Raw genomic sequence first — 57,671 nt, 5'->3', positions numbered from 1 at the left:
CAGTGTAATCGCCACTGTTGGAATATTGGATTCCCCGTTCTGAACCGCCACAATGGTGTCGTTTTTTGAATATATCAATCCTGAATCACTCACTATCCTTTCTTCCTGATAAGTCTCATTTTTCACCAAATCTATTATGCGAGCTTCACCATAGCCACCTGAGCGGTGAATCTCGTCACCTTCTTCTACTGGGGTTCCAGATGCATCCGGCTGCTCAGCAAGGTCCGGATTTTTATCAACAGGCAAAGTAATATCAACATTCTCATCTTCATCAGTAGAGTTATCCACAATATCTGCAGGAGATACTGAGCAGGCATGGACACTTAAGCTAAAAGCAATCATCATGAGCAACACAAAAAGAAGTCTCATTTTATCACCCACAGATCATTAATTCTCCCGATTAAATGCATCATTCAATCTAGAGCGAATATCTTCGCGCAATTCATCCAACATGTAAAGTATGTCATCAGCAGTATCTAGCAGATATTCTTTGTTTTTCCAGCCAATAGCACCTAATAATGCGACCGCTACTAAACCGAACAATATCCAACCTATTACACCGGATTTACTTTTTGTTTCAGGTTGTACCGCTTCTGTTACACCTTCAACTTCTTCCGGAGAAGGTTTACTTTCAGCATCTTCTGACCATACTGCTGCTTGTGATGTTTCTGCAGTGTTCTCAGCAGATGATGCGAGTGTCTTTTGAGAAGTAATAGCGAACGGTGAGAAACCGGGTGTATGTGACTCAAATACAGCATAGCTCTCAGTGTTGTTTATCAAAGTAGTAGCTAACACTTGCCATGTACCATTATATCTTTGCAACTTGACATCTGACGGATCCACACCATTTTTCTGCATCCATGACGTGTTTACCTTGAACTTGATTCGTACATCCTTAATATTATCCCCGTTGGAAAAACCAGAATTTCCCAAAAAGATATTGACATATTTATATACCAAGCCCTCAGGGTTATTGTTTACTACCTTTGATCTATTATTCAGCACTTCTATAGTAGAAGCTATTTTTCCGGAATTTTTTAGTGAATATAAACTAATTGACTGGACATCGTTACCTGACTTTGTGAACTCATAGGTAACATTTGCATTTTTTTGAAGATATGTAGTAGCAACATCTTTCAATGCAAGATTTTCATAATCCTCATTGCTACCAGCGGATCCACCACCGCCACTACTGCTCTTTTTGGAACTGCTGCTACTACTGCTTCCACCACTGCCTGAAGAAGATGTTGTCAGACTGATTCTTGCAGGTATGCCGAACAATCCTTCGCTATTGTACGGTACTAGAACGTAGTTATAGGTTGTTTCTTCAGTCAGATTACTATCTATATAAAATGTTGATCCGCTGATGTTTCCAAGAGATACGTTATCCCTGCTGATTTGCACTCCAGAAGTATCATTTGAAGTTTCCCAGACAAAAGTAATTGAACTTTTTCCGATGTCACTTCCCGACAGATTATAGACCTGGGGGAGTTTCAACGCAACAGCCGAATCATTGACCAATACGGAATTAGTGTTTCCTGACATATCTATCGTCTGGATACCGATAGTGTAAGTAACTCCCTCTGATAAACCAGTTGCATTGTAGAAACTGGTGTAATTATCAGAAGTACAGGTTAAAGGAACACCATCCATATAGATGATCGCATATCCATAATCAGTATCAATAGGATTTGTCCACGTCCATAGTATCCAGCTTGTGCCTGCGCTTGTCTCTGTAAGGTTTGTTACAGAACCAGGAGGAGTTACATCGATAGAAATAGTAGCGGTTGCAGAATCGTTTACCCATGTAGGATTGATATTCCCTGAAGTGTCAACAGTCTGAATGCTGATCGTTTGAAGAGTACCCTCAGATAAACCTGTCACATTGTAGTAAGAATCCGATGTATCCATTATATATACACCATTCAAATAAATCATCACATGACTAAAATCTGAATCAGTAGGATTAACCCAAGTCCAGTGTATCCAACTTGGACCTGTACTGATTTCGTAAAGGTTTGTAACAGCTGCAGGAGGTGTTTGATCTATAATATTTATCACAGAACTATCGAATACAGTCCCAGCAGATTCGAGATCTGTTACTGCCTGATCCACTTCTGCCTGAGTGACTCCTGTATCAGTATAAATTGTTTCTGCAGTTGCAATAGCTGAATTAAATGCATCGATAGCAGATTGTGGGTATTGGCCATTTTCTGTTCCGGCAACTGCACTAGCTACTTTTTCCTTTGCTGCATTGATGACGGTGGTCAACGCACTTTTATCAATTGTTAAAGCTACTACTGTGACAGTAATTGTATCAGAATCAGTAAGACCTTTTGATTCTGCTGTGAACGTTATGTCATAAGTTCCAGCAGCACCAATATCGGGAGTCCAACTGAAAGCACCGGTATTTGCGAAACTAGCCCCACTTGGCAAATTGGCGGCAGAATACACAACATTATCACCGTCGGGATCTGTGGCTGATATGGCGAAGCTTAGTAATGAATTCTCATCAATTACCTTACTACCAATCGCATTAAGAACAGGTGACCGATCTACATCGCCCACAGTTATTGTTATTGTTTCGAGATCAGTGATGGTGCCATCTGTTACCCTGAAAGTTACACTATAGTCACCAGAAGATGTATAAGAAGGAGTCCAAGTAAATACGCCAGAATCGGCATTGAAACTTGCCCCAGATGGTAAACCAATAACAGAATATGCTAATTCATCACCATCGGAATCTTTGCCTGAAACCACAAAAGTAAGCAATTCATTTTCATTAACAGCCTTGTTGCCTATTGAACTAAGTACAGGTACTCTGTTAATGTTATTTACTGTAATTTCTATTGTTTCAGAGTCAGTTAGACCACCTGCTGTTGCCATAAACTTGACATAGTAAATACCTGCTGCGGAATATCCCGGAGTCCACACAAATGCGCCAGAGTTTTTATTGAAGCTTGCTCCTGGAGGCAAACCGACAGCAGAATATGTTATACTGTCTCCGTCATTATCAGTTGCAAAGACATTGAAACTTAGCACTGTATTCTCATCAATTGACTTGTCTCCAATTAGATCGAGTATCGGGGCAGTATCATCTTTTTGAACTGCAACCTCATTATCACCCAGAACATTAATCTGACCAGTGCTACTACCATTTGAAGAAACATAATCTGCATTTCCAGTGATTTCATAGGTTCCCACTGCTGTGTTGGCTGGGACCTTGACGCTATAAACAATTGAATACGGAGTACCAGCAATGATGTTCGATGTTGTGCCTGAAAAGGTCCATTTAACATTGGTTGAAGAATAAGAGAATTTGCCGGAATAGATTTCATTAACTATCCATCCACTTGGTATCGTTTCTTTTATCCCAAGTGAAGACACGTCTTGATTTGCTGTTATGTTAAGAGTGACTATAAAAGTACCACCTGGAATTACAGTACCTTCAGATATCGACCTTGAAACTGTTACTTCGTTTGCTGCTAAAACCGGATTTGAAGATATTACCAGAATAGTTAAGAGTATAATTCCTATAAGTCCTATAGTTCTACTCAGTGAATCAGTATTATAATTGATCATTGAATCCACCACCATTTTTCAGTCTGCTAATTTAATTGTAAGATCTACCACGAGAATCTGCTCATCGCCTCGATATTTATATCCAAGACCTATCTTCTCCTGAAATTCTCTGATACTTCAGAGCCTGTATATTAAATTGAAAAAAGGGAAGTAAATATGATAGGAACAAACCAGATAGGGAAATTGAAACAGATGACCGTGATAACCAGCATATAAAAACTACACATGCCAGTGGCAGAGTGATAGTCTCATTCATGACTTAACCTAGTCATATCAACTTAAAGCATTTTCACAAAGGAAATAAGGAGCTATAAAGACACTATATAGATGGACGTAGATCACATGGAACTCTATTCCAAGATTATGGTAATTTAAATTTATTATAAAGTTATTGAGTAAAGGAGCAAAAATGAGATAATATCATTGAATTAGATGAATAAACCCTAATATAGACGGCAAAAAGTGTTGATGATTTTGATTGATGTTGATAGAGTTGGGAAAAAGTTCATTGACTGCTCTTTTGGTAGCAGAGGAACGAAGTAAGGTTCATCCCCACATGTGTGGGGAATTCTCATTCATCCCTAGCTGAAAGATAATCATCCAATGTCAGCAACAAAACATTCTTCTCTCTGGCAATCTCATGCATTCTTTTCGTGAAACCTGACCTGCTGATAAGTGCAAAATGCTCGTTCCTCTCTAGGAGCCATTTTACATGGCTGGCTTTCTCCTTGAGGCTGAAATAAACATCAGCATCTGTTTTCTGCTTCTGCCATTTACATTCGCAGAAAAGGATGTTCTTTGAATCCTGGTCAAGAGCCACTATATCTATTTCATAGTCGTTTTTCCCTTTTGGAATATTAGGGATCTTACCCCATTGCCTGCCTATGGATTTGAACCTGAATGGAAGCTTATCCTGCAAGTTGAGATACATGAGCATTTCTTTCCCCACCTGCTCAAAAGTCTCTCCCAGGTAACGGTCATAGCTCCTATCAAGGTCTTCTATAACAGATGATGCATCACCTGCCTCTATGGAATCCTTGTGAACCAGTACATATCGGAACCAGAAGCGTAAGAAAGGATCATCTATTGAATAAATGGTCTTACGGGTAGACAACTTCTCTGCCACTGGATGTTCTTTCCTCACAAAGCCAAGTTTCATAAGAGTGTCCAGATAATAAGATAGGTCCTTGGTTTCTAAAAATGCTCCTGCAGCAATTTCTCCTGCCCGTGTTGCACCCTTGGAAATGGAATAGAGGATATTCATATAAGTAGCAGGCTCCCTTAGTTCCTCGCGAAGCAGAAAATCACCTTCAGCATAGAGCACAGCTTCTTTAGAGAATATTGCATGCTCCACATTCTCGTAAAAGCTTTTATCCGGGTCAAAGAACCTGAGATAAAATGGAATACCACCAGTTGCTCCATATATCCGCATAAGCTCGTCTGCTTCAAGACCCGGGAAAAAATCCTGCATATGCTGTAAAAGCAGAGGCACGACTTGCATCTGGCCCGTTCTCCTGCCATACAACGGACTGGAATGAGCAAGTGTTGTTTTTTCCATCATGGAAATTGAAGAACCACAGAGTATCAGGTGGAAAAGCCCACCTTTTAGAATTTCATCAACTATAAGCTGGAACACCGATGGTATAGATTCATCTACCTGTGTCAGATAAGAAAACTCATCGATAACTATGACAAGCTTTTCATCGTTTTTCCATTGCTTTCGGATATATTCAAACATCTCATCAAAAGTATTAGCAGCAGGCTCAACATTATCGAACAGGTTTGAAGCTCTCTTCCTAAACCTGAGAGCATTGGACTGCGTACCCCTCATATCCGCCAGGAAATAGATATGTGGCTTGTCCTGTACGAAATGCTGGATCAGTTCTGTCTTTCCAACCCGCCGACGACCATAGATCACCGTGAAAGAGAATTTTCCAGAACAGTATTCCTTGTTCAAATATTCAAGCTCTTGAGTTCGATTAATGAAATTACGGAACATATTAATTATGATTTAGTTTAGTATTATTTATAGGCTCTGGAAATGCAAGGATCTAGTTTTGTATAATGGAAGTTCTTTTCAATGATTTTGTAGCCTCTGTACTTGCTTTCCTATGAAAATACAGGAACTCTTGTCATGTCTGGTGAATTGAGCAACTATAACCCTTTTGAAGCTCTCGAACTTTTGTTTGTGGATATTAGTTACTTTTTTGAAATTCGACCATGCAAAATGCAATTTATAGTACAATGGCAGAAAAATGGATAAATACAGGACTTTGAAACTTGTTTCTTGCTAAACACTCCTGATTTTTCTTCTTATCGTTGCTCTAGTGCCAGGTGGGCGGGCAAATGGTTATTGGTTCCTCGAAATTGGCTCTTCAACAACTCTAATTCATATGTGCATTACGAATTTAAGAAACGATTTCATGTTGAATTGATAGTTGTTTACTAAAATATGAGATGGCTCCTCACCTTGATTTGGTAAATAAAGAGCAATTATTGTTTAGTTTATCGAGAAAGCACTTTATTAGTACCTAATAAGTACCATCTAATGCTGCTGAAGGTATAGTAACTGCTAAAACTAGCTAAATATAGACCTTATTTGAATCTTTTCCATCTACGTTTTATTAAATTTATTACATCGTGATGGTCCCAACCCGACTCACACACCTATACATCCCTTGCTAGGTCGGCTTGCTAGAGGCAAGCCTTTGCATAGGCCACAGAGCATTCCAAAAAACCCTTCCGATATTTTTTCTTTGTAGTGTAAGTAAAAAATCTGCATGCTTTAGCACTAAAATTAATCTATCCTTCTAAGTGGGAGTTGTTTCTTAAAACTCATAGGGATTCATTACATCAAAGTAATATGGTTTTGGAAATTGGGATTAATAACAAACACGGCAGAAAATAGATTAAATGCACAGAGTCCATAAATATAATTGGTCTTTGTTCTTCAAAATGCAAGATAACCAAGCTTTCCCCAAACGAATATCAACTGACCATTTATGATCTGCTGTCCTCTGACGGGAGTAATACAAATGATACGTATTAATGAATCTCTGTTTGTAGAATTTGATCATAAGTGACTGCTCAGCACGGGAATAATATCAGCTTTGTTGATCAATATATATGAGCGACATGAGGGAGTACCTTAAAAAGCAAGATCGAAAAATAGACCTGTAACATTAGCTGTACGCCTCTACCTTTAACGACCGTCTGGACAGCGGTAGAGAAGCATAGAGACAACAAAATGTGAAGTTGATATGTGTGGTGGGTTTAAGGCAGAAGTCTTCACCAAAGACTTCATATGAAATATTTTGAAGATTGCCTGAGCTGCATATCGAATTAGCTTACTATGAGATGAATGTTTTTAGTAACAAAACAATAACATTAATGCAAACTAACGTTTGTTATTCAAATTCCCATCTGGTTTTATGTTTTCATTTGATCAGCTTTTTGTTGCGCAATATTCGCACACGATAGTTCACTTGTTTGCGGAAAACATATCGAGGAATATTTTATAAACGTTTTTTCAACTTTTGTTTCCATAATAGAGTAAGCAATTGAGTTGAAACATTAGTTTGTAGAAGTCTTTTGTAGATCAAATTGTTTCTATATAATATGGGCCAGCAAATCGAACATGAAATGAATACAAGCCTTTGGAATTGTTTTTTCTTCTGAATCGAACAACAAAAATACACATATGGCTATAGAAAAAGATAACTAAAATTGCGGAACTTGAAGCTTTGTATCGATAATCATAGAAATTAAGAATACTTCATAAACAACATTAAAAGAGCATTATGTGTAAAGAGAGGAGAAGTATGTAATGCTACTTCCCCGAATCTACACTTTCTCATAATTGGGACTTCAATTTCTCCTCAATCAGCTTCATAAGCTTTTCATTACCTACTGCTTTTGCACTTTCATACAAAGAGGAGGCAGCGACCAGAGTTTTCATACCCTCGAATTCCATTCCCATCTGTCGTATGCTCTCACTTGTCATTTCATTATCTAGTTTGTATTTCTTCATTAGTTCGAACAGTTCTTTATTATCCGCTTTTAGTCCCTCAATCTCTTCCCTGTTCCTTGCATCTGCCTCTTCCAATAGTTCCTTGTTAGTGAAAATGAAATCTGCTTCACACTTCAGATATGCCTCTATAAGCTTGTCAATATCGGGCAAGTGATAGAAATCCCTGGATCCGCCCAGGCTGTGACCCATCATTGTTTCTGCATAATCCGTCTGTACATCCCTACGAGTCAGGACATTACTGAAATATTTACGTAACAAATGCCCTCTCACGTCGTTCCAATCAAAAGAATCTCCTGTTGGAGGGTGTAATTTCCGGTACATGGCCAGTAAAGAAGTCGTTGATAGCTTCCTGTAAGCATCACTATCCCTGGCACCTGGCACTGGCTCTCCGATCTTCTTCTTAACAAACAAATAGTTATTATCTGAAGTCACCTTGCGCTTATGATAGCTTAACATGGAGTTATGTGTTTTATGGACTGGAGGAGTGTTTCTGTAATTCAGGTACTCATCAATGGCCTCAGTAGCTTCCTTGGATAAGAACGTGATGAACTTGACAGGAGAAGTGTTCCTGGTCTTTTGTCTGCGCAAATCCTTCAGAACAGTTATGCCGGAGGGATGCCTGCCGTTCTTGAACTGACCTACCCGCAAATTAACCAGATCAGCATTTGATAAACCAGAACTTACCTGAGCAAGTATCAACGCTTTTTCAAGAACATCTGCCTTCTCAAGCATTTCAGTAATCGTTTGTTTATTAACTGCCACACCAGTATGTGTCTTTACTTTTGAGTCCGTGTCTTCATAGATGATCTTGCGTGCGGCCCTGGCACCGTGAAACCGAAATGCTCATAGAAACCGACCATATCGGAAAAATATGTATGTACCGTGCCCGGGGAGAGAGGTTTGCCTGTTTTTTTACCAATACGGTTTAGCAAGTATTTTTTATACTTGGAAAGTCTTCTGACATACATGTACTCTACGGGCGAGGCATCGCTCTTCCTATCGTTTCTGGCCTCATTCAGCAGCTCATTGGCTGTTGCGTGGGACTCATTGGCTTCAAGGAACATCCGCAAGGATATGCGATGTCTTTCTCTAGACTCAGGAACGAACAGTTCGTTCCAACTTTCGAATTTATCATCCAAGGTGGTGTCTCCGAACATAATAAAGTTATACTAGGTTATTACAATCTATGTATAAAGTTAGTATTGGGATGCATTTATAACCATACTGAAAGAAACTGCATTTTGCAGGTTAAATAGATATCCTGAAGGAATCAATAATGCTGAAGATAGGAATTGTCGGATGCGGAACAATAGGTACTGTCATCTGTAAAGCGATCGATAATGGCGAGATTGAAACAGAACTCTGCGCCATATATGATAGAAACGCTGAAAACGTTGAAAGACTTCAGACCTCCCTGGTCAATCTTCGGCCAAAGGTAATGGAAATTGAAGAAATGGTCCAAAATATAGACCTGCTTGTAGAATGCGCCTCTCAGGAAGCAGTCTATGAGGTAGTACCTGCTGCCTTACACGCCGGATGCAATGTAATGATAATGAGCGTGGGAGCTTTTGCTGATGAAAAGCTTTTCAAAACTGTTTATGGAATTGCAAAAGAAAGGAACTGCAAAATATATTTACCCTCAGGTGCAATTGCAGGGCTCGACGGGCTTAAATCAGCAGCTTCAGAGCAGATCTATTCGGTAACATTAACAACACAGAAACCTCCTGCAGGATTGGCAGGTGCTCCCTTTATTGTACAGAATAACATCAAGCTGGACGAGATAAAAAGCAAGACCGTGATCTTTGAAGGCAAGGCGAGCGAGGCTGTAAAAGGATTCCCGGCAAATGTGAATGTAGCTGCCACCCTAAGCCTGGCAGGGATAGGTCTTGAAAAAACAAAGGTGAAAATCATAGCCAATCCCGCATTGAGCCGAAATATACACGAGATTACAGTGGAGGGCGCCTTTGGCAAATTAACCTCAAAGGTTGAGAACGTGCCTTCACCTACGAATCCAAAAAGCAGTTATTTAGCACCACTTTCTGCTATTGCAACATTGAAAAAGATAACAGATCCACTGCAAGTAGGTACCTGAAAAAGAAATAGCAGTTAATTGATAGTGCGTTTTAAAAACGTATGGTGTGATTATAGATTACTTTGACAAGATATAAATCAAAATAATACCTCAATGCAGTGATCGTATGCAGGATACAAGGGAATTGATCGAAAAGATAGCTGAACTCAAAAAGAAGCGAAATGCTGTGATACTTGCTCACAACTACGTACGTGGGGAGGTTCTGGATATTGCTGACTTTTTAGGAGACTCACTTGAGCTCAGCCAAAAAGCTGTACAGCTTGATGCAGATGTGATATTATTCTGCGGAGTACATTTCATGGCAGAGAGCGCTGCTGTGCTTAGTCCTAATAAAACCGTGCTTCTTCCTGAAATAGATGCAAGGTGCCCTATGGCTGATATGGTAAGAGTAGATGGTCTGCGTGACCTCAAACAACAACATCCAGATGCTGCGGTTGTATGTTATGTAAACACAACGGCTGAGATAAAAGCAGAGTGTGATATATGCTGTACTTCCGCTAATGCTATTGAAGTTGTGAAGTCTTTGAAAGAGAAGAAAGTGATCTTTGCACCTGACAAGAATCTGGCAGACTATGTAGCACGGAACACAGATAAACAGATCATCCCCTGGATAGGATACTGCCCCACCCATAATCAAATCCTTCCAATAGACATACAGAAAGCTAAAAGCATGCATCCAATGGCAGAGATACTTGCACATCCGGAGTGTAGGCGCGAAGTGCTCGAAATGGCTGATAAGATATTCAGTACCACTGGCATGGTCAATTATGTAAGGAATTCCGATAGCACAGAATTTATAATAGCTACCGAGGGCGGCCTCCTGCACCGGCTCAAGAAAGAAAATCCATCAAAAGATTTCTATTTAGTATCACCTTATACGATTTGTCCTGACATGAAGATGATCGATCTCAAAGCAGTAGCTGATTCGCTGGAACAGATGAAATATGTGATCACTGTGCCAGAGGACATAAGAGTTCGGGCAAAGCAATCATTGGATAGAATGCTTGAGATCAAGAGAAAAAGATAACAGGCTTTACATGCGTGCATATTTGCAGTTGATCAGATATGGGAACTGCCTCATGGCAGCTTTTTCCGCAGCCATTGGAGTGTTGATAGCATATAACATTATTAGTGGTACTGCAGGACAAATACCTTTTCCACTGCAAGAGATAATATATGTGGCTTTGGTAGTGTTTCTGGTAACCGGTGCAGGCAATGCTATAAACGACTATTATGATATTGAAATAGACCGGATAAATAAGCCAGAAAGACCAATTCCCTCCGGCAGGATCAGCAAGTCAAAAGCCCTCTATTTTTCGATCTCACTTTTTGCATCGGGAACAGTCATCGCATTCTTTATCAATACGATCTGTGGAGTCATCGCCCTATTTAATTCCCTACTCCTTGTCTATTACGCTGCAACCCTCAAACGCACTGTGCTCATAGGGAATCTTAGTGTAGGATACCTTACTGGTTCTACTTTCCTTTTCGGTGGAGCGGTATTTTACACCAATGGAGGTATTGAAGCAGTATCAATACTGTTCCTCCTTGCCACTCTTGCTACAATTGCCCGGGAAATAGTCAAAGATATTGAAGACATTGAAGGAGACAAACTGGACGGTGCCTCTACTCTGGCCATCAGCATTGGAGCTGAAAAAGCCGCTTATGTTGCCTCAACAATTGGTTTTATTGCCGTGATTGCAAGTCCACTGCCTTATATGCAATCCCTATTGACTATGCACTATCTAGCAGTTGTTTTTGTAGCAGATATGCTTTTTTTTATGGCAGTTGTTGCAATATTGAAAGAAAAGAAACCTGCAAAATCTTCAAAGCTATTCAAAATGGCAATGTTTGCCGCCTTGATAGCTTTCCTAGTTGGAACATGAATGTTCTATATTGTTATGACAATAACTACAGATCTTCTTGAATGATGTCTTTCACCTGGTGATCTATTGCGCCTACATGTGCAAGATATTCCTTCAATATCATCGGGAACGTATGAGCGGGAACGAAACGCACTGCCAGCTCTTCAGCCCATTTCTGTATTCCGAAGTCACTTGCCACTACTGCTGCATCCAGTTCCTTAGCAAGTATGAGCACATCGATATCTGGAGCACTGTCTAGAATACCATACCTCAAAGCTGAACGGTACTTGTTCCTGAACTTTCCAATAATTGGTCCGATAACACCCTTTTCTATTTCGAACTCGATCTGCTGTGCATTCTCTGCTTTTGTAGACATAAAAAGGCATTTAGTGGAACCTTCCCAGATAGCATCCTCTGCAACTACCATGCCTTTGTTTATGCGTTCCCGCATATAGGACACATATTCGTGGAAGATACGGGAATTGATCATTACATTATATCTGTCAGGTGCTTTTTTCACAAGCCATGTATCTATCTTGGCTATGACATCGGCTTCACATACATTATTCTTGGCAAATTCGTGTAGCTCATTGTATACGGAAGGGAAGGGTACGTAGCAACTTATTCCAAGCTTAAGCCTTGCACTTGCTATCAGTTCCAACATATTCTTCATGCCTTCACATAAACTATCTACTCCCATCGCCTCCCTTGCCTGCAGGTCAGTAAGAGCAGTGGTATCCAGAACAAAACGTTGTCTTAACATGAAACTCCCTTAGTATTTAATTTGAACTTGCTATTATATTAAGGGGTGTGCTGGGAATAAAGGATTTGTGGAAGAATGACACTGAAATGTTCATTTTTCCAGCGAATATTGCAGTGCTTCCTCTAAGTGATTAATACCGCATCTATCTATCACATCAATGATCCTTTCTCCCTCAACAGCATTCTCCCGGTAATAAGCAATGGTCCTTTCAAGAACTTCAAACATTACAGGTTCACTTACTGTTTTGAGGATCCTTATCCCCATGCGTGGTTTTCTACCGACCTTTCCACCTATATAGAGAGTAAAACCTTCCTCTGCAATCAGCATGGCATCTTTTTTGCAGACCCTGATGCATTCTCCGCACATTATGCATTTTTCAGAATCAATGGCCAGCACACCATCGGTAATCTCTATGGCATTAACCTTGCAGGTCTTTTTGCATAAACCGCATGTAACGCAATTTTCCTTGATAAACTTCGGCTGTACAGTTCCCATGATACCAAAATCGTTCTCTTGAACTTTCAGGCACGATGCAGGACATCCCGTTACTGATATCTTGAATTTGTAAGGAACAGGCTGCCCGAAATACATTTCATCTATTCTTTCACAGATATCCTGGCAGTCTATAATACCATTTTTACATACTCTGCTGCCCTGGCAAGCAACAACTGCCCTTATCTTTTTCCCAGATGATCCGGGAGCTATGGCTGCATCACGCATTAAAGAACTGATAGCTTCAGTATTATCATTATGTACAAAAGGAACCTCAATACCTTGCCTTGAAGTCACATGGACATACCCCTTACCATATTTGTCCGCTGCATCTGCGATGGCTCTGAGGTTTCCAGATGTCAGGTTTCCTCCTACAACGTGCAAACGGAGGGAAAAGTAATCATCCTGTTTCTGAGAAAGAAAGCCTTTGTCTTTCAGATATTCATTATCTTTTGATTTTTTTGCCAGTCTTATCTCTCCTATGAGGTTAATTAAGGAATAAAACTAGTTATAACATATAGAAATTGGTTTCTGTATATGTAGTGGGATCGGGAAATAAAAAGATTATTATCCGACCTTTTTACCTATAAATATGAATCCATTGACCTTATTACCCGTTCTCGTCGTAAACTCCTCGTTCCTGAAGAACTCGATCTCAAACCCATTATCAATCAGCAATAACACAAGTTCCTTTTCTGTAAAGTGATGAGCAATATAAGCAACCTCTCCACTCGTTTGGTCATAGGCAATGATGGAACCTTCCTCTTTTGTTATGGGCAGATCATTGATATAGCGCTCCCTATATGCCTTCAAGTGCCATGTTTGCCCGAAATCCGCAATATATAGACAGCCGTGGGGTTTCAATACCCTGCGAGCTTCGTAAAGAACTCTAAAGCGATCTTCCTTTGTGGCAATGGTAGTCAAAAAGGCCTGCATAATGGCAATATCAAAAGTTCCATTAGCAAAGGGGAGATCCCCAGCATCTGCCTGAAGGAAAAAAGGATATAAGATATGCCCTTTTGCTTTTGAAGATAAACTTGCCTGCTTCAAAGAATCCGGGTTAACATCCACACCGATAACATCAAAACCAGTAGACACAAGCTGATCACAGCTATAACCGCTTCCACAGCCAATATCCAACACTTTGTCACCAGGATGAGCGTAGTTATGGAATACCGATTGCAGTTTAACTGTAGAAGGGATTGATTCTGCTTTTGTGTGCTGCCAGTAATTATGGATATGCATAAACAACAATAATGAATATAGAGTAAAAGAGATGGCGCCGGGTAATAAAACAATGATGGGAAACAACCCACATTTTTAATATAGGATGTATGCTTTTGTAACCCTTATATACCATATATCGAATGATATTGCATTTCATATTCAGAGGAACTTACAATGATCACAAAGGAAGAGGTCGAACATGTGGGTTGGCTGGCCCGCATAGAGATCCATGAAAGCGAAGCACAGGCTTATGCAGAAAAACTGAATGCTGTGCTTGACTACTTCAGCCAGTTGGATGAGGTGGACACTGAGAACGTGCCACCTACCTATCATGTGGCAGATATTATTAATGTATTCAGAGAAGATGTGGTCAAACCATCCATGCCACAGGAAAAGGTGCTCTCCAACACTGAAAAGAAACAGGAAGGCAACTTCTTAGCCCCAAGGATCATGTGAGGTATGAACATGGCAGGATGGGCAAGTATTTCACAGGTAAAGGAAAAAATAGCCGAAAAATCCGCTGAGGAGGTCACAGCATCCTACCTCGAGAGGATAAAGAAGAGCAAGATCAACGCTTACACTGCAGTATGGAATGGAGCAATAGAGGAGGCTCGAAAAATAGACGAGCGAGGGCATAACGGATCGCTTGCAGGTATCCCTATAGCCATTAAGGACAATATTTCCACTAAGGGAATAGCCACCACATGCTCCTCTAAGATATTGCAGGGATATGTACCACCCTATGACGCACATATAATAGAGAGGCTCAAGGATGCCGGAGCTGTCATCCTGGGAAAGACAAACATGGATGAGTTTGCCATGGGTACGTCTACCGAATCAAGCTTTTATGGACCGACTCTCAACCCCTGGGACAAAGAACGTGTACCCGGAGGATCATCAGGTGGTAGCGCTGCAGTGGTAGCAGCGGGAGAAGCACCTATTTCAGTAGGTTCTGATACCGGGGGCTCTGTGAGATGTCCGGCCGCCTTCTGTGGAGTAGTGGGCCTTAAACCCACATACGGAACAATATCAAGGTACGGCCTCATTTCCTATGCCAACTCTCTGGAACAGATCGGACCTCTGGCAACATGTGTCTCCGACATTGCTGCTCTTATGGATGTTATAGGAGGATATGATTCAAGAGACAGCACTTCAGTAAAAACTGAGACAATATACAAGAATGCGCTTGTGGATGACATATCCGGCCTGAAGATTGGGGTTCCTGCGGAATACTTTGGAGCAGGCATCGACCCGGCAGTAGAGAACGCAGTATGGGATGCAATTCAGCTTTTCGAGGAACTTGGTGCATCCTGGGAGCAGGTATCCATGCCTCACACATCATACGCACTTGCTGCTTACTATATCATTGCCATGAGCGAGGCATCCTCTAACCTTGCGAGGTTCGATGGTACACGATATGGATACAGGAACGAAGGAGAGAACTGGCACGTTATGGCTTCACGCACTCGTGCAGAAGGTTTCGGTGCAGAGGTCAAGCGCAGGATACTGTTGGGAACTTATGCCCTCTCTGCAGGATATCATGATAAGTACTATTTAAAAGCCCTAAAGGTAAGAACACTTGTAAAGCAGGACTTTGACCTGGCATTCAAAGAGTTTGACTGCCTGATGACACCCACCATGCCCACCCCTGCTTTTAAGTTGGGAGAAAAGGTAGAAGACCCGCTTTCATTATACCTGGCAGATGTGAACACTGTACCTATCAATCTTGCAGGAGTGCCTTCCATATCTCTACCATGCGGATTTACAGATGGCCTTCCTATCGGACTGCAAATAATTGGTAAACACTTTGATGAGGCTACTATTCTGAAAGCTGCCTACAGCTTTGAGCAGAACACCGAACATCATACCAGAAGACCTCCGGAGGTGGCATGATGGTTTACGAGAACCCTGATGGAGTGAGGATAGGACTTGAGGTCCACGTCCAGTTGAACAAACTCAACACTAAATTGTTCTGCGGTTGTTCTACAAACTACCATGACTCTGAACCAAACACTCACGTATGTCCCGTATGCCTGGGACTTCCCGGTTCACTACCGGTTATCAACAAAAAAGCAGTTGAGTTTGCTATCAAAATAGGGCTTGCATTGAACTGTAACATTGTAGAGCAAACCCAGTTCCACAGGAAGAACTACTACTACCCTGATCTTCCCAAGGGTTTCCAGACCACCCAATATGATTACCCAATTGCCAGCCAGGGAAAGATAGTCATCGAGGGAGAGGATGGCGAGCGCATCATAAGGATAACACGTGCCCACATGGAAGAGGACCCTGGAAGGCTTCAACACATGGGAAGCATCGACAAGTCCAAGGGGACCCTTATCAACTACAACCGCTCCGGAATGACACTTATTGAGATAGTCAGTGAGCCGGATATGAGAAGCCCAAAGGAAGCAAGGCGCTATCTGGACAAGCTGAGGAGCATTCTTGACTACCTTGATGTGTTCAACGGTGACCTCGAAGGAGCTATGAGAGTTGATGCTAACGTTTCAGTCTTTTACGGAGACCGTGTAGAGGTCAAGAATATCTCCTCCTTCAAGGGAGCAGAGAGAGCCCTGCTCTACGAGATAATGAGGCAGAAGAACCAAGTGAGGCGTGGTGGCAAGATCACCATGGAGACCAGGCACTTTGATGAAGCAAGGGGAGTTACGCTTTCTATGCGTACGAAGGAAGATGAACATGACTACCGCTACTTCCCGGAACCCGATCTTGTGCCTATGAGGGTGGCAGATTGGGTATCAGAAGTGCAAAAGACGCTGCCTGAGCTTCCTGATGCAAAGAAGGACCGTTTCATAAGTTATTATGGAATGGCAGATATGCACGCCAAGGCCCTTACATCTGATATAAAGGTAGCCAATTTCTATGAAGAAGTCGCCCAACTGGTAGACCCGAAGCCAGCTGCTGTATGGGTAGCCGATATCCTTAAAGGAGAACTGAACTACCGTGATATCAATGTGGACGCTTTCAGGGTAGAAGACATTGTAGAGATCATAAGACTCGTGATCGGGAACAAAATCACTGAGAGAAGCGGTGTAGAGGTTATAAGGACAATCCTTGACAATGGAGGCACTCCTGCAGCCATAGTAAAGGAAAAAGGACTAATAAAAGTAGAGGATGATATTGTCACAAAAGCAGTTACAGAGGCACTCGATGAAAATCCGGAGGCTCTGCAGGATTATCTCGGTGGAAAGGAGAAGTCATTGAACTTCCTTGTGGGCCAGGTGATGAAGAAAACCGCTGGTAGGTCCGACGCAAAGACCACAAGGGAAATGATAATTGAGAGGATAGGAAAGCTGCCTCCGAAGTGAGCAGCCTATCCAAAACAATTATATGTCTTAAACTTCATGTAACCAGCCTACTATTAGGATCATTTATTCCATATCATCAAGGTGAATTAACATGGCAAGATTCCCAGAAGCAGAAAACAGGATACTTAACAAAAAGATATGTATGAAATGTAATGCCCGCAACGCTTCACGCTCAGAAAGATGCAGAAAATGCGGAAGCAAGGCACTACGTCCCAAGTCCAAGGAAGCAAAGGGTGGCTGATCGGGTCCATGCAAGTGGAAAAGTACCTTAACGAGATAGCAGAGCGCGAAGGTACAGTTCACTTGACACTGATCGACCCTGCGTCTCAATCCCCCGAAAAAGCTGCTGCTATGGCTATGGCAGCTAAAGAAGGTGGAACTGATGCGATCATGATAGGCGGGTCAACAGGAGCCGGAGGTGTGCTCCTTGACCAGACTATTTTGAAGATCAAAGAAGTCACAGATCTGCCGATAATACTGTTCCCAGGCAGTGCTGCCGGTGTGAGTGCGCATGCTGATGCCATATTTTTTATGAGCTTGCTCAACTCAAGAGATATTAATTATATAACTGGAAATCAGGCAATGGGCGCTCCACTGGTATATAAGAGCGGCATTGAAGCCATCTCAATGGCATATATAATCATTGAGCCTGGAGGCACAGTGGGATGGGTAGGCGATGCAAAGCTCATTCCGAAGAATAAGCCTGAAATTGCAGTTGCCTATTCTCTTGCAGGCAAGTATTTGGGTATGCACTATACATATCTCGAAGCCGGATCTGGCGCAGATGGTCCTGCAACCCCTCAAATGATAGCTGCTGTCAAACATGCGTTGGGAAACAACATGCTCATAGTCGGAGGGGGCATAAGGAATGCAGAAACAGCACGCAAATGTGCAGAGGCTGGTGCTGATATGATCGTTACAGGTACAGTTGTGGAAGAAACAACAGATGTTACCGGTAAGATCCGGGAACTTGTGTCTTCCATCAAGAAATAAATACTTTGCAACACACTTTTTCTTTTTTAAAGTTCCTGGAATTACTTACGGAGAGGATATCTCATGCTTAAGGTGGAAGGTCTAGTAAAAGATTATTATGTACTGGAAGAACAGAAAAGAGTGCTTGATAACATCAATTTTACTGTTAATGATGGCGAGATCCTTGGCATAACCGGGAAAAGCGGGAGTGGAAAGAGTACACTTCTGAGGATACTCCGTGGAGTGGAAAAATTTGATGAAGGAATGATAGAACTCGATGATAAACAGTTCTTCCCAGACTCCGATAAAGATGACATGAAAATCCTTATACAAAACTCTGCAATCCACCTCCAGCGTAATTTTGGATTATGGAATGGACCAGCCATAGAAAACATAATTCGCAGGATCAATTCCAGAAGAGAGGGACATGAAGGGCTTCCGGAGAGCGATTCACCATTTTATGATGAGATCTACGAAGAGTCAATGGAATATCTTAAGCTTGTAGGCCTTGAGCATAAAGCACTGCATGCAACAAGCGCTCTTAGCGGCGGGGAGAAGCAAAGGCTTATCCTTGCTCGACAGCTAGCTGCCAAACCAAAATTACTACTACTCGATGAACCTGTGACAATGACAGGACCAGGTACAAAGCAGGAAGTTCTGGATGTTATAAAGGATCTCAAGAACACACTCAGCATTCCTATTATCGTAGTATCCCACCTGCCGGAACTGCACATGTATATCGCTGATCGCCTCATATATCTTGAAGATGGCAAAATAATAGAGGAAGGAAAGACCGAAACAATACTGAGACATTTCCTCAAGGATATGCAGCCACAGGTAGAGATCAATCCGATTGTAAAAAAGGAAACAGTTATCAAAGTAAGAGATATCAACAAGCGACTAGCACTTATAAGAGTAGGTGAGGTCCTTAACTTCAAAGATCTGTCACTTGACATATATAAAGGGGAAATAGTTTCACTTATCGGGCAATCGGGAGCCGGTAAGACTACTCTTCTTAAGATGATAGAAGGGCTTACAGTACCCACTTCTGGAGAGATACTGTACCTGCATGATGGAGAATGGGTGGATATAACACACTTTAATTCTAGAAGGATAGAACTTCGGGAAAAAATAAGCATGATGCACCAGGAGTTTACTCTTTCCCCTCATTCTACGGTGGGCCAGCAGATAGGCTTCAGGATGCGTGTCAAAGGACCCGGATCTCTGGAATACGCACGGAAAAAAGCAAAAGAGCTGAAAATATCTGACGAAATATTGGATCTGCTCTACACACTGCCTGATCTTACAGAGGAAGAGAAAGACAAGATCATGTATGATATGCATATAAAGCCTGAGATCTATGCCAAACTTTTCCCAAAGGTCACGATGGAAGATGTGAAGGAACACGCAACAAAGATATTTGAAGCTCTTGACCTTCCACTTGATATCCTTTACAAAACACCATATCAGATAAGTGGTGGCGAACATGTACGTGCCTACATAGCTCTTGCACTTACAACAGATCCGGAAATACTCATGCTTGACGAGCCTTTCGGTGACCTGGACCCTGTAACACTGAGAGATGTTACGAATTCCCTCAAAAGGATAAATAAGGAATTCGGCACCACAATAATCATTGTGAGCCATCATATGGATTTCGTAAAAGAAGTGTCACACAGAGCAATTCTTATAGATGACGCAAAAGTGATCAACGATGGTAATCCGATAGAGGTATCGGACCAGTTAGTGGGAATGAGTCATGCAAGATATCTGGAAAAAACTATGGAATCCATTATTTCCGGAAATTGATCCTGCAACCTTTATTTTTATTCTGTTTTAACTGAAAATAGTTCTGCCCCGATACAAGGGGCACAAAGATATTTATTTTAGCAAATTACAACTCTTACTGAGGTGAAATTGAATGAAAGATACTTTAAAAAAGGTGGGGCTTTTTGGTATTGGACTGTGGGCCCTTACTGAAGACAAGATCAACGAGCTTTCAAAGGAGCTTATAGATAGCGGAGAGATGAATAAGGAAGAAGGGAAAAAGTTCGTAAAGGAAGTCCTTGAAGAACAGAAAAAACAGAAAGAAGATATTGAAAAGAAGATCAATTCAAAAGTGCAGGAAACCTTCAAGCGGGCAGACGTTGTGAAAAAAGAGGACCTGAAAATACTGAAAGAACAGATGCAACAGATTCAGGACAAACTTGATGAACTGATCGGTGAGAAAAAGAAAGAGGCTAAAAAAGAAGAGCCAAAAAAGGAAGAGGAAGAATAACTCTTCCATTATAGCTGCACCATATAGTTGCAGCAGGGGGAATTGTGGGCAAAAGTAAGACACAGAGTCTTTTTCTAAACATACTTAAAATTATAAACCGCATAAGGCATCGTAACCTGGATGTAAGTACAAATAATGTTACTGTGAATTGGGAACACATCCCACCTAATCCCCGGATAGGTGACACACTTACTATCACGGGTAGCACTATACCTGAAGCTAAGGTCAAGGTAAAGGTATCTTTTGAAAAGAAGGCTCCCGTCATAGATGGGAAGTATGAATATAATATGGATAGAGTGGAGATACCGGATGGACCAAATAGTTTTACCATAAAGGCCCGTAAAGTCAGAAACCTCGGTTTCACAGTGAAAATGTTCATCAATTTCACCAGGACATTTGAAGCTAACAGTGATGAAGCGGGTTTTTCAGAACAGAACGTACCTGCAGGAGCCTATGATATATCGATCCACGGGCTGGCAAAAGAAGGAGAGAATGAGGTAATTATTTATCTGGAAGCTGTGGAAATCATTGATGCAGATATTGAAGGAAAGTTCACATATAATTACAATACTGCTGCTTTGCCTGCTGGAGATTTTATGGTGCTTGTAGGGGATTCAGATAAAACAATAGAGCTCTCTCCAGGCAATCTAAAAGCGTCATTATGAAAAAGAGAAAATCACGTCAGCCCTGAGGCTGACCAGAATTATTTAATATCCTTATAACTTAATTCCACGTTCTGTCATGTGCTTGATAAACTCAGTTGCTTCCATGACCGGCACACTGTCAATCGTACAGACATCAGACCACGGGAGATTGAATGCTGCGTATGCCTCTGAGCTTTCGGCCTCATAGAGAATGAAGTATCTTCCACCTGTGAGGTCAACCCACTGGTTGATCACATGTATACCTGCTGGTGGCCTCAGCTCCTTAAAGTGCTTCAGTATATCTGCCCTGTGTTCTGGTGCCCACATACTAACGTCCATAAATAACATTTCTTATAACACCCCTTTTATGTTCCAGTAGAATTGGGCTTTGACCCAATACTCCCAATTAATAATGGACTCACATATAATATGAAGCTTTCTACAATCAGAATAAAGTAACTGAGTTACACACAGGCACCTAATGTAAAAAAAAACATATAAGAGCACGTGTTTTAAGAATAGGTTTAAGATTATACACTTATGACCTCAAAGCACAATATAATGTGATACATAGTCTTTTTAGAGATGATAGATATATTGCATTCATCTCCAACTTAACCAGTATAACAAAAGAGAAGGAACAATATATGACAGACCCCAATGTCGAAAGGAAACTTATCGAAATCATGCGGATAATCAGCAAAAATGACAAACCGCTGGGAGCCCGCCTCATCGCAGATGAGCTGCAGAACAGAGGATATGCCATTGGGGAAAGGGCAGTGCGTTATCATTTGCGCATATTGGATGAGAGAGGATTCACCAAAAAGCATGGATATATTGGGCGCACAATCACAGAACTTGGACAGAAAGAGCTCAATGATGCACTCATAGGTGACAGGCTGGATTTTGTAATCACAAGAATCGAAGAACTTGTATACAAAACAACATACAACATACGGGAAAAAACCGGTAATGTCATCGTAAACGTATCTATTATTGATAAAAACGACTACGAGAAATCTCTAGAAGTATTAAAATATGCCATTGACGCTGGCGTGTCCATAAGTCCCAGAATTAGAGTAGTGGACGAAGATTCGGAAGAAGATGATATTTTCGTACCTGACGGTAAATTTGCAATAGCCAACGTATGCAGTATAACTTACGATGGTATTCTTCTGAAAAATGGGATACCTTCTACTCCCTTATATGGTGGCCTTATGCAGATGGAAGCCCGCAAACCTGTAAGTTTCGTAGACTTGATAGGCTACAGCGGAACATCAATTGACCCTATAAAAATATTTATTAATAGGCATTCCACTTCAGTTCTTGATTACATTGAAACTGGCACTGGAAAATTGCTCGCGAATCTGCGCCAGATACCGGGTTCAGCGAGGGAAAAAGCGTGTGAAGTTATGGAACTTGCAAAAGAATCCGATATTGGCGGATATCTGGACATCGGTGAGACGGGAACTGATGTTTTCGGCGTACCCATGGAAAGAGGTAAAGCAGGCATCCCTGTAACCGTAGGAAGTAATGCCATTACTGCCATTGCAGAAGCAGGCATTCCTCTTAGAGCATACCCAGTTTCTACTACTATGGACTATAACATGATGAAAAGACTGGAATGAATATTCAGCTTTTTCTTTTTTTCTTTACAATATTCATCATTGAAAAATACCCTCTCCCAAATTCCACGGAAAGGAGTTTATATGCCTTTTTATCAGTAAGACCTGAACTTTTTATGGCATTGTATCTCTCAAGCACTTTACTTGCTTCTTCTTCTGTCCAGCGTTTTCTCTGGTTATGATGAGGGTTTCCACCGTTGGAACACAGGTCTTTAAGCATGTACCCTTTTTCGATATTACTCATTTGTTTTAATTGATAATCATACGCATCATTATTGACCTCAAATCCGGTAGAATACCTGTTCAGAGATTTAGCTATCTTTGCGGTCGAAAAGCTGCCTAAGAAAAAATCGCAGACAAGGTCCCCTTCATCAGATGAATAGAGGATCATCTTCCTTAAAAGTTCAGCAGGAAGAGTGTTTTTATTTCTCATTCTGCCTTTCTTGAAATCTCTGTTGATGACCCATACATCTTCAAGATCAGTGTAAAGAAAAGAGCTATTGTCTTCAGCTTTATCCGAAGCTCCGAATCTGCAGAAAGTATTAAATTTCACTTTTTTAGAACTTGATTTTTTGCAGTAGAGGATGTGATAATGAGATGTTACAAACTTGTGCCTGGTACTTACACCGAAATTATACTTCCAGATAATATGATTAATAAGCTCAAAACCATTTATTTCAAGAGCAAGCAATATATCTAAAAGATTACTCCACCCTGAAACCACATACATAGAACCAGTGTCTTTTAGAACCCTGTGAGCTTCACGGACCCATTTAAAAGAGAAATCCCTGTATTCTTCCTGATCTACCTCAACATACCCTTCGAACACATGCTCCTCTTTTCTGTGATAATGCTTGTGGAGACTGTCACCATTTATGGCAAAAGGGGGATCAGTAATGATAAGGTCAATACTTCTGTCAGGAAGATATTCTTGTGCACCTGTTATGCAATCCTGATTATAATAGATGTCCTTCATCCGGTCTTGGAATATGATTCATCACTATATAAGGACTTGCGAATGCTGACAAATAAACGATATGGATAATTAGATGGCATTCAATGCTGAATAATAAAAGGAAGTGAATATTTATAATGCATACTGGAGAAATATAGAGAATATAGAAAAGGCTTAAATGTATAGATATATATATTAATAAGAAGGAAGGGGGGCACTTTTAGCCTAAAGAAGTAGAAACAATAAAAAGAGGGACTTCTACTGCTGGCTGCCACCTTCTTATTGATGAGAGGATGCAATATGGTAACAGAAAATAAAGAGAACACCCTAAGAAATTCAGGTCATTTACTCCTGCTCTTAGGAATTATCCTTATGACGCTGATACTTCCTGTATCAGCAGCGACCGTTGAAGAGAACGCAGAAGCAATCGGCAACTTGCAGACAGCTCTTACAGTAGTATGGCTGATACTTTGTGGTGGAATAGTATTCCTTATGCATGCGGGATTCTCACTTGTGGAGATCGGGCTTACCCGTGTTAAGAACACTGCCAATATTCTGATGAAGAACTTCATGACGGTATGTCTTGGTATTGTGGTATACTGGTTAATAGGATGGGCACTGATGTATGGTGCAGACTACGCAGGAATCATAGGCAGTAGCCAGTTCTTCATGAGTGGTGCTGACAACGCAGTATGGACCAGCTGGTGGTTCCAGATGGTGTTCGCAGCCACAGGTGCTACCATAGTATCAGGTGCAATGGCAGAAAGAACAAGCTTCAAGGCATATTTAATATACACTGTATTGATGGTTGGACTCATTTACCCTGTCTTTGGTCACTGGGTATGGAGCGGCGCCGGAATCCTTACAACTGGACCAATAGTTGATGCAATCGGAGTAGGATACCATGACTTTGCAGGATCTTCAGTTGTACACATGATAGGCGGATTCTCTGCCCTTGCAGGAGTATTACTTGTCGGCCCGAGGATAGGCAAGTTCAGGAACGGAAAGGCAGTAGTAATTCCAGGTCACAGCTTACCCTTGGCATTCCTGGGTACATTGATACTGGCTTTCGGATGGGTAGGGTTCAACGGCGGAAGTACTCTCAACGGTAACGACCCATACATTGGCCTTGTAATCGCCAACACCTTCGTGGCAGCGGGAGCAGCTGCTATAATGGTATTACTGATAACCTGGATGAAGACCGGAAAGCCAGATCCCTCCCTTACTGCTAACGGTATGCTGGCAGGCCTTGTAGCAATCACAGCACCCTGTGGTTCTGTAGAAAGCTGGGCAGCAGTGGTAATAGGTCTCATCGCAGGTATAGTCGTATATCTGGGAGTAATGTTCAATGAAAATAAGCTCAAGCTGGACGACCCAGTAGGTGCTATAGCCTTACACGGATACTGCGGAGCCTGGGGAGTAATATCAGTAGGTATATTCGCGGTAGGACAAGGCAATGGCATACTTGCAGATGCAGCATACACAGCAGCAGGAGCAGGGCTGATCTATGGCGGAACCCAGCAGTTCATAATCCAGGTATTAGGAACATTGATGTGTATAATATGGGCCTTTGGAATCTCTTTCATAATATTCAAGGTCTTAGATGCAGTAATGGGCCTGAGAGTACCTGAAGAAGATGAAATAGCCGGACTTGATATAAAGGAACACGGAATGTCTGCATACCCAGAATTCGTGCTTGCAAAGGAGTGAGATAGATGAGAAAGATCGAAGCAATCATAAGGCCTACCAAGGTCCAGGAAGTAAAAGATGCATTGGATGCAGCTGGATTCGAAAGTATGACACTTACAGAGGTAAAAGGGCGCGGAAAGCAGAAGGGCGTAATGCAGCAATGGAGAGGGCAAAAATATTGTGTGGACCTTATACCAAAAGTGAAAATGGAAATGGTTGTGCCTTCTGATAAGACCGATGAGGTCGTTGCTATAATAATGAAGCACGCTCAGACAGGTTCTATTGGTGATGGAAAGATATTCATCTATCCGGTGGAGAAGATCATCAGAATAAGAACAGCCGAAACTAACGAGGATGCACTTTAAGTGCACCCTTATTTTTTTTAATTATCGTAGACCAGGGAATGTAACACCACTGATCATCCGTAGATCGTGATCCCATATCCTTAAGCATTTCCAGTTGTTAAAAGGGAGCTTGGTTCTAAATTCTAACATAAACTGTCCTAAGATTGCATATTATTTTAGATTTTTTCTTGGATCAAGTTTAATTATCACGTACATCTGCCTTTTCTTTGTTTCTTCTGGACCGTTCGGTTATTGTCTCCAAGGGCTGACCGATGAAGTATAACACTATATTACTTTTACTGGAGAAGGGGGTAAGAGGGAAGAGAAACAGAGAAAATCTAGATAACTTTAAATATAATGAAGTCTACAGTAGACTACCGACTTCCCACTAATACGAGGTGTACATTTATGGAAACGACGTATAAAATGAACAACCTAAGAAATTCAGGTCATTTACTCCTGCTCTTAGGAATTATCCTTATGACGCTGATATTACCGGTATCAGCAGCGACGGTTGAAGAAAACGCAGAAGCCATAGGTAACTTGCAGACAGCACTTACCGTTGTATGGTTGGTAATTTGTGGTGGAATAGTATTCCTTATGCATGCCGGATTCTCACTTGTGGAGATCGGGCTTACTCGTGTAAAGAACACTGCCAATATTCTGATGAAGAACTTCATGACGGTATGTCTTGGTATAGTTGTCTACTGGATAATAGGCTGGGCACTGATGTATGGTGCAGATTATGCTGGTATCATAGGCAGTAGCCAGTTCTTCATGAGTGGTGCTGACAACGCAGTATGGACCAGCTGGTGGTTCCAGATGGTGTTCGCAGCCACAGGTGCTACCATAGTATCAGGTGCAATGGCAGAAAGAACAAGCTTCAAGGCATATTTAATATACACTGTATTGATGGTTGGACTCATTTACCCTGTCTTTGGTCACTGGGTATGGAGCGGCGCCGGAATCCTTACAACTGGACCAATAGTTGATGCAATCGGAGTAGGATACCATGACTTTGCAGGATCTTCAGTTGTACACATGATAGGCGGATTCTCTGCCCTTGCAGGAGTATTACTTGTCGGCCCGAGGATAGGCAAGTTCAGGAACGGAAAGGCAGTAGTAATTCCAGGTCACAGCTTACCCTTGGCATTCCTGGGTACATTGATACTGGCTTTCGGATGGGTAGGGTTCAACGGCGGAAGTACTCTCAACGGTAACGACCCATACATTGGCCTTGTAATCGCCAACACCTTCGTGGCAGCGGGAGCAGCTGCTATAATGGTATTACTGATAACCTGGATGAAGACCGGAAAGCCAGATCCCTCCCTTACTGCTAACGGTATGCTGGCAGGCCTTGTAGCAATCACAGCACCCTGTGGTTCTGTAGAAAGCTGGGCAGCAGTGGTAATAGGTCTCATCGCAGGTATAGTCGTATATCTGGGAGTAATGTTCAATGAAAATAAGCTCAAGCTGGACGACCCAGTAGGTGCTATAGCCTTACACGGATACTGCGGAGCCTGGGGAGTAATATCAGTAGGTATATTCGCGGTAGGACAAGGCAATGGCATACTTGCAGATGCAGCATACACAGCAGCAGGAGCAGGGCTGATCTATGGCGGAACCCAGCAGTTCATAATCCAGGTATTAGGAACATTGATGTGTATAATATGGGCCTTTGGAATCTCTTTCATAATATTCAAGGTCTTAGATGCAGTAATGGGCCTGAGAGTACCTGAAGAAGATGAAATAGCCGGACTTGATATAAAGGAACACGGAATGTCTGCATACCCAGAATTCGTGCTTGCAAAGGAGTGAGATAGATGAGAAAGATCGAAGCAATCATGAGGCCTACCAAGGTCCAGGAAGTAAAAGATGCACTGGATGAGGCTGGATTCGAGAGCATGACACTTACTGAAGTAAAGGGACGAGGAAAGCAGAAGGGTGTGCTCCAACAGTGGAGAGGTCAGAAGTACTGTGTGGACCTGTTGCCCAAGGTAAAGATGGAACTGGTTGTGCCAGCTGAAAAGACAGATGAAGCTGTGGCTATAATCATGAAGCATGCTCAGACTGGCTCTATTGGTGATGGAAAGATATTCATCTACCCAGTAGAAAAGATCATCAGAATAAGAACAGCAGAAACAAACGAGGATGCACTTTAAGTGCACCCTTATTTTTAATCATCGTGGTCCCCGAGGATTTAAACACCACTGATCATCGATAGATCATGATTCCATATCCATAAGCCTTCCATAGTTTATCCTACGGGACCCTTCCCTTATTTTTTTGTCTTTGATAGATGCTGAAAAAGTATATTCTTTCTGTTGTGATGAGATTTGCAGGTCATCTAACTGAAACTAAAAATACTTATATTGAATGTGAACATAGGCTTTTCCAAAATCATTCTAATACTGCATGAGTTTTCCATGCAGTTTTCAGATACATGATAGGATCAACAATTCAGATATACTAAGCCCATAAGTCACAATCAAAGCCCTGAGCAGGAAGCCAGAGATAGGATCGATGGAAAGCTGGGTCATGATGGGAGTGGATACTAAAGGCGAGATCTACGAAGGGCTCATGAAGACGAAAACCTCAAGTTCACGGACCTGGAAGATTTCATCCGTTGCTATAACCCTGAGAACCGCTTCCAGCGCAAGGAAACATGGAACGAGGAAAATCCAGAAGGCAGATTCCGTAAATTCACTTATGAGGAAATAGCAGCAAGGGACAAAACCAACCTGGATATCTTCTGGCTTAAGGACAAGAGCCTTGCAGACCTGGACAATCTTCCCGACCCTGATATCCTTGCCAACGAAATCATCGAGAATATAGAAGCTTCCCTTGAGAACTTCAGAGAAGTACTAGGAATTGTTAACGGGAACAACAGTCCCGAATGAGAATAGGTACAAAAGATTTGCGCGAATAATATTTAATGAATGGAAAAAGCGAGTTATTCTACATAACTGAACGACTCGCTTTACAAAATCACATGATGTCCCGTTATATGCTTAATCTGTCTACGATCTCGCCTTTCTCCAATGCATCAAGTATGTCATCAATATCGTCTTCAGTTACCTCTCCATACCATACCTGCTCAGGATAGATCATTACTATCGGCCCTTTCTCGCAAAGACCTACGCATCCAGTAGAAGTAACCATTACTTCATTTTCCAGATCCCTGTCCATTAGTGCTTCGGTAAACATCGCCACCAGATTATGTGAGTCTTTATTCTTGCATGAGCCCTGTACCTTTCCGTTTAGTCTTGTGCTTGCGCAAACAAAGATATGATTTTTTGGTTTTTGCACGATAAGCCTCCTAGATTAGGTTTTAAGTTATAGCTTTAAGGGAATACTACGGAAGGCAATTACTTATGTTATAGTATTTATAAGTTTGGCTTATTTGCCTATTTGGATAGAAACAGACAAAAAGAAGGGGGCGAATAAGATATATTTAAATAGTAGAACATCGTACATAAGATTCCGATAGAGGACGTACAAATAGACATGCCCTCTACCACCGAAACTGGGACACACGAATACGGAGCATTTCGAGAACCCCGAGAACCATCATTTGGATTACCCATGTAAATAATAGAAGCCGAAATCGGTGGTTTATCGAAATACTCTAAAAACGGGAAATAACAAATCCATTGTTCTTTTTTCAAGCCACTGAATTCTGCTAATTGCGTATGGATAGTGAATTCAAGCATAAAAATCATTTAAATCCTTACTGGTAGTTGAACTGGCCTTTTATTGGAATAGTAAAAGTGAATGTGCTCCCTTTGCCAGATTCACTCATGACCCATATATTGCCCCCGTGCATTAAGATGAACTTTTTTATAAGGGCTAAACCCAATCCAGTGCCGCCATATCTACGTGTTGTAGAACCATCTACCTGAAAAAAAGGATCGAATATTCGGTCTTTATTTTCTTCGGATATACCAATACCAGTATCAGCAACAGAGATTTTTAGATTAGCCCCATCCTGTATGGCAGTGATGATCACTGTTCCTTCGGAAGGTATGAACTTTATGGCATTTTCCACCAGATTATAAATTATCTCTTTGAACTTGAGAATATCCGCAGTTATTTCAGATAAATGTATATCGATATCCACAATCAATTCAATGTCCTTTCTGTTGGCCATTACCTGCATCATTGTACATGTATCATGAATAGCATCATGCAAATTGAATTTTGTATAGGTCAGATCCTTATGACCACGCTCAACATTGGAGATCTCCAGTATTCTGTTAATGATATTCAAAAGTAAATAGCTACTTTCATTGATAATACCAATATACTTTTTCTGCTCCTTACTGATCTCACCCAAATCTCCTTGCAGCAGCAGGTCAGAGAAACCAATAATGGAATTTAAAGGTGTTTTCAGTTCATGGCTCGTGTTGGATAAGAACTCACTCTTACTGCGGTTAGCCTCATCTGAAAGCATTTTTGCTTTGAGCAAAGCTTGCTCCACCTGCTTGCGTTCGGTAATGTCCCTGAAAAAGACCAGTGCCCCATTAAGGCCATCGTAAGTTATAGGCATAACTGATAGCTCGACTGCAAAAGATGTACCATCAAGCCTGAGATAAACCTACTCAATAGTGGGTACACTTTGTTGCTCATTATTAACAAGATGCATCCTTTCACGGACCATATCACGATAATCTGGATGAATGCGCTCGATAATCGATTTTCCTAATAATTGTTCCTGATATTCAGCTCCAAATAAACGCAGTGCAGCAGGATTAATATAAGTAAAGCAACCTCCTGTCTGGACTAAAATGGCCTCTGGTGCATTTTCAACCAGCTTCCTAAAGCGCGCCTCACTCAGCAGAAGAGACTTCTGAGACTACCTCTCCTCAGTCTGATCACGAAATACTAATACAACTCCAGTGATCTCGCCCCTCTCATTTACAATTGGAGAGCCACTGTCAGCAATGGGTATCTCCCTATTGTCCTTTGAGATCAGCAGTGTATGATTTGCCAGACCTACTATCTGACCTTCTCTTAATACTTTGCGAACAGGTATCTCAACCTGTTGTCTTGTATCTTCATTGATGATGTTGAAGACTTCTTCAAGCGGTTTTCCCACGGCTTCCTTTTCTGACCAGCCAGTCAGCTTTTCAGCTACATGGTTCATTTGCCGTAAACAGCCGTTAGTATCAGTAGTAATGAACCCGTCACCGATACTATATAAAGTAGTCCTGAAGAGTTCTTCACTCTCCCGAAGAGCCTTTTCTGCAAGCTTGCGTTTAGTTATATTCCTTGCAAAAGAAACAGAGAATAGTTTCCCTTCATACTCAATATAGGTTATAGTAACATCTACAGAAAATACAGTACCATCCTTTCTGCGGTGGATAGTTTCTATTGTTCCAGACTTCATTTGCCGCATTTTTTGCCTGTGTTCAAGCCATTTTTCAAAAGTAAATGTGGGATCAATGTCCAATATAGTCATTCCATATAGTTCCTCACGTGAATATCCCAGTGATTCACACGCATGATCATTCACACTTATTATGTTTCCATCTTCATCAATGCGGAAGATACCAATCGTCGCCTGATCAATAAAGAACTGGTTCAGGCGAAGTTCCTGTTCACCCCTGTTACGTTCTGTTACATCGTTTATGATAGAATAAAGGAGCGTTTTTCGGCTCTGTAGAAATGCTACTTTTGCTTTTATTTTGACCTATTAATTTAAAAAGGATAAATCCCCTGAGTATTACTTTCCACTGAAACACAAAGGGTATGACTATGTTTTGTCTAATAAGTACTTAAAGTTTGTTGATACAGCTTTAGCTGTATCAGGAAAATCTCACCTTTCGATTTATAGTTGCAAATATTCTAAAAGGAAATATACACAACACCAGCTATTGACCTTGATTTTGCTAAAAGAATATCTTAATGTCGATTACAGAAGTATTGTTGAACTTGTAGAATTGATGGATAAATTAAAGTTGAGAATTGGACTAAAACAAGTTCCACATTTTACAACACTTCATAAGTTCATAACTAGACTTAAGTCAGTTATTTTTAGATCGCTATTACAACAAACACTGAAACTCTTTTACTCATATAGTGAGAAAATAGATATTAATGCTATTGATTCAAGCGGGTTTACAAGTGGTCATTGTAGTTACTATTATTCATTTAGAACAGGGAAGAAACGACGATCATTCCTAAAAGTAAGTATTTCTGTAGATACTGATAAATTCATTATCACTGGTTTTACAATATCAGGCAAACCTGTACATGATACAAAACATGCAACCACATTGCTGAAGCAATGTGACAAAAATCGTAAGTCAATTTACTACGTAATGGACAAAGGCTATGATTCTGAGGAGATACATTCTCTAGTAAGAGAAAAACTAGATTCAATAGCCATGATTCCTTTGAGAGAAAGGAAAAGGAAGAAGATAAAAGGTAAATATCGTAGAAGAATGATACAAGATTTTGACAGGGTATTGTATCATGTTAGGAACCTGGCAGAAACGATGTTCTCTGTCATTAAAAGAAAATACGGCGAAGAAATCAAGGCCAGGAAATACTGGAATCAATTAAAAGAGGTTAAAGCCAAGTTATTAATACATAACCTTGACAGATATGTCAAGGTCAGATATATTGTTCAAATGAGCATTTCTACAAAGCCCAAATTTGCCATCATAAAATAAAGTGCATATTTCTACTTTTCAATGAAACTACTTTTTAAATTAGAGATCTTATTCTTTATAAGATAGACAGAATAAACCACTACTAAAATAGATGGCCACATATATAAATAAAGTTAATATATAATTATGTGATCGATATGGCGCGAAAAATAAATTTACTCATAATATTATTTATTTTACTTTCTTTTTTTGCTATACCAACTAATGCAGCAGAACAAAATAATGAAAAAATCCCTGTCCTTATCAGCTTCAAAGGAAAAGCTGATGCAGCTATTTTAGAGGCAAATGTGGAATCATTGGAATCCCAGGGAGGAGAAATCAAATACGAATATACGATTGTCAATGCAGTAGCCGCAGAGCTTCCTCAAAAAGCAATTGATGCTCTGTCAAAGAACCCAAATGTTGATTTCATTGAACCTGATTATGAAATTCATATAATGGAAGCTGATGGCCAGATCCAGGCGGATGAAATTCCCTGGGGGATTGCCAGAATAAATGCAATCAACGCGCAATCTGCCGGATTTACCGGAAAAGGAATCAAGGTTGCTGTTTTAGATACAGGTATTGATTACACTCATCCTGATCTTAAAGTAAATTACATTGGCGGATATGATTTTGTTAATGTTGACAATTACCCGATGGATGACCATGGCCACGGAACCCATGTTGCTGGAACTATAGCTGCTCTTAACAACGGTGTAGGCGTGATTGGAGCAGCTCCGCAGGCACAATTATATGCTGTAAAGGTTATTGGAAGTTCAGGTTCAGCTTCATATAGTAATCTCATAGCTGGAATCGAATGGGCAGTTAACAACAATGCCGATATCATTACTATGAGCCTTGGAGGTACAGTTTCTTCATCTACGCTTCGGGAAGCTTGTGATAATGCTTACAGCAAGGGAATTGTACTAGTGGGAGCCGCTGGCAATTCCGGTAGTAATGTAGTTTATCCTGCGGCCTACGACTCAGTAATAGCTGTATCTGCAATTGATACAACTAACACAAGAGCTTCATGGTCATGTTACGGCTCTGAAATAGAACTCGCTGCACCTGGAGTGAATATAAAGTCTACTGCTCTTGGAGGTTCTTACGAGTATATGAATGGTACAAGCATGGCTACTCCGCACGTTACAGGAACTGTAGCTTCACTGCTGAGCAGCAAAGTCACAGCTACCAGTTATGACCTCAACAAAAATGGAGAATGGGATCCGGCAGAGATCCGTTCAAGGCTTCAGAGTACAGCAACGGACCTCGGTGCCTCTGGAAAAGATGACTATTATGGATACGGTCTTGTGAATGCTTATGCAGCTATTAAAGACCTTGTACCAATTGATGATAATCTGCCGATTGCAAACGCAGGTGCAGATCAGACGGCAACGGTTGGATCAACTGTAAACTTTGATGCCAGTGCTTCCACGGATGATAAAGGTATAGTATCTTACTCATGGGATTTTGATGCAGCAAATGGAATTACATCTGAAGCTACGACCGTGAGTGCTACGAAAACATATACTGCAGCAGGTACTTACACGGTGACTCTGACGGTCACAGATACGGCAGGACAGGAAGCAACAGACACGCTACAGGTGGTTGTTAGCAGTCCAACCAGTACGGTCTCATATACACCTGTTTATGACAATAGATTGCGTTCAGACACTACAAACACTGTGCTTTCCGCAACCACTTATCTTGATATCGGAAAGAGTGCAGCAATTGCCAGAGATGTGATGATATTTGACCTGAGCAGTTACAAGACAACTGATACAATATCAAAGGCAACTCTCTCACTATACTGGTATTATCCAGCTGGCAAGACACGCACTTCTGATACTGTAGTTGAAGTTTACAGACCGGTTGAATGGGATCCAAAGTATGTGACCTGGAACTCAAGAGTATCAGGAACTCTGTGGAACACAGCAGGAGGAAACTGGTATGATAAGAATGGCGATGCACAAGGAAGTACACCATATGCAACTCTGACCTTCCCGGCAAGCACTGTGCCTGGAAACAAATACTATGATTTCGACGTTACTGAGCTTGTGCAGCAGTATGTTAACGGCAAATACAAGAACACTGGATTCTTCCTGAAAGCCAATACTGAGAATGGAAATTACATTGCATTCTACGGCTCGGAATATTCAAACTCAGCAATGAAACCAAAATTGACTGTGACTACATCGTCTGGTTCAACTCCAACAGATAATCCACCGATTGCTAACGCAGGTGTCGATAAGACGGCAACAGTTGGCTCAGCTGTTACCTTTGATGCCAGTGCTTCCACGGATGATAAAGGTATAGTATCTTACTCATGGGATTTTGATGCAGCAAATGGAATTACATCTGAAGCTACGACTGTGAGTGCTACGAAAACATATACTGCAGCAGGTACTTACACGGTGACTCTGACGGTCACAGATACGGCAGGACAGGAAGCAACAGACACGCTACAGGTGGTTGTTAGCAGTCCAACCAGTACGCTATCATATACACCTACTTATGACAATAGATTGCGTTCAGATTCTACAAACACTGTGCTTTCCACAACCACTTATCTTGATATCGGAAAGAGTGCAGCAATTGCCAGAGATGTGATGATATTCGACCTGAGCAGTTACAAGACAACTGATACAATATCAAAGGCAACTCTCTCACTATACTGGTATTATCCAGCTGGCAAGACACGCACTTCTGATACTGTAGTTGAAGTTTACAGACCGGTTGAATGGGATCCAAAGTATGTGACCTGGAACTCAAGAGTATCAGGAACTCTGTGGAACACAGCAGGAGGAAACTGGTATGATAAGAATGGCGATGCACAAGGAAGTACACCATATGCAACTCTGACCTTCCCGGCAAGCACTGTGCCTGGAAACAAATACTATGATTTCGACGTTACTGAGCTTGTACAAGAATATGTAAGTGGTGAATATGAGAACACTGGATTCTTCCTGAAAGCCAAGACTGAGAATGGAAATTACATTGCGTTCTACAGCTCGGAATATTCAAACTCAGCAATGAAACCTAAGTTAACTGTAACAAGTTAACTGGAGAAAAATAAATATGAGCGAGCGGGGATTCGCTCTACTTACTTTTTTAGATTATACTTTTGAATGGATGTTGATAGACGTATGTAAAATTATCTCGTTTATAGATATTTTATGGGATGAGTTTACTTTCGATCTCTCAAAAATTAAATTCACTTTCCCAATCAAAATCTGCAGCATCCTCATACCATTTAGGCCAATGCTCACACCATTTTGGGACAATACATTCCTTTACCCGTTCACTTAAATGATATGGCTTAATATCTAAGACAGGGGTTCCTTCTTCAGAGTCGATGTAAGGAGTGTAGATTCTGCATTTATCAATATCAATTTCTTGAACATAAATATTTGTAATCAAGACTGGATTCGGTCTATATTCTGAACGGGTCGCAAATACACCTAATTCTTCAGGTCCATTTTTATAAGGTTTCTTATTCACTAGTATTTCACTTCTCTCATCATCAGCAGACAAGTTTCCCCACCAAACGATCTGCAAATGGCTAAAACCTTCAAGATTAGTTAAGCCTGATTTGTATTTCTCATCGAGCTCGATAAAAAACCTTCCATTTTCAGATTTTACCTTTCCAATTTCTTTAAGAATTATTTCTTTTACCATTCATTCACATCCTCTAATTGAATTATGAAATCAATGATCCACTCTTTTTCAGCTTTTAATAGACAGATCCTTCTGGTTGCCAGTTGAATATAAGAAAAATCACAAGCATGATCCTCTAATTTCTTTTCTAATACTTTGTAACATTCTATCATCTCATCAAGAGATTTCGAATATTCATTTAATCTCAGAATAGCATCCTTTTTATTTAATAATTTTAAATTGGATAAAGCTATATCCACTGGATATTTTGAAGGTTGCCAAGCAGAAACTAATTCTCTAATTCCTTCTTTTAAAACTTGTATCCCTTGTGGAGTAATTGTATAAATTTTTTGAGATACATTGTTTTCAGAAAGTCTAATCTCACTTTCTATTGATCCATTCCGCTCTAACTTATTCAAGAGTTTATACACTGATGACATGGAAATTTCGGTCCAATATCGCATATCCCTTTCTTTAATATCATTTTCAATTTCATAAGCATGCTTGGGTTTCTCATTAACCAGTCCCAATAATGCCACTTCTTTAGACGATATTGTCATAATACAATATAGTAATAGTACAACATAGATAAATATTCCGTGAGAATATAGTTCTTTAAGAAAAAGGAACCTATAGAAATCCTATTGAGATCAGTATCTATAGACCATATTTTCCGAAAATAATCACGATTCGGGCAACATATAGAAGTTCTATTGACTTGCATAACTGTTTGCATAGAGGATTTCTACAGAACCCAAAAATCAATAGTAACTGGAAGGTGTTTCCTTCCAGTTGTCGGGTGCATCCCCTGTTTGGGCCATTACATCAACGAAATATTCGTCATTGTAATAATACCAGAGTTGTATGACGGGATATGATTCCGTAGTGAACTGGTAGTAATCGCCATTGTATTCATCGCCTGCCACCACTTCATCTTCTTCCTCATCATAGTAAGGACCCATGGTAGCATCCAGAGGGAACCATTCTCCATCCTCGTAGACTTCTACCCAGGCATGGCCGCCTGTAACTCCATCAAAGTTGACGTATCCAAGAGCAACTCTCACTGAGCTTCCATTATACTCTCCTGAAGCTATCAATAGTGAAGCTAAAGTGTTTGCCTGCTCCTCACAATCACTGATTATAGTTCCGGGAACAGGGTTAGACGAATAATACGGTGTTTCACTTAGGAACTCTGCAGGATATAACCATGCTTCGTCTTCATCATTTAACAGTGAATCTGAAACCCATATCCAGGAAAGTGCTGCCTCATATATATCGTACTTGTCTTCAAGATCATTATCTTCAATATATTCGAGCACTGTTTCATTATCCGGTGTTACATACATCTGGAAATGGTAATCCGCATCCAATAGAACTGTGTTTCCTTGCAGGAACCGATTAAGTTCATCCCTGCTCTGCACATCCTGGACGAACTGTGACCTGTCAGCAAATAACTGTTCTTGGTCGTTCTGGAAAGAAGGCTGCTGTACTGCCCTCTGGGGATTTTGCATCATTCTTCCCGGAGATCCAGAAGATTGTGAGTTTCCGGAAGGCATTGCTCTTGTGCCCCTTGTATCACCGCTTATAAATGCTCTACCGTTAATAAAGGATGCACCCTGTGTATCATTAAGTGAAATAGACTGTACGTTCTCCACATTCTGTTCTTGCTGTTCATTTGAAAAAGCACTCGCATATCCTATTACAAGGGCACAAAATATTATACCGTATAGCAATAGCCTCTTCATTTGATCCACTCCTTAAAATTCAAACAATTGAGATATTAAAAAAAGGTATGATCACTCATACCTCAAAGCATCTACAGGTTTCATTTTTGATGCCTGGAATGCAGGTACTACACCTGATATCACACCTACCGCCACTGCGACGGTAAGACCAAAGGCAGTAAGACTGGGAGACAAACTTACTGACACTGAACCTCCCATCATCTGCATTCCCAAAAGTGGGAACAGAGCAGTGACCATGGAACCAACAATGACACCCAGTACTCCTCCTACGAAACCCACAAGTGCAGAGTTTACCATGAATATCATAAGTATATCCCTGTTAGTTGCACCGATGGCTTTCATAGTACCTATCTCCCTTGTCTTTTCCATTACAGACGTAAACATCGTGTTGGCAATTCCTACAGCACCTACTACAAGAGATACTCCTGCAATAGCAGCCAGGAATAATGTCATAGATTCCATCATTTCCGAAGCTGTTTCTACCATAGATGCAGATGTACTGACAGAGAAGTCCTGGTCTTTTTCCGTCACATGACGGGAAAGCATCAGCTTTTCTTCTATTTCTGCAGAGACATTCTCAGCGATGTCCATGCTCTCAGCCTTGACAATGATAGTATCGTATACATCAGGCTCTGCATCTTCTATCAGAGACACTGCTGCATCGATGGGCATGATAATAGAATTATCACTACTACCTCCTTCTGATTCCAGTATGCCTACCACACGGACAGACTTACCGCCTATGGTCAGTACCTGGTTAAGTCCTACTTCATTGTCAAATACATCTTCTGCAACTCCGCTTCCTATGACAGCAACGTAGTTATCCGAAGGCTCCAGCAATCTGCCTGATTCTACAGTCTGTGTAGTAGCATACTGCCACACCTGAGGATCTACACCTGTGATACTAAGCTCTGCTTCTTCTCCCAGGAAGTATACATCTTCTTTACCCGAGATCTGACCATACATGTATTGGATACCATCTACGGACTTCAGAGCCATGATATCTTTTTTAGTGAGGTTGGTGTCTTCTGAAGAGGACGAACTTCCACCACCTCCACCACCTCCCGGCCCCATTGCCATCATGGCTTTTGAAGATCCGGGGGAAATAGTAATGGCAGTAAGGTCCATTTCAGAGAGCCTTTCTTCCATGTCCTTTTGCATATTCTCGCTCAAAGACATGATACCTACAACAGCACCTACACCTATGACTATGCCTATAATGGTGAGCCAGCTGCGTATCTTGCTATGCAGCAGGATGGAAAGAGCCATTTTGAGATAGTTGCTGTTCCTCATTGTTAATTACCTTCTTTCTTTTTACCACGGTGTAAGAGTGCAACTGCTTTATTAACTACAGCTGGGTTCTCTCCATACTTTCTTCTGTGGTACACAACATATCCTGATGCAAGTACTACTGCTATCACAGCGATGTACGTATAAGTTGAGCTGGAAGAGCTTTGACCTGGCATTCCACTCTGGCCTGCTGTTGCAGTTGCTGCATTACTGGATTGTGATAATTCTACCGATTTTTCAACTGTGTTCCTTTGGCCTGCAGAGTCAGTGTATTCTATCAAAACTTTGAGATCACTACTGGCAGTTGAATTCGTTGAAGAAGCTGAAGCGCTCCCACTGGCACTACCTGGTGCACCACTTGGCATACCTCCTGCTCCCTGCTGGGATACTGTGAAAGAGGCAATTGTATAGTCTCCTTTTTCCAGGTTACCTACAATTGTAGATGAACTGCCTGATACAGTATAACCGTCCTGTTCGGGAATAGAGACTTTTACTGAATATGCTTCATTGTTACCTACGTTAGCTATTGAGAATGATACCTCTCCATCAGAATTATCGGAGAAAGCAACATCAAAATCAGTACCTCCGCCTACAAACAAACCTGCAGTTGTTGTAATTGTACTGACGTTAGAGTTGTAGTCCTCAACCTCCAGAGTAACATCCAGCTGGTAAAGACCTGGATCTGCATTCACATCAGCCATTACTATATAGCTGACAGTCACAGATTCATTGGCAGCAAGATAACTGATGTACTTGGTATTATCTGAGTACACAGGTAAGATTGTACCAGTGGAATCTACCCAGGATATTTTCATGTTCTTCAATGGAGAACTTCCGGTATTTGTAACCACGAAATCAAGCTGTTCTTCAGTAGCGAAATCTATATTGGACTTACTTATAGTCACTACCTGAGCGTATTCCTTGCCTCTTACTTCAATATCCAGTGTAGTTGTTTTGGTAGCACCGCTTGAATCTGTAGTTACTATATCCAGCTCATAGGTACCTGCTGGTACATCGGCATCTACTTTCAGCTTCAATTTTACTGTTGCTGCGTCATCATCATCCTGTCTGGCATTGAGATAGGATATTGTTTTAGTTAGTGATTCACCACTTACCTGGGAGAATGGATATTCAGGTTGTGCTGTCAGAACTATGTTCTTAAGATCCTCATTTCCAAAGTTCTGCACACTAAGAGTAAGTTCAACTGTTTCACCTGGTCTTGCAGGGTTTGGAGTTTGGCTGATAATATCAACACTAACCCCGGTAGCATCCACGTAATCGCTTGCTGCCGAAGCAGTTGCGATGGGGAATAACATTAAAAGTATAAATATCAACAATCTTTTCATTCTAGTCACCTTAATTGTTTTTTTCTTCTATTGATTCGATTAGTCCATCCCTGATGTTAACAACTCTTTCAGCATATCTGACGAGAGTGACATCGTGTGTTACAATGATAATTGTTTTTCCTTTTTTCTTGTGTAAGTCATACAGAAAATCAAGAATATATGTTCCTGTTTTGCTGTCAAGGTTACCTGTGGGTTCATCTGCCAGTATTATATCTGGATCAACAGCTAAAGACCTGGCAATAGCAACTCTTTGCCTCTGACCACCGGATAGTTGTGATGGCAGATTACGTGCTTTTGGAGATAATCCCACCAATTCTAATAGTTCAGTGGCTTTCTTTTTAGCAAATGAAGGGTCTACTTCCTGAAACTCAAGAGGGAGCATTACATTTTCAAGAGTGCTCAGAGTAGGGATCAGGTTAAACTGCTGGAAAATGAAACCTATCATTTGCCCTCTTATGGTTGCCAGCTCAGACTCACCAAGGTGCGAGATGTCTTTCCCATTGAGAAAAACAGTGCCTTTACTTGGTATGTCAAGGCAGCCCAGCAGGTTCATCAAAGTACTTTTTCCGCTACCGCTTGGACCTAGTATGATCACGAACTCGCCTTTAGATATAGTTAGATCAATACCCTTTAAAGCCGCAAATTCTGTCTCACCCATCTGGTAGATCTTCCAGACGTCCTCCAGTTTAAGGAGGGTAGATGGGTTAGTATCATTATTCGAACCTTCAGCAAAATTATCAGACATAAGGTATTCTCCTTATTTTGAGTCCTTGTGATATGAAAGGGGTGAAGCTGAAACCTGTGCATTATTGGACAGGCTTTTCACCATATTCCATGTTAGCAGATTTAACTGCCTTTTATCAAGGATATCATAATTTTTGAATCCGTACTTTTTAGTCACTTTACCTCTCCAATAATATATCATATCTATAAAGTATTGGATGCTTAATATTAATATATATTTACCAGACACGTGTTTATAGTCCCTTTTACCTGATCCTTCGTAATGGAGGCATCCACAGGAGAGTGAGATGCCTCCTTTACACCTCCTTTGTGTGGTAATCACACATAGGATATGGGGGATGGCTGTGTTGGGTGGTACGCTTGCCAGCATGTTCCTGGCAGCAAAACCCCTTTTAGTATTTTATAATAAAAACATACTTAGAGCTTAAAGAGAAAATTCAAATTAGTTTTTGAATTCAAACTTTTATAGACCATTGTAGGCAAGAATAACCTTTAAATGAAAACAGAATCTCACATAGAATCGCTATAAAGGATTATTCTAGGAAAAAACACAAAAAAAGAAGATTAAATCTCAAGACTGCTGATCTTGTTCCACAAGTAGAATAACGTTTCCTCTGCCCCTTTTGAACTTCTGGATCATGCCTCTCTTTTCGAGATCAAAGAGCATGAGGCTCACCTTGCCCTCAGAGTATTTGAGCTTGCTCCTTAGATCCTTTTGAGTCATTCTTCCTCCCTGAGAACGAATAATGTCCAGTATTTCCTGAAGATCAGCTGGTATTGGCCCTTTAGGAATATCATCTACAGTAATTGTTTCGGTCTGTTCTGGCTCAGTAATGACCAATTCAGTTGAATCATCAGATGACTCCTCTGAATCTATTTCAGATTCCTCGGATCCGACTTCCAATTTTTCCACAGATTCGGGGAGCTGGACTGGCTTAGGAGTCAAAATGACTTTTTCTTCGACTTTATCGTGTTTTACAACATGATGTTTTTCAATAGGAGTGGTTTTCTGACCTGTTGAATGTTTCAATAAAATAAATGCAACAAGAAGTATGGAAATTGTTATAAGAAGAGTATCTGTTGAAATAGAACTGGTTTTACTTGCAGTCACATTCTGAGAAATAGTAGACTGACCTAAAGAAGAAACATTACCAGAACCATTAGTAGAAGTTGTACTTTGATAATACTCTGGGAATAAGAGAAGATCAAGCACATAGTTACCGTCATCAGTAATATTTATTAAATCCTCTGCATAATAAGAAAGAGTACTGTCTTCAAAATAACTTGCTGTTATCTTATAATTTCCCTGAGGTAGCTCAAAGGAATAAGTTCCATATGTACACACCATAGACTGTACAGGGGTGGAGTTAACTTCCACAATTACATTTTCCAGTGGTTGGAATGTATTCCATTCGTATACTACTCCATGAATAGTTGCACCTGCACTTGCTGTCATTAAAAGTGGAAGGACGAGCAAGATGGTGAATATAATTCTACGGGAAAATGCCTTCATTGAACACCAATATAGATATAGGGGCTATTAATAGTTCTTCTTACTGTAGGTAGTTGCCATTGCATTTCACTCGAATTGCCATCCTGACATGTTATACTGTAGGTACCGTTACCAAAGAGATCAACTGTACAAGTTCCATTTACATTGAGGGAAATTTCATTTGCTTCTATAATGAATGCCGATCTTTGTGCGGAAATTTCCACATCAGCATCAACTAACTTATAATAGGATAAACGATCCTCACCTTTTTGTGACTCTTCATAGTCATATTTCCCTACGATATTGATAGGGTATTCCGGGCCCTCTGGGAAACCTACTATATACAGAATACCGTCTTTTACGGAAAGATTAGCGTTTAAATTACCTGCTAGGAGAACCCTGCCTTTGCCAATTGCGGAAAGATTACAGCCTTCGCCTAATTCAATATGCCCAGGGAGCATCTTTTTGACTTCGTTGAAAATCTCGGATAAGACGGAATTCGATTTTTTCAGGCTTTCTCGTGAGAGTTCTAAATATAATTCCTTTTCCAGTGCCTGACAATCCGGATCCGAGCAATTGTCATGCCCCTTATCTGCAAGTTCACGATAGGTTCTAGCACTGGAAATCAAAGCTTTGTACTCTTCCAAAAGAGACTTTAGTTTTTGAACATCTTTGCCCTCTTCCTCAAAGCTCGTTATTTTAGATTCCAAATCTTCTGATATAATATCAGCTTCAGAGAGAATATTGTTGAACTCCTCGTTTTCATCCCTTATCACAGGATGAACACCAGGATGTTCCGGCCCAATACTGTCAGGAGATGGAAGAATACCCAGATATGTCGGAACAAGACTATAAACACTATATTTATAGCCAGGCCCGTTGCCCTCAGAAGGAGACTTATCTGCACATCCACCTGCAATTGTAGCTAAGACAATTGTAAATATAAGCACTATAGCCTTGTGATTCATGTGATTCATATACCTATATTTTAGCCTGGTCGTGTCTGTCCCATTCGGAACCTCTTAACTGGCGCCAGTACGCCAGTCAATAAAGGCATTGAACAATATAAATATGCTTGAGAGACTTGTATGTAGCCGTTATAATAGAAAACAGAGATACTATTATTTATACTTTTTTTGAAGATATGAAGCTTTATAGAACATTCATTTAAGGAAATATTTGATTGAGGCAGATAGATTGATGATTACAGGATATAAAATACTGATTAAGACTATTAAGCTCAGAAATGTGCATATTATTTCCTAAAATGTATCAAATTGATCCAATTTTTAAGTAAATGCAATCTAATGTATTGATGACTAGTTGATTGTGTATTTTCCGAATCTTAGAAGAAAGCAGGAAAAAGGATTATAAAGGAACTTAGAGTAATGAAAACTCGAATAAATCTTTTTTTCGAAGAATAAAGGCTTATTATCTCTTTGATTGCTAAGTATCTTTATATGATTCATAGAGAATCCAGCAATTATTCCAACAGATTAGCGGTTGGACACAAAGAATTGGGAGGAAAATACACGCAAAAAAAAATAATAAAATCTATAGCTGTCCTTTCAGTGGCTATGATGGTTGTATGCATGATACCAGCCACATTAGCTGCACAGAATGACAGCCAGCAACAGAGCATGCAGGAAATTGTGCATGGAAAGAAGATAAATAGCAGAGGTCCAGCAGGATTCTCTCTGGACAATGAAACTTTTGAAGTACAGCAGGAAAGAATGCTGGAACAAATTAATGATACGATCTCAAAGATAGAAGCAGGAGAGATAGAAGATGAAAATGTAACAGTGGAAATGCTGGATAATGCAACAACTCAATTGGAAGAAGCAAAAACAATAGTTGAGAATGCAAAAGAAGTAGAAGATCTGAGGGAAGCAGCAGAACTAATGCACTCAGCAATGGAGACACTTGGAATAGAACCGGAAAACAGACATGGAATGTTCCGAGAGGAGGAATCCTTTGAGACACAGCAGGAAAGAATGCTGGAGCAGATCAATGATACGATATCATTCATCTCATTAATAAACTCCGGAGAAATCGACGATGAGAATATCACAGCAGAAATGCTGGAGAACGTAACAGTTCAACTGGAAGAAGCAAAAACAATAATCGAGAATGCACAAGATGAAGAGGATCTGAAGGAAGCAAGGGAACTTGTCCATTCAGCAATGGAAACACTTGGAATGGGGCCTGCCATGATGGACAAGCCAGAAAATTTTCCAGAGGATGAAACTTTCGAGACACAGCAGGAAAGGATGTTAGAGCAAGTGAACAACACCATCTCAAAAATAGAGGAAGATATCGAGAATATAGACGAACTGGACAATGAAAATATCACAGAAGAGATGTTGACCACTGCACTCACACAACTTGAGAAAGTAAAGACGCTCATCACCAATGCAGAAGATGAGGAAGGCCTCAAGGAAGCAGTGGAACAGATGCACTCTGCTATGGAAGAACTTGGAATCAGACCAACTAATGAGAGAAGAATGAAGCCCAGGCTAATGGAAAAGGCAGGAATTGCTCCTGAAAATGAATCTTCTGAAGCCTGATATCCAAGAGGATCGAAACAGATAAAACCGAATATATTTTGCATGAGATGCCCTCAACTGGGCATCCGTGCTATATGTATGCAAATTATGAAAAAACGGAGATTTATCAAATCCCTATAATAGGAGTGGAAAAAGGGACATGCATACATTCATACTTATTTAGAAGTACCTTTAAGCCAAATTCATGAGACTAAAAAAGTTCTTAATAAAATAGTCTTAATCATTATTTTGCCAGGAAGGCTCACGATAGATTAGATGAGGGGGTCTTCACTACTTATCTTATGCAGTAAGTAAATATATTGAAAGAATAATTATATCTCCATTCAGAGGTTAATATGTCGTAAATAAGCGCAGTATATGCTGCTGGACAGGAGATCCAATGATAGTTAGGAACGAAAAAGATGTCAAAGAAACCATTGAAAAACACAATGTGAGATTCATACGCCTGCAGTTCACAGATATACAGGGTGTGGTCAAAGATGTGGAAATACCTGTAAAGCAAATAGATAAAGCACTTACCACTGGTATCAGCTTTGACGGCTCATCAATAGAAGGATTTGTAAGGATATACGAATCCGACATGCTGCTTAAACCCGACGTAACTACATTTGCACTACTGCCATGGAATAATGGGAAAGGACAGGTAGCACGTATTATATGTGATGTGTACCAGACAAATGGAGAGCCTTTCAAAGGAGACCCACGCTATGTGTTGAGAAAGGTTACTGAAAAAGCTGCAGAAATGGGTTTTACATTGAATGTAGGGCCTGAGATGGAGTTTTTCCTGTTTGAAAGAGAAAATGGTAATGCTACTACCACACCACACGATTATGGTAGCTACTTTGAATTTGCACCTACAGACATTGCTGAGGACATAAGGCGGGAAATAGTACTTGCACTTATGGACCTAAACTTTGATATTGAAGCTTCTCACCATGAAGTGGCCTTTGGTCAGCATGAGATCGACTTCAAATACGGAGATGCTTTGACAATGGCTGATAATGTGGTCACATTCAAGTATGTCGCCAGGACGATAGCCAAGCTGAATGGACTACATGCAACATTCATGCCAAAACCCATAGCTACTGTCAACGGTTCCGGTATGCACGTCAACCTTTCCCTTTCAAAGGATGGAAAAAATGCTTTCTATGACCCTGATGCAGAGATGCAGATAAGCGACACTGCAAGGTATTTCATCGCTGGTGTTCTGAACCATGTCAAAGCTATAACATGTATAGCAAACCCTATTGTGAACTCGTATAAAAGGATAATACCAGGCTATGAAGCACCCGTATACATTGCATGGTCTGGTGCGAATCGTAGTTCCCTTATACGTATACCTGCTCCAAGGGGAAACAGCACCCGCGTGGAACTGAGAAGTCCTGACCCATCATGTAACCCATACCTAACTTTTGCCGCTATATTGGCAGCCGGTCTTGAAGGAATTAAGAATAAAACTGCACCAAAGCACATGGTAGATTACAATATTTTTGATCTGAGCGTCAAAGAACGTGCTGAACAGGGTATTGAAAGCCTGCCTGGAACACTATTTGAGAGTGCAAATTATCTGGAACAGGATGAACTTCTCAAGAAGGTATTGGGTACACATGTGCATGAAAACATATTGAATATTGCAAGAGCAGAGTGGGATGCATATAAAGTGCAGGTGCACGATTGGGAAATAGAAAGGTACCTAAACAGAACTTAATGGTACATGCAAATAAAAGTAAGAGAAGCTGGGCGGGAGGATTACCATCCTCTCTGCCAGTTCATTGAACTTGTGGACAATGATTTTTATCCTCCTCTTAGCAGGAGAGGCAATGGCATAGAGCAAAGGGTTTGGGACTGTCTTTCTGGTCCTGATTCCTATTATCTGATCGCAGAGGATGATACTTGTATCGAAGATATAACTGGAAAGATTTTAGGAGTTATTGGCTGTAGCAAATATTGGAAAAGCGAGAATGATGCATATATAAATCTAATGTGTGTGCATCCTGAATTTAGGAAGAAGGGCATTAGTAAAATCCTATGCGAAGAACTTGAAGGCAGAACTGTTGCTGAAGGCATCAGAAAACTCTACGTTTGCACTTGGTCTACAAATGTTGCAGCTATGCAGTTTTATCAGGTTAATGGGTTTATACCATACTGTATAGTTAAGAATGACCGAGGTAACGGAGTTGATACTATTCATTATAGGAAAAGAACTGTATAAAAAAGAGAAATAACAGCGACAACTTTATCCCACAAGCTGTCTTATCCCAATGGCTACATTAAAATTGGATATACGGTGTCTATCAGCATGGTTAGGAACGACGAGGAAGTGGATAGACACCGCAACCATAAAGGTGATGTTATTGTTTCTTCTCCTGCTTTCTTGCAAGTTTACGAGTTGAGAGTTTCTCTATAGCCTGCATGTCCACATCTGAGCCTTTCGAAAGCAAACCATTCTCTATAGCGTTTTCTACAACTGCCTTGCCTGCAGAACTGCGTACTATGACCGTTGTATAGCCTTTGGGACTGCCTACAGAACCTGCAGAAATATCTGAACCAATAGCAGTAAAGTCAGTACATACCTTACAACCGGGTCTGACACATTCATCAATTTCCTTTAGAGGTATCACTGTAAGACTCCCATCCCTCATGGTGATCTCCAGCTTACCTTTAACATCAAAATGAACAATGTCCATAGGTTCGATACTGCGCTCTTTGATAAGCTTGTCTTCTACAAGTTTCTCGTAATCGAAGGTCTCTGTACAGAACAAACCAACCACTAAACGGACAGAACGCTTAAATGGCCTGAGCAGATCGTGATCGCTATCAAGCATTTTTCTTACGGCCTGAACAACGCAGGGAACACCTACGATGGCAACACTTCTATATTTGCGAGTGATGACAGCCTCTTTCAGAGAAGATACCAGTGGCACCCACCAGTTATAGCGGCTTCCTGCCTGACTTATAAGAGCATCTTCAGATGTGATAACAGTAGACGATGGTTTAAGTGTCCATGGGTCTTCTTCCACTGTTACAACCGCATCGATCAATCCTTGCTCAAGTGCATTCACAAGAATAGCTGTAACAGCTCCACCGCTCTGCTTTCCCGGGATGAGGATATCTGCTTTTGCAGAAAAGATATCAATATACTTGCCGAACATCTCAGTTGGTGCAGGATCTAGCCTTGGGCAGGTTGCATAACATGCACCGCATGGAACCCCGTCAACAACTTCCTTACAGTATCCATTGTTAAAGGGGCGCGTGGATTCTTCCCCTGTTTTGAAATAAATGGCATCTGCCGGACATACGGCCACACATGCACCACATGCTGCACATATCCCTGTATCCCATACTTCAGCCTTAAGATCAAGATAATTTTTACCCATTTATATCACTCCCATGTATACTTGCCAGCAAAAGGCCTGCTACTTGATGGAACTATACGAGTATAATTCGTGTTCATCAAAGGAGCGGGATCGATATTGAACTTTGAGCAGAAGTCTTCTATCACTGGTGACAAACGTTTGAGGTCACTTTCAGTGAACTCGACCTTCTTCGCACCTACTCCCAGAAGCCTGTCTGGCACATCTCCACGGATAATGATCTCTCCACCATGAATACCGCTGCCTATGCCCCTGTCCTGCATAGATGGTTCTTCACCCATACAAAACATCATAATAAGACCTCCTGCCATGTATTCACCAAGGAATGCATGAGAAGTGCCACCTATGATCAGCATTGGCTTCTTAGAGTCATACTCTTTCATGTGGATACCGCCACGATATCCGATATTGCCCCTAATGTACACTTTGCCGCCGCGCATACTGTGAGCTACAGCATCACCTGCACTGCCGTGAACAACGAGCATACCACCATCCATAGTATTGCCGGGAGCATGCTCACAATTCCCGTAAACCGTACACTCCGGGCCGTTCATGAACATGCAGAGATCTCCGCCGGGGATACCATTAATAGTGAGTTTTACATCACCTCTCAGGCCATTGGCGATAAAGCGCTGTCCAAGTACGTTATTGATCTCAATTTCCTTTGCCCCGGCAGCTACAGCCTCGCGGACCTTCTTATTGAGGGGGGTGTAATGCATACCTTTTGCATCGATGACTACTTTTTCCATTTTTATGCCCCCACAGAATTAACATGAAGCACTTTCAGCATGCCTTCATCCAGCATATATCCACGCAGACGTTCGCGGTTACCTCTCAGGCTTTCAATACTATTCAAGCCAGCAGCGCCCATCAGTTCACTGAGTTCCAGTGTCCAGGCATGAATAAGATTGGCGACGTTCTGAGCTCCGATTTCAGGATCTAGGCGGTCAACGAGATCTTGCCTCTGGGTGGCGATACCCCATGGACACAGATTACGGTAGCAGTTACCACATACCCTGCATCCAAGAGAAATCAATGAAGCTGTTCCTATGTATACTGCGTCTGCTCCCAGAGCAATAGACTTTGCAAGGTCTGCGCTATTGCGTATGCCTCCACTGGCAATAATAGAGATTTCATTCCTTACACCCTGATCATTCAGCTTCTGGTCTACAGCTGCAATAGCAGCTTCTATGGGTATACCTACATTATCTCTGAACACCTTGGGAGCTGCACCAGTACCTCCACGGAAACCATCGATCACCACTGCATCAGCCGAAGAGCGGGCAATACCTGCAGCTATGGCAGCTACGTTATGCACAGCTGCGATTTTCACGAATACAGGCTTTTTCCATTCAGTAGCTTCTTTAAGACTCCTGACAAGTTGTGCCAGATCCTCTATACTGTAAATATCATGATGCGGTGCCGGACTGATAGCATCAGATCCAAGAGGGATCATACGGGTGCAAGATACATCAACACATACCTTTTCACCGGGGAGATGACCACCTATACCGGGCTTTGCACCCTGGCCGATCTTTATTTCAATAGCTGCACCACGTTCAAGGTAATCAATATCTACACCAAAACGGCCTGAAGCTACCTGCACAATGGTATGGTCCTGATAAGGATGCAGAGCTTTATGAAGTCCACCCTCACCGGTTCCCATGAAAGTTCCCATCTCAGTCACTGCCTTTGCCATGCTTAGCTGGGCATTAAGGCTGATAGCACCATAGCTCATGTGACCTATCATAATAGGTGTCTCAAGTTTCAGGTTGGGAGCAAGTTCGGTGGCAAGTTCCACATCACCCAGATCATTCTTTTTGAACTCAAGTCTTGAGGGCTTCTTACCAATATATGTACGCAACTCCATGGGCTCTCTTAAAGGATCGATACTTGGATTAGTTACCTGGCATGCATCCAGCACCAATTTATCGAAAATGATAGGATAATCAAGCGCATTACCCATACCTGCAAGGATTATCTTTCCAGTACGAGCCTGGTTGATTATATCCTCCCTGGCCTGAGCTGTCCACAGTGGGTGACTGCGGTAATCCACAGGTCTCTCCTGAAGTGAGATCGCATCCCTGGGACACATGGAGATACAACGGTGACATGCAGTACATTTGCGGGAGTCTACAAGGATTTTGTCACCGTCCACCCTGTAAACACCATATGAACAATTATCCACACAACGCATACACTGCATACACTGGTCACGGTCAATACTGACCTTATAGCGCATTGGCACACTTCCAAGGGTCATGCAATAACCCTCCCTATAACTGGTTCGCCTGCTCTGGGCATATGGATATTCTGCACATTTGGATCCATAATTCTAATAGCAGCTTCTTCACTCGAAATATAAAGTTTATCGCCGTTTTCCCCAACTACCATTGGACGAAGCTTGATACGGTCAGTAAAACCTACTATTCCCTGATTCGTAGCTACAACTATGGCGAAAGGTCCATTCATCTGGGCAGCCCCGTATGTGAGGCGCATTGCATGATTGATCTTCTGTTCTCTTTCAGGCATTTCATCGATCTCATCCCAGAAAGGAGGAGCTAACGCCTTGACAACCATGTCACCCGACAGACCATGACGGCGCCCAAGAAGGTCAAACAGATAAGCTACAACTTCAGTATCTGTGAACATTGTGCACTTGTACCCATTGCTTTCCACATACCTCTTGTTAGTACCATAAGAAGTGATCTCACCATTGTGAACCACTGACCAGTCAAGGAGATTAAAAGGATGAGCTCCACCCCACCATCCGGGAGTATTTGTCGGATAACGGTTATGTGCAAGCCATATATAGCCCTTGTAATCCTGTATACGATAGAAATCTGCAACATCTTCCGGCCAGCCAGCGGCTTTGAACACACCCATATTGATACCTGAAGAAAATACCAGAGCACCCTCTATACGGGAGTTGATATCCATCACCAGAGTCTTCACAAGGTCGTCTTCGGGTGTAGAACTACCTACCATAAGATCTTTGTGAGGCCTGTAGAAATACCGCCATGGTATATGCTGCTTTTTCAAACCCGGTTGTTCATAGGTGGGGATCTCTTCCTGATGGATTATACGTCCCCACTTTTCCAGCAGATCATCTACCTTCTTTTTAGGCTCTATGAGATTGTCATAGAAAACATGAAGAGCATAACAATCTGGGAAATCGGGATATATGCCATAAGCTACATAACCCGCACCTTCTCCACTTCCTCGTTCATTCATTAGGCTGAGGGCCTTTTTAATACCTGAGCCGTCCATTCCAGACCTGCTCCGGTCTATTACGCCTATAATTCCGCACATATTAACCACTAAGAATTGTTTTTTGGAGATATATCAATTGACTTTTGTAGACTTAACCATGCAAACGTCCATAAAAGACTTACCCCCGTCGTCCATCGGGAGCGATCTCCAATTGAAGAAAGCCAACTCGAAAGTAATTGGCAACTAACGTCCATAAGGACATTTTAATAAAGTTAAATGTAAGGGATGGTTCCCTTACAGTATGCTTAGATAGTTGTCCAGTTCCCACTGGTGAACCTGTGCCTTGTATGAATCCCATTCGGCAGTCTTTGCCTTAAGGAAACTGTTGAATACGTGCTCACCAAGAGCGTCTTTTGTGAACTCGCTGGCACGCATGAGATCAAGAGACTCTTTCAGGCTGCCTGGAAGTGACATGATGCCTCTCTTGGCACGCTCTTCATCACCGAGCTTGAAGATGTTGACATTTGTTGCCTCTGGTGGCTCGATCTTGTTCTTTATACCGTCAAGACCAGCGCGCAGCATCAGAGCAAATGACAGGTATGGGTTACATGCAGGGTCTGGGCACCTCAGCTCAACCCTTGTACCCATGCCTCTTGTGGCTGGGATCCTGATAAGTGAGCTTCTGTTAGAAGCAGACCATGTTACATAGATAGGGGCTTCATATCCTGGAACAAGCCTCTTGTAAGAGTTTACAGTTGAGTTGGTAACTGCGGCAAACTCTCTGATGTGTTTCAGTATACCACCTATGTAATACATGGATGTCTGTGACAAGCCATTTGGAGCATCTGCATCATAGAAGGCATTCTTGCCGTCCTTCATCAAAGACTGGTTAGTGTGCATACCTGAACCGTTCACACCGAACAGGGGTTTTGGCATGAAGGTTATATAGTATCCCTTGTGATACGCAATGGATTTTGCAACATACTTGAAGGTAATTACCTTATCGGCTGTGGAAAGCATGTCACCGAACCTGAAGTTGATCTCATGCTGTGAAGGAGCAACTTCGTGGTGGGAAGCTTCCAGCTTGAAACCCATCGCTTCAAGTGCGAAGTCGATATCTCTCCTGACATCCTGTGCTTTGTCAAGAGGTGCAAAGTCGAAGTATCCACCCTGGTCTGTAAGGTGTGTAGTGGGGTTTCCATCAGCATCTAGTTTAAACAAGAAGAACTCGAGCTCTGGGCCTACGTTCATTGTGTATCCCATTTTTGCAGCATCTTCCATGGCTCTCTTCAGCACGTATCTTGGGTCACCCTCGAAAGGAGTACCGTCGGGTCTCTTTACATCACCAATTATACGTGCTACTGCGCCTTCCTTTGGCCTCCATGGAAGTATCCTGAATGTAGAGGGGTCAGGCATGAGCATCATGTCGGACTCTTCAATCCTTGTGAAACCCTCGATAGAGGAACCGTCAAACATAACACCGTTCTTGAAAGCTCCTTCGAGATCCTCTGCGGGAATTGCCCAGCTTTTAATGATACCGAGAGTGTCGGTAAACTGTGTTCTTATGAACTTTACATCATTCTCTGCAACTGCTTGCAGCACTTCCTCTTTGGTCATTGCTTTTTCTGCCATTCCTATAACCTCTTAGGTATTGAGTAGCCTATTACCTAGCACATCACATATAAACTTTCCTATTTGTATTGGAAAAAGGAAAACCAATCAAACATAAAGAGAATTGATGTTGCAGAAAATAAAACTAACCCGCCAAAAGGAACAAATCGATTGTTCAGGAACAGTTTATAAGGAATAGAATATACATTAGTGAAAGAACATGAATGGGAATGATGTACAGAGCCAACTGAAAGAAGCAGGTATCGACATATTGAAGTGCATGCAATGTGGAATGTGTACCGGTAGCTGCCCTTCTGGCCGCCACACAAGCCTGAATGTGCGCAAGCTCGTCAAGCGTGCCATAAGGTCCAGAGATGTACTTGAAGATAATGAACTATGGATGTGTACTACCTGCTATAATTGTCAGGAACGCTGCCCACGTCGCATTGATATAGTAGATGCTATTCTGAAGATCCGCTCCATTGCAGCCCATGAAGGAATCATGCTGCCCGAACACAGGCAAGTAATAAAACTGTTCTTACAGTACGGACACGCAGTGCCTATTGATGAAGTTAATATTAAAAAACGAGAAGAACTGGGGCTTGAAATGCTTCCTGAAACAGTGCATAAGTACTCTGATGCCTTAGATGAGCTTAAAACACTGTTAGAGGTCTGTAAGTTAGCTGAGATCACAGATCAACATACATGAACAGGAGATAAAATGCTACAATTGGCACTTTTTTTGGGATGCGTCATCCCTAACAGATATCCGGGTATTGAAATGGCCACCAGATTATGTCTTGCGAAGCTGGATATTGACTGTGCTGACTTACCCGGAGCTTCCTGCTGTCCTGCACCCGGAGTTTTCCGTTCATTTGATAGCCCTACCTGGCTGGCAGTAGCAGGGCGTAACCTTACCCTCGGAGAAGGTATACAACGAGATGTTCTTACTATCTGTAACGGTTGTTTTGGATCGCTGGCAGATGCGAACCGAACATTGAAAGAAAATGACGAGCTTAAAACAAGTACCAATGAAAAACTGGGAGAGATCGGACGCCAGTTTAAAGGGACAATCGATGTACGTCATATAACTGAATTCCTCTATTCGGATGTTGGGCCTGAGAAGATAAAGGATGCTGTCGAGAAGCCTCTTGGCCTTAAAGTAGCAGTGCACTATGGATGCCATCTCATAAAACCCTCCAGAGAAAGAGGACTTGGCAGTTTTGAGAGACCCAGTTTCTTTGATGAACTTGTGGAAGCTACCGGTTGCATGAGTGTTGAATACTCTGATAAGATGGAATGCTGTGGGGCCGGAGGAGGGATGAGATCTGGGCTTAAAGAAAGGTCACTTGCGATGGCCGAGCATAAATTGTCAAGGATAAAAGAATCGGGAGTTGATTGTATAGTCAATGCATGCCCATTCTGCCACATGCAGCTGGATGCAGGACAGCTGGAAATTGAAAAAACATTCAGTAAGACATATGACATACCAGTGTTGCATTATACTCAGCTTCTAGGTCTCGCCTTGGGATTTACTCCTGAAATGCTTGGTATTCACCTGAATGCTGTAAAGAATAAGGAATTTTCAGAGAAGCTTGCCGCGCTGATAGAAAGTAATTGACTGTATAGCGACCTGGAAAACAAAATAAATATGTAGCCATAACTCACAGGCCACATTTTTAGTTAGTATCTGAAAGGATATTATCAACAGATAGTTCAAAAGATGTTGTCTGACCGTTCACATCTACAGTATACACACCCTTTTCCAGACCATACACATCAAGAGGCACAGACTTCGTGAAAGGCACCAATGCCTGTGTGCATAATGCATCCCTGGGACGGACTGTGCTTATCTCCACATAGAATTTGTTTCCATCCTTCTTTGTGGTGACATTACCAATTTCTGTGCAACCGTCGGGAAGATAACCCGTAGCTTCCACACTCACCTGTACAGGGAAAGACTCCATTACCAATGCCTGTACAGTATCAACAGATGCCACACCGATTATAAAGTCCCCTTCGTCAGTACCTCCCACACCAGTTGTCTGGTTTTGACTTGTGTTGGAAGAATTATTAGATTCGGGGGTTGCCGGGCATGAGCATCCCGATATCGCAATTGCAAGTGCAACGATAAATATGAGTAAATATTTTGATTTCATCCGATGTCCCCTATAATAGATTAGTATATTACATATACATATAATTCTGGATATATAGCAATTGCTAAAAGTCCGAAGGTTTTCAATATGAAATACCGAATTCAAGAAATAAAATAATCGTAAACAAAACAAAAACAGAAACCGGATATAGTATTAGAAACAGATAACTATGAATGGTACAATATCGTACCAATAGATTTAAGATATTGAATGTTATTAGGAGAGTGAAAGTCAAAGAGAGCGTGTGGCCTAGCCAGGATATGGCGGCAGCCTCCTAAGCTGCAAGCCAGGGGTTCAAATCCCTTCACGCTCGTTATACTCTTTTCTAACATTATCAGATCAAGGAGAATCATCTAATGATCCGAAAGGCCACTGTAAAAGATGTCGAGGCAATGAAGAACATCATTAATGCATATGCAAAGCAGGAGAAGATGCTTCCCCGTTCATATAATGAGTTATATCAATACATCCGTAGCTTCTACGTATACGAAAAAGATGGCGAAGTAATCGGATGCTGCGCCCTGCAAGTGGTCTGGGAAGATCTGGCAGAGGTACTTTCCTTTGCGGTCAAGCCAGAATATGCAAGAAAAGGAATTGGGTCCCAGTTGCTTGATGCGTGCATGGGAGATGCACACCAGTTACAGGTAAAGAAAATATTTACGCTTACATACGTTCCCGAATTTTTTGAAAAGCATGGGTTTGTCAGGGTGGACAAATCAACACTTCCCCATAAAGTATGGAGTGGCTGCATAAACTGCCCGAAATTCCCGGACTGTGACGAGATAGCTCTGATGAAAACCATTGAGTAAAGTACTTTTTTAATTCAATTCTTTTTTAAGATACACTACCCTGTTTTCCTCTTTTATTACAGAAAAACCAGTCTTTAAGTACAACTTAATAGCTGGCTTCAGAGAAGTATCAGTTTTCAGGGTTGCTGTTTTATAGCGTTCAGTTGCAAATTCAAGAGCTTTCTGCAACAATGAAGAACCGATTCCCATATTTCGAAAATCCTTATGAACATAAAGTCTCTTGATCTCACATTTATCAGAACTTTTCTTTTTGACAGCGCATGTGCCCACAATTATGTCGTTTATGAAAGCTACAAAGAAGATGCCTCCGTTTTGAAGATAATTTGCAGCAATATCATCGAGATCAAGATCCTTTTCCAGATCGTACACAAAACCCTCTGAAGCCAGAACCCCAACAACGAAGTCTTTCACAGGAGAGCTCATAGAAGGCAAGAAAACCCGTATCATCACGCAATATAGTCTCCCGGACTTTTCAGGAAATCAAGTGCAATGGAACTAAGTACTTGAACCCCCTGGATTAGTACATCCTCATCTATATCAAAACTGCTGGAATGATTGATATCCTTAATGCTTTTTTCCAGATTTCTCGTCCCAAGGAAAAGAAACATACCTGGCACATGGCACAAATAATAGGCAAAGTCCTCAGAGCCAAATATCGGAGAGGCATTATCTTCTACATTGGTAAATGCTCCCCTTAACATGTTGCCTGCTGCTGCTGTGAACTTTGGATGGTTCACAAGTACAGGATAACCATGAGAGATATCCAGCTCATAAGAAGGCACACATTCAAAGTATTCACTTGTATATTCTTCCATAATAGAATTCAACATTTCTTCTAGAACATTGTCAATGGTTTCTGTATCCTTTTCATTGAATGTCCTGAAGCTTCCGGATATCTGCACTTCGTCCGGGATGATGTTAAAGCGAGTGCCTCCCTTCAACATGCCAAAGCCGAAAACATGCTTTGAAGGATTTACTTGTCTACCAACCACCTGGGCAGCCCTACAGATCAGGGCTGCTGCCATACTGATTGGATTTATACAATACTCTGGCGTAGAAACATGGCCACCTTTGCCTATGAGCTTAATAGTGAAATCATTGGAACTTGCCATAAAATGCCC

General features: G+C 41.4%; 56 protein-coding genes, 1 tRNA gene and 3 pseudogenes (2 of these 60 running past the window's edge). 29 read left to right on the top strand and 31 right to left on the bottom strand.

Annotated features, from left to right (window positions below):
* Together ACC612_RS09790 and ACC612_RS09785 are read right to left on the bottom strand one after the other, a co-directional pair.
* On the bottom strand, positions 1-369 hold the 5' portion of the coding sequence (locus ACC612_RS09790; protein WP_371854340.1) for a hypothetical protein. The gene continues 51 nt to the left of window position 1, outside the view; the window shows 369 of its 420 coding nt (coding positions 1-369); it begins with the start codon at positions 367-369; its stop codon lies beyond the left edge, outside the window.
* 18 nt (positions 370-387) lie between these two features.
* Positions 388-3,582, bottom strand: coding sequence for a PGF-pre-PGF domain-containing protein (locus ACC612_RS09785; protein ID WP_371854339.1), 3,195 nt, complete (start codon positions 3,580-3,582; stop codon positions 388-390).
* 471 nt (positions 3,583-4,053) lie between these two features.
* Between ACC612_RS09785 and ACC612_RS09780 the strand changes: the two are divergent.
* A pseudogene (locus tag ACC612_RS09780) lies at positions 4,054-4,122 on the top strand (IS1 family transposase); the annotation flags it as partial.
* A 31-nt stretch (positions 4,123-4,153) separates the two neighbouring features.
* Here the strand turns inward: ACC612_RS09780 and ACC612_RS09775 are convergent.
* The 3 genes from ACC612_RS09775 to ACC612_RS09765 all read right to left on the bottom strand — a co-directional run bounded on the left by ACC612_RS09775 (position 4,154) and on the right by ACC612_RS09765 (position 8,751).
* Positions 4,154-5,581, bottom strand: a complete 1,428-nt coding sequence (locus ACC612_RS09775; protein ID WP_371854338.1) for an ATP-binding protein — start codon at positions 5,579-5,581, stop codon at positions 4,154-4,156.
* Between the two features lie 1,854 nt (positions 5,582-7,435).
* Positions 7,436-8,344, bottom strand: a complete 909-nt coding sequence (locus tag ACC612_RS09770) for a tyrosine-type recombinase/integrase (RefSeq protein ID WP_371854337.1) — start codon at positions 8,342-8,344, stop codon at positions 7,436-7,438.
* 44 nt (positions 8,345-8,388) lie between these two features.
* Positions 8,389-8,751, bottom strand: coding sequence for a hypothetical protein (locus ACC612_RS09765; protein ID WP_371854336.1), 363 nt, complete (start codon positions 8,749-8,751; stop codon positions 8,389-8,391).
* 137 nt (positions 8,752-8,888) lie between these two features.
* Between ACC612_RS09765 and ACC612_RS09760 the strand changes: the two genes are divergently transcribed.
* The 3 genes from ACC612_RS09760 to ACC612_RS09750 all read left to right on the top strand — a co-directional run bounded on the left by ACC612_RS09760 (position 8,889) and on the right by ACC612_RS09750 (position 11,590).
* Positions 8,889-9,704, top strand: a complete 816-nt coding sequence (locus ACC612_RS09760) for an aspartate dehydrogenase (RefSeq protein WP_371854335.1) — start codon at positions 8,889-8,891, stop codon at positions 9,702-9,704.
* Between the two features lie 106 nt (positions 9,705-9,810).
* Positions 9,811-10,731 (top strand): quinolinate synthase NadA, encoded by a 921-nt coding sequence (gene nadA, locus ACC612_RS09755; protein ID WP_371854334.1) that lies wholly within the window; start codon positions 9,811-9,813, stop codon positions 10,729-10,731.
* Between the two features lie 10 nt (positions 10,732-10,741).
* Entirely contained in the window at positions 10,742-11,590 is an 849-nt protein-coding gene (locus tag ACC612_RS09750) for a geranylgeranylglycerol-phosphate geranylgeranyltransferase (protein ID WP_371854351.1), read from the top strand.
* A 25-nt stretch (positions 11,591-11,615) separates the two neighbouring features.
* On the opposite strand, the gene ACC612_RS09745 is transcribed toward ACC612_RS09750, so the two are convergent.
* The 3 genes from ACC612_RS09745 to ACC612_RS09735 form a co-directional block, all read right to left on the bottom strand.
* The gene (locus ACC612_RS09745; RefSeq protein ID WP_371854333.1) at positions 11,616-12,332 is read right to left on the bottom strand and encodes an RNA ligase partner protein; all 717 of its coding nucleotides are present in this window, start codon (positions 12,330-12,332) and stop codon (positions 11,616-11,618) included.
* Positions 12,333-12,422: 90 nt separating this feature from the next.
* Positions 12,423-13,262 carry a 4Fe-4S binding protein gene (locus ACC612_RS09740; protein WP_371854350.1) on the bottom strand — a complete coding sequence of 280 codons (840 nt, stop codon included), beginning with the start codon at positions 13,260-13,262 and terminating at the stop codon, positions 12,423-12,425.
* A 129-nt stretch (positions 13,263-13,391) separates the two neighbouring features.
* Positions 13,392-14,069, bottom strand: coding sequence for a class I SAM-dependent methyltransferase (locus tag ACC612_RS09735; RefSeq protein ID WP_371854332.1), 678 nt, complete (start codon positions 14,067-14,069; stop codon positions 13,392-13,394).
* 156 nt (positions 14,070-14,225) lie between these two features.
* Here ACC612_RS09735 and gatC point away from each other — a divergent pair, with 156 nt between their 5' ends.
* From gatC to ACC612_RS09695, 8 genes are all read left to right on the top strand, one after another.
* Positions 14,226-14,507, top strand: a complete 282-nt coding sequence (gene gatC, locus ACC612_RS09730) for an Asp-tRNA(Asn)/Glu-tRNA(Gln) amidotransferase subunit GatC (RefSeq protein WP_371854331.1) — start codon at positions 14,226-14,228, stop codon at positions 14,505-14,507.
* A 9-nt stretch (positions 14,508-14,516) separates the two neighbouring features.
* The gene (gene gatA, locus ACC612_RS09725; RefSeq protein WP_371854330.1) at positions 14,517-15,944 is read left to right on the top strand and encodes an Asp-tRNA(Asn)/Glu-tRNA(Gln) amidotransferase subunit GatA; all 1,428 of its coding nucleotides are present in this window, start codon (positions 14,517-14,519) and stop codon (positions 15,942-15,944) included.
* A complete protein-coding gene (gatB, locus tag ACC612_RS09720) occupies positions 15,944-17,377 on the top strand; it encodes an Asp-tRNA(Asn)/Glu-tRNA(Gln) amidotransferase subunit GatB (RefSeq protein ID WP_371854329.1) in 1,434 nt (477 codons plus the stop codon). The genes gatA and gatB overlap by 1 nt, the downstream gene beginning before the upstream one ends.
* 91 nt (positions 17,378-17,468) lie before the next feature.
* The gene (locus ACC612_RS09715; RefSeq protein ID WP_321419533.1) at positions 17,469-17,618 is read left to right on the top strand and encodes a 50S ribosomal protein L40e; all 150 of its coding nucleotides are present in this window, start codon (positions 17,469-17,471) and stop codon (positions 17,616-17,618) included.
* Between the two features lie 8 nt (positions 17,619-17,626).
* Entirely contained in the window at positions 17,627-18,370 is a 744-nt protein-coding gene (locus tag ACC612_RS09710) for a geranylgeranylglyceryl/heptaprenylglyceryl phosphate synthase (RefSeq protein ID WP_371854328.1), read from the top strand.
* A gap of 63 nt (positions 18,371-18,433) precedes the next feature.
* Positions 18,434-20,158, top strand: a complete 1,725-nt coding sequence (locus ACC612_RS09705; RefSeq protein WP_371854327.1) for an ATP-binding cassette domain-containing protein — start codon at positions 18,434-18,436, stop codon at positions 20,156-20,158.
* A 112-nt stretch (positions 20,159-20,270) separates the two neighbouring features.
* A complete protein-coding gene (locus tag ACC612_RS09700) occupies positions 20,271-20,627 on the top strand; it encodes a phasin family protein (RefSeq protein ID WP_371854326.1) in 357 nt (118 codons plus the stop codon).
* Positions 20,628-20,671: 44 nt separating this feature from the next.
* Positions 20,672-21,292, top strand: coding sequence for a hypothetical protein (locus ACC612_RS09695; RefSeq protein WP_371854325.1), 621 nt, complete (start codon positions 20,672-20,674; stop codon positions 21,290-21,292).
* Positions 21,293-21,343: 51 nt separating this feature from the next.
* Here ACC612_RS09695 and ACC612_RS09690 read toward each other — a convergent pair whose 3' ends face one another.
* Positions 21,344-21,619, bottom strand: a complete 276-nt coding sequence (locus tag ACC612_RS09690; RefSeq protein ID WP_371854324.1) for a DUF3303 domain-containing protein — start codon at positions 21,617-21,619, stop codon at positions 21,344-21,346.
* Between the two features lie 299 nt (positions 21,620-21,918).
* Here ACC612_RS09690 and ACC612_RS09685 point away from each other — a divergent pair, with 299 nt between their 5' ends.
* Positions 21,919-22,899, top strand: a complete 981-nt coding sequence (locus ACC612_RS09685) for a DUF128 domain-containing protein (protein WP_371854323.1) — start codon at positions 21,919-21,921, stop codon at positions 22,897-22,899.
* Between the two features lie 4 nt (positions 22,900-22,903).
* On the opposite strand, the gene ACC612_RS09680 is transcribed toward ACC612_RS09685, so the two are convergent.
* Positions 22,904-23,872, bottom strand: coding sequence for a site-specific DNA-methyltransferase (locus ACC612_RS09680; RefSeq protein WP_371854322.1), 969 nt, complete (start codon positions 23,870-23,872; stop codon positions 22,904-22,906).
* A gap of 279 nt (positions 23,873-24,151) precedes the next feature.
* Here ACC612_RS09680 and ACC612_RS09675 point away from each other — a divergent pair, with 279 nt between their 5' ends.
* The 5 genes and pseudogenes from ACC612_RS09675 to ACC612_RS09655 all read left to right on the top strand — a co-directional run.
* Positions 24,152-25,561, top strand: coding sequence for an ammonium transporter (locus ACC612_RS09675; protein ID WP_371854321.1), 1,410 nt, complete (start codon positions 24,152-24,154; stop codon positions 25,559-25,561).
* Between the two features lie 5 nt (positions 25,562-25,566).
* On the top strand, positions 25,567-25,905 hold the full coding sequence (locus tag ACC612_RS09670; RefSeq protein WP_371854320.1) for a P-II family nitrogen regulator: 339 nt from the start codon (positions 25,567-25,569) through the stop codon (positions 25,903-25,905).
* A 387-nt stretch (positions 25,906-26,292) separates the two neighbouring features.
* Positions 26,293-27,702, top strand: coding sequence for an ammonium transporter (locus ACC612_RS09665; protein WP_371854319.1), 1,410 nt, complete (start codon positions 26,293-26,295; stop codon positions 27,700-27,702).
* 5 nt (positions 27,703-27,707) lie between these two features.
* Positions 27,708-28,046, top strand: a complete 339-nt coding sequence (locus ACC612_RS09660) for a P-II family nitrogen regulator (RefSeq protein ID WP_371854318.1) — start codon at positions 27,708-27,710, stop codon at positions 28,044-28,046.
* A gap of 432 nt (positions 28,047-28,478) precedes the next feature.
* Positions 28,479-28,784 (top strand): annotated as a pseudogene (locus ACC612_RS09655) (SAM-dependent DNA methyltransferase); the annotation flags it as partial.
* A gap of 103 nt (positions 28,785-28,887) precedes the next feature.
* On the opposite strand, the gene ACC612_RS09650 reads toward ACC612_RS09655, so the two are convergent.
* The 4 genes and pseudogenes from ACC612_RS09650 to ACC612_RS09635 all read right to left on the bottom strand — a co-directional run bounded on the left by ACC612_RS09650 (position 28,888) and on the right by ACC612_RS09635 (position 31,405).
* A complete protein-coding gene (locus ACC612_RS09650) occupies positions 28,888-29,193 on the bottom strand; it encodes an NAD(P)H-dependent oxidoreductase subunit E (RefSeq protein ID WP_371854317.1) in 306 nt (101 codons plus the stop codon).
* Between the two features lie 421 nt (positions 29,194-29,614).
* A complete protein-coding gene (locus tag ACC612_RS09645) occupies positions 29,615-30,337 on the bottom strand; it encodes a sensor histidine kinase (protein WP_371854349.1) in 723 nt (240 codons plus the stop codon).
* A 24-nt stretch (positions 30,338-30,361) separates the two neighbouring features.
* Positions 30,362-30,721, bottom strand: a pseudogene (locus ACC612_RS09640) (PAS domain S-box protein); the annotation flags it as partial.
* A gap of 18 nt (positions 30,722-30,739) precedes the next feature.
* Positions 30,740-31,405 carry a PAS domain-containing protein gene (locus ACC612_RS09635; RefSeq protein WP_371854348.1) on the bottom strand — a complete coding sequence of 222 codons (666 nt, stop codon included), beginning with the start codon at positions 31,403-31,405 and terminating at the stop codon, positions 30,740-30,742.
* Here ACC612_RS09635 and ACC612_RS09630 point away from each other — a divergent pair.
* From ACC612_RS09630 to ACC612_RS09620, 3 genes are all read left to right on the top strand, one after another.
* Entirely contained in the window at positions 31,388-31,549 is a 162-nt protein-coding gene (locus ACC612_RS09630; protein WP_371854316.1) for a hypothetical protein, read from the top strand. The genes ACC612_RS09635 and ACC612_RS09630 overlap by 18 nt on opposite strands.
* Positions 31,550-31,646: 97 nt before the next feature.
* Positions 31,647-32,561 (top strand): IS5 family transposase, encoded by a 915-nt coding sequence (locus ACC612_RS09625; RefSeq protein ID WP_371854315.1) that lies wholly within the window; start codon positions 31,647-31,649, stop codon positions 32,559-32,561.
* 137 nt (positions 32,562-32,698) lie between these two features.
* Positions 32,699-35,605 carry a disaggregatase related repeat-containing protein gene (locus ACC612_RS09620; RefSeq protein ID WP_371854314.1) on the top strand — a complete coding sequence of 969 codons (2,907 nt, stop codon included), beginning with the start codon at positions 32,699-32,701 and terminating at the stop codon, positions 35,603-35,605.
* A gap of 139 nt (positions 35,606-35,744) precedes the next feature.
* Here the strand turns inward: ACC612_RS09620 and ACC612_RS09615 are convergent, their stop codons facing one another.
* The 7 genes from ACC612_RS09615 to ACC612_RS09585 all read right to left on the bottom strand — a co-directional run bounded on the left by ACC612_RS09615 (position 35,745) and on the right by ACC612_RS09585 (position 41,482).
* A complete protein-coding gene (locus ACC612_RS09615) occupies positions 35,745-36,221 on the bottom strand; it encodes a TrmO family methyltransferase (protein WP_371854313.1) in 477 nt (158 codons plus the stop codon).
* Positions 36,215-36,760, bottom strand: a complete 546-nt coding sequence (locus ACC612_RS09610; protein ID WP_371854312.1) for a PadR family transcriptional regulator — start codon at positions 36,758-36,760, stop codon at positions 36,215-36,217. The genes ACC612_RS09615 and ACC612_RS09610 overlap by 7 nt, the downstream gene beginning before the upstream one ends.
* 201 nt (positions 36,761-36,961) lie before the next feature.
* On the bottom strand, positions 36,962-37,945 hold the full coding sequence (locus tag ACC612_RS09605) for a transglutaminase domain-containing protein (RefSeq protein ID WP_371854311.1): 984 nt from the start codon (positions 37,943-37,945) through the stop codon (positions 36,962-36,964).
* A 51-nt stretch (positions 37,946-37,996) separates the two neighbouring features.
* On the bottom strand, positions 37,997-39,238 hold the full coding sequence (locus tag ACC612_RS09600) for an ABC transporter permease (protein WP_371854310.1): 1,242 nt from the start codon (positions 39,236-39,238) through the stop codon (positions 37,997-37,999).
* A 2-nt stretch (positions 39,239-39,240) separates the two neighbouring features.
* On the bottom strand, positions 39,241-40,581 hold the full coding sequence (locus ACC612_RS09595; protein WP_371854309.1) for a COG1361 S-layer family protein: 1,341 nt from the start codon (positions 40,579-40,581) through the stop codon (positions 39,241-39,243).
* 10 nt (positions 40,582-40,591) lie between these two features.
* Complete coding sequence (locus tag ACC612_RS09590; protein ID WP_371854308.1) at positions 40,592-41,326, bottom strand: ABC transporter ATP-binding protein; 735 nt, start codon at positions 41,324-41,326, stop codon at positions 40,592-40,594.
* Positions 41,327-41,338: 12 nt separating this feature from the next.
* Entirely contained in the window at positions 41,339-41,482 is a 144-nt protein-coding gene (locus ACC612_RS09585) for a hypothetical protein (RefSeq protein WP_371854307.1), read from the bottom strand.
* 130 nt (positions 41,483-41,612) lie between these two features.
* Here ACC612_RS09585 and ACC612_RS09580 point away from each other — a divergent pair, with 130 nt between their 5' ends.
* Positions 41,613-41,753, top strand: a complete 141-nt coding sequence (locus ACC612_RS09580; RefSeq protein ID WP_371854306.1) for a hypothetical protein — start codon at positions 41,613-41,615, stop codon at positions 41,751-41,753.
* Between the two features lie 143 nt (positions 41,754-41,896).
* Here the strand turns inward: ACC612_RS09580 and ACC612_RS09575 are convergent, their stop codons facing one another.
* Together ACC612_RS09575 and ACC612_RS09570 are read right to left on the bottom strand one after the other, a co-directional pair.
* Positions 41,897-42,781, bottom strand: coding sequence for a helix-turn-helix transcriptional regulator (locus tag ACC612_RS09575; protein ID WP_371854305.1), 885 nt, complete (start codon positions 42,779-42,781; stop codon positions 41,897-41,899).
* Positions 42,782-42,834: 53 nt separating this feature from the next.
* Positions 42,835-43,785, bottom strand: coding sequence for a hypothetical protein (locus ACC612_RS09570; RefSeq protein WP_371854304.1), 951 nt, complete (start codon positions 43,783-43,785; stop codon positions 42,835-42,837).
* A 492-nt stretch (positions 43,786-44,277) separates the two neighbouring features.
* Between ACC612_RS09570 and ACC612_RS09565 the strand changes: the two genes are divergently transcribed.
* The 3 genes from ACC612_RS09565 to ACC612_RS09555 all read left to right on the top strand — a co-directional run bounded on the left by ACC612_RS09565 (position 44,278) and on the right by ACC612_RS09555 (position 47,596).
* Positions 44,278-45,384, top strand: coding sequence for a hypothetical protein (locus ACC612_RS09565; protein WP_371854303.1), 1,107 nt, complete (start codon positions 44,278-44,280; stop codon positions 45,382-45,384).
* A gap of 379 nt (positions 45,385-45,763) precedes the next feature.
* Positions 45,764-47,092: a type I glutamate--ammonia ligase gene (gene glnA, locus ACC612_RS09560; RefSeq protein ID WP_371854302.1), complete on the top strand. Its 1,329-nt coding sequence runs from the start codon at positions 45,764-45,766 to the stop codon at positions 47,090-47,092.
* Positions 47,093-47,098: 6 nt separating this feature from the next.
* On the top strand, positions 47,099-47,596 hold the full coding sequence (locus tag ACC612_RS09555; protein ID WP_371854301.1) for a GNAT family N-acetyltransferase: 498 nt from the start codon (positions 47,099-47,101) through the stop codon (positions 47,594-47,596).
* A 139-nt stretch (positions 47,597-47,735) separates the two neighbouring features.
* Here ACC612_RS09555 and ACC612_RS09550 read toward each other — a convergent pair whose 3' ends face one another.
* The 5 genes from ACC612_RS09550 to glnA (ACC612_RS09530) form a co-directional block, all read right to left on the bottom strand.
* Positions 47,736-48,761 (bottom strand): Coenzyme F420 hydrogenase/dehydrogenase, beta subunit C-terminal domain, encoded by a 1,026-nt coding sequence (locus ACC612_RS09550; protein ID WP_371854300.1) that lies wholly within the window; start codon positions 48,759-48,761, stop codon positions 47,736-47,738.
* 5 nt (positions 48,762-48,766) lie between these two features.
* The gene (locus ACC612_RS09545) at positions 48,767-49,507 is read right to left on the bottom strand and encodes a hypothetical protein (RefSeq protein WP_371854299.1); all 741 of its coding nucleotides are present in this window, start codon (positions 49,505-49,507) and stop codon (positions 48,767-48,769) included.
* A gap of 2 nt (positions 49,508-49,509) precedes the next feature.
* Positions 49,510-51,021 (bottom strand): glutamate synthase-related protein, encoded by a 1,512-nt coding sequence (locus tag ACC612_RS09540; protein WP_371854298.1) that lies wholly within the window; start codon positions 51,019-51,021, stop codon positions 49,510-49,512.
* Positions 51,018-52,070, bottom strand: coding sequence for a glutamine amidotransferase family protein (locus ACC612_RS09535; RefSeq protein WP_371854297.1), 1,053 nt, complete (start codon positions 52,068-52,070; stop codon positions 51,018-51,020). Before ACC612_RS09535 ends, ACC612_RS09540 begins: the two co-directional genes overlap by 4 nt.
* 195 nt (positions 52,071-52,265) lie before the next feature.
* Complete coding sequence (gene glnA, locus ACC612_RS09530; protein WP_371854296.1) at positions 52,266-53,603, bottom strand: type I glutamate--ammonia ligase; 1,338 nt, start codon at positions 53,601-53,603, stop codon at positions 52,266-52,268.
* Positions 53,604-53,802: 199 nt separating this feature from the next.
* Between glnA (ACC612_RS09530) and hdrC the strand changes: the two genes are divergently transcribed.
* Both hdrC and hdrB read left to right on the top strand, forming a co-directional pair.
* The gene (hdrC, locus tag ACC612_RS09525) at positions 53,803-54,291 is read left to right on the top strand and encodes a CoB--CoM heterodisulfide reductase subunit C (RefSeq protein ID WP_371854295.1); all 489 of its coding nucleotides are present in this window, start codon (positions 53,803-53,805) and stop codon (positions 54,289-54,291) included.
* 12 nt (positions 54,292-54,303) lie between these two features.
* Positions 54,304-55,203 carry a CoB--CoM heterodisulfide reductase subunit B gene (hdrB, locus tag ACC612_RS09520; RefSeq protein ID WP_371854294.1) on the top strand — a complete coding sequence of 300 codons (900 nt, stop codon included), beginning with the start codon at positions 54,304-54,306 and terminating at the stop codon, positions 55,201-55,203.
* 58 nt (positions 55,204-55,261) lie between these two features.
* On the opposite strand, the gene ACC612_RS09515 is transcribed toward hdrB, so the two are convergent.
* Positions 55,262-55,741 carry a hypothetical protein gene (locus ACC612_RS09515; RefSeq protein ID WP_371854293.1) on the bottom strand — a complete coding sequence of 160 codons (480 nt, stop codon included), beginning with the start codon at positions 55,739-55,741 and terminating at the stop codon, positions 55,262-55,264.
* Between the two features lie 238 nt (positions 55,742-55,979).
* Between ACC612_RS09515 and ACC612_RS09510 the strand changes: the two genes are divergently transcribed.
* Both ACC612_RS09510 and ACC612_RS09505 read left to right on the top strand, forming a co-directional pair.
* Positions 55,980-56,054 (top strand) — tRNA-Arg (locus tag ACC612_RS09510).
* Between the two features lie 43 nt (positions 56,055-56,097).
* Positions 56,098-56,550 carry an N-acetyltransferase gene (locus ACC612_RS09505; protein WP_371854292.1) on the top strand — a complete coding sequence of 151 codons (453 nt, stop codon included), beginning with the start codon at positions 56,098-56,100 and terminating at the stop codon, positions 56,548-56,550.
* A 9-nt stretch (positions 56,551-56,559) separates the two neighbouring features.
* On the opposite strand, the gene ACC612_RS09500 is transcribed toward ACC612_RS09505, so the two are convergent.
* Both ACC612_RS09500 and ACC612_RS09495 read right to left on the bottom strand, forming a co-directional pair.
* Positions 56,560-56,997, bottom strand: a complete 438-nt coding sequence (locus ACC612_RS09500) for a GNAT family N-acetyltransferase (protein ID WP_371854291.1) — start codon at positions 56,995-56,997, stop codon at positions 56,560-56,562.
* A protein-coding gene (locus tag ACC612_RS09495) for a M20 family metallopeptidase (protein WP_371854290.1) crosses the window boundary here: on the bottom strand, positions 56,997-57,671 show its 3' portion. It continues 579 nt past the right edge of the window; only the last 675 of its 1,254 coding nucleotides appear in the window; its start codon lies beyond the right edge, outside the window; the stop codon is at positions 56,997-56,999. Before ACC612_RS09495 ends, ACC612_RS09500 begins: the two co-directional genes overlap by 1 nt.

Source organism: Methanomethylovorans sp. (genome assembly GCF_041447285.1).
GTDB lineage: Archaea > Halobacteriota > Methanosarcinia > Methanosarcinales > Methanosarcinaceae > Methanomethylovorans.
This window is presented reverse-complemented; position numbering and strand designations above follow the sequence as displayed.

Bases quoted from the DNA above. Each gene is read 5' to 3' on its own strand.
- ACC612_RS09785 (WP_371854339.1), bottom strand. From the start codon at position 3,582: ATGATCAATTATAATACTGATTCACTGAGTAGAACTATAGGACTTATA.
- ACC612_RS09775 (WP_371854338.1), bottom strand. From the start codon at position 5,581: ATGTTCCGTAATTTCATTAATCGAACTCAAGAGCTTGAATATTTGAAC.
- ACC612_RS09770 (WP_371854337.1), bottom strand. From the start codon at position 8,344: ATGCTTGAGAAGGCAGATGTTCTTGAAAAAGCGTTGATACTTGCTCAG.
- ACC612_RS09760 (WP_371854335.1), top strand. From the start codon at position 8,889: ATGCTGAAGATAGGAATTGTCGGATGCGGAACAATAGGTACTGTCATC.
- nadA (WP_371854334.1), top strand. From the start codon at position 9,811: ATGCAGGATACAAGGGAATTGATCGAAAAGATAGCTGAACTCAAAAAG.
- ACC612_RS09750 (WP_371854351.1), top strand. From the start codon at position 10,742: ATGCGTGCATATTTGCAGTTGATCAGATATGGGAACTGCCTCATGGCA.
- ACC612_RS09745 (WP_371854333.1), bottom strand. From the start codon at position 12,332: ATGTTAAGACAACGTTTTGTTCTGGATACCACTGCTCTTACTGACCTG.
- ACC612_RS09735 (WP_371854332.1), bottom strand. From the start codon at position 14,069: ATGCATATCCATAATTACTGGCAGCACACAAAAGCAGAATCAATCCCT.
- gatC (WP_371854331.1), top strand. From the start codon at position 14,226: ATGATCACAAAGGAAGAGGTCGAACATGTGGGTTGGCTGGCCCGCATA.
- gatA (WP_371854330.1), top strand. From the start codon at position 14,517: ATGGCAGGATGGGCAAGTATTTCACAGGTAAAGGAAAAAATAGCCGAA.
- gatB (WP_371854329.1), top strand. From the start codon at position 15,944: ATGGTTTACGAGAACCCTGATGGAGTGAGGATAGGACTTGAGGTCCAC.
- ACC612_RS09715 (WP_321419533.1), top strand. From the start codon at position 17,469: ATGGCAAGATTCCCAGAAGCAGAAAACAGGATACTTAACAAAAAGATA.
- ACC612_RS09710 (WP_371854328.1), top strand. From the start codon at position 17,627: ATGCAAGTGGAAAAGTACCTTAACGAGATAGCAGAGCGCGAAGGTACA.
- ACC612_RS09705 (WP_371854327.1), top strand. From the start codon at position 18,434: ATGCTTAAGGTGGAAGGTCTAGTAAAAGATTATTATGTACTGGAAGAA.
- ACC612_RS09700 (WP_371854326.1), top strand. From the start codon at position 20,271: ATGAAAGATACTTTAAAAAAGGTGGGGCTTTTTGGTATTGGACTGTGG.
- ACC612_RS09690 (WP_371854324.1), bottom strand. From the start codon at position 21,619: ATGTTATTTATGGACGTTAGTATGTGGGCACCAGAACACAGGGCAGAT.
- ACC612_RS09685 (WP_371854323.1), top strand. From the start codon at position 21,919: ATGACAGACCCCAATGTCGAAAGGAAACTTATCGAAATCATGCGGATA.
- ACC612_RS09680 (WP_371854322.1), bottom strand. From the start codon at position 23,872: ATGAAGGACATCTATTATAATCAGGATTGCATAACAGGTGCACAAGAA.
- ACC612_RS09675 (WP_371854321.1), top strand. From the start codon at position 24,152: ATGGTAACAGAAAATAAAGAGAACACCCTAAGAAATTCAGGTCATTTA.
- ACC612_RS09670 (WP_371854320.1), top strand. From the start codon at position 25,567: ATGAGAAAGATCGAAGCAATCATAAGGCCTACCAAGGTCCAGGAAGTA.
- ACC612_RS09665 (WP_371854319.1), top strand. From the start codon at position 26,293: ATGGAAACGACGTATAAAATGAACAACCTAAGAAATTCAGGTCATTTA.
- ACC612_RS09660 (WP_371854318.1), top strand. From the start codon at position 27,708: ATGAGAAAGATCGAAGCAATCATGAGGCCTACCAAGGTCCAGGAAGTA.
- ACC612_RS09645 (WP_371854349.1), bottom strand. From the start codon at position 30,337: ATGCTTTCAGATGAGGCTAACCGCAGTAAGAGTGAGTTCTTATCCAAC.
- ACC612_RS09630 (WP_371854316.1), top strand. From the start codon at position 31,388: ATGATCATTCACACTTATTATGTTTCCATCTTCATCAATGCGGAAGAT.
- ACC612_RS09620 (WP_371854314.1), top strand. From the start codon at position 32,699: ATGGCGCGAAAAATAAATTTACTCATAATATTATTTATTTTACTTTCT.
- ACC612_RS09615 (WP_371854313.1), bottom strand. From the start codon at position 36,221: ATGGTAAAAGAAATAATTCTTAAAGAAATTGGAAAGGTAAAATCTGAA.
- ACC612_RS09610 (WP_371854312.1), bottom strand. From the start codon at position 36,760: ATGACAATATCGTCTAAAGAAGTGGCATTATTGGGACTGGTTAATGAG.
- ACC612_RS09605 (WP_371854311.1), bottom strand. From the start codon at position 37,945: ATGAAGAGGCTATTGCTATACGGTATAATATTTTGTGCCCTTGTAATA.
- ACC612_RS09600 (WP_371854310.1), bottom strand. From the start codon at position 39,238: ATGAGGAACAGCAACTATCTCAAAATGGCTCTTTCCATCCTGCTGCAT.
- ACC612_RS09595 (WP_371854309.1), bottom strand. From the start codon at position 40,581: ATGAAAAGATTGTTGATATTTATACTTTTAATGTTATTCCCCATCGCA.
- ACC612_RS09590 (WP_371854308.1), bottom strand. From the start codon at position 41,326: ATGTCTGATAATTTTGCTGAAGGTTCGAATAATGATACTAACCCATCT.
- ACC612_RS09580 (WP_371854306.1), top strand. From the start codon at position 41,613: ATGCCTCCTTTACACCTCCTTTGTGTGGTAATCACACATAGGATATGG.
- ACC612_RS09575 (WP_371854305.1), bottom strand. From the start codon at position 42,781: ATGACAGCAAGTGCAGGTGCAACTATTCATGGAGTAGTATACGAATGG.
- ACC612_RS09570 (WP_371854304.1), bottom strand. From the start codon at position 43,785: ATGAATCACAAGGCTATAGTGCTTATATTTACAATTGTCTTAGCTACA.
- ACC612_RS09565 (WP_371854303.1), top strand. From the start codon at position 44,278: ATGATTCATAGAGAATCCAGCAATTATTCCAACAGATTAGCGGTTGGA.
- glnA (WP_371854302.1), top strand. From the start codon at position 45,764: ATGATAGTTAGGAACGAAAAAGATGTCAAAGAAACCATTGAAAAACAC.
- ACC612_RS09555 (WP_371854301.1), top strand. From the start codon at position 47,099: ATGCAAATAAAAGTAAGAGAAGCTGGGCGGGAGGATTACCATCCTCTC.
- ACC612_RS09550 (WP_371854300.1), bottom strand. From the start codon at position 48,761: ATGGGTAAAAATTATCTTGATCTTAAGGCTGAAGTATGGGATACAGGG.
- ACC612_RS09545 (WP_371854299.1), bottom strand. From the start codon at position 49,507: ATGGAAAAAGTAGTCATCGATGCAAAAGGTATGCATTACACCCCCCTC.
- ACC612_RS09540 (WP_371854298.1), bottom strand. From the start codon at position 51,021: ATGACCCTTGGAAGTGTGCCAATGCGCTATAAGGTCAGTATTGACCGT.
- ACC612_RS09535 (WP_371854297.1), bottom strand. From the start codon at position 52,070: ATGTGCGGAATTATAGGCGTAATAGACCGGAGCAGGTCTGGAATGGAC.
- glnA (WP_371854296.1), bottom strand. From the start codon at position 53,603: ATGGCAGAAAAAGCAATGACCAAAGAGGAAGTGCTGCAAGCAGTTGCA.
- hdrC (WP_371854295.1), top strand. From the start codon at position 53,803: ATGAATGGGAATGATGTACAGAGCCAACTGAAAGAAGCAGGTATCGAC.
- hdrB (WP_371854294.1), top strand. From the start codon at position 54,304: ATGCTACAATTGGCACTTTTTTTGGGATGCGTCATCCCTAACAGATAT.
- ACC612_RS09515 (WP_371854293.1), bottom strand. From the start codon at position 55,741: ATGAAATCAAAATATTTACTCATATTTATCGTTGCACTTGCAATTGCG.
- ACC612_RS09505 (WP_371854292.1), top strand. From the start codon at position 56,098: ATGATCCGAAAGGCCACTGTAAAAGATGTCGAGGCAATGAAGAACATC.
- ACC612_RS09500 (WP_371854291.1), bottom strand. From the start codon at position 56,997: ATGATACGGGTTTTCTTGCCTTCTATGAGCTCTCCTGTGAAAGACTTC.